The sequence below is a fragment of the uncultured Tenacibaculum sp. genome, assembly GCF_947502995.1.
In the GTDB taxonomy this organism is placed as follows: Bacteria; Bacteroidota; Bacteroidia; order Flavobacteriales; family Flavobacteriaceae; genus Polaribacter.
Map to the genome: position 1 here is coordinate 115344 of NZ_CANNBW010000009.1, position 53184 is coordinate 168527.

The window sequence follows — 53184 nt, forward strand, 5'->3', positions numbered from 1 at the left end:
GTATGATGAGCCAAATTAATAGTAAAGACCACACGCGTGTTGAAAAAGAAAGGAAAGACTTTCAGGGGAAAAAGAACGGAATGCAAGAGAAAATGAAAGCGCTTACCAAGAAATTTCAAGAAGGTAAAATTTCTGCTGATGAATTTGGTAAGAAATTAAAAGCTTTAAGTGATCCTTTATTAAAAGAAGCTCAATCTAGCTATACGAATAGTATACGTTTTACTGAAGCTGAAGATGCTATGACATATAGTATCGATTTCATAAATACGTATAAATTAATAGAAAGTAGAGCTTTTTCTGGTACGCTTTACATAGAACGTTTTAATGAGAAAGAATTTGTAGCAAGTTTCAACGGAATTCAAATGGTAGACTGTTTAGAGAAAAGAGCTGCAAGTTCTAAAGAAGAAGAAAAAAAGTGTAAATCACATCGTTCAAAATACATGAAAGAGTTTTTTGTTTTTAAAGAAGGAGAAGTAAAAGGAACGATCAATGTGAAATTGAAAAAGTTCGAGGATTTTAGATAATAATTAAAAAAGAAGAAATTATGAAACTATTAAAAACAGTAATATTTATCATGACTTTAGCAGTACTAAGTTCATGTTTTGGAGATAAAAAATCAATTATTGGAGCAGATTTAGGAAATACATCTTTTGTGAATAAAAACTTTCAAGGAAATACAGTTGAATTTAATGCAGTAACAGATGTATGCAGTCTAATAAATAAGGAAAAATTAGCTAGCCTATATAACGTATCAGCAGATGCAATCGTAACTGTAGGACAAGGGAAGTTCGTGCAAAACGGAAATACAAAAACGTGTATGGTAAGAGTAAAACTTGGTGGTTCCGACTGGAATTTTTTAACAGGTATGATTTCTCTTTACAAAGAAGTAAGTTCTAGTCAAGATGTAGGGGGAATTTCTGAAGCAATTGGGCAAGGTGAAAATTGGGAAGAAGCTTGGTCATTAAAAAAATCAATGTCTAAATCGGCAAAATGGATTCCAAAAGTAGGAAAGGCAGCTTTATATACAGATTCAAAAAGAAAATTAGAAGTAAAGTTAGAAGGTTATACTTTAGAAATAGTTGCACCTGGAGCTCCTTTCAATAAAGAAGAACAAGCAAAGAACAGAGATTTTGAGAAAATTTCGTTACAAATGGTGAAGGATTTAGGCTTCATAAAATAAAAGTAAAAAGCATAATTAGCATTCATTATTAATAATTAACTTGCAAGCGTTATTTGCTATGCGATAACTAAACTATTCAAAAACTAAATTGCTAAAAATTATGCAAAACATTCAATTTCCAGTGAACTTTAAGTTCAATATTTCAACATTAGCAAACGACTTTTCTGCAACAGATAGTAGTGGTAAAATGATTGCTTATGTACGTCAGAAAATGTTTAAACTAAAAGAAGATATTTCTGTTTACAGTGATGAATCTAAATCTCATGTAAATTATAGAATTAAAGCTGATAAATGGTTAGATTTTTCTACTGCTTACAGTTTCTTAGATGTAGACGGAAAAGAATTTGGAAAGGTAGTTCGTAAAGGATGGCGTTCTGTTTGGAAAGCACATTATGAAATTATCGATCAAAATGAAAAACAACAATATGTTGTAAATGAAGAAAATCCTTGGACAAAAGTGTTCGATTCTCTATTAGGAGAAATACCAATTTTAAGCATTTTTACAGGATATTTATTTAATCCTTCATATGTAGTAAAAGACAAACAAGGTAAAGTCATTGTTAGGCTTAAAAAGTTAAAATCTTTCTTTGGAAGAAATTTTGAAGTTTCAAAAGTAGGCCAATTAGATAACGATGATGATGATAGAATTATGTTGGCTTTAATGATGCTTGTATTATTAGAAAGACGAAGAGGATAATACAAGAAAATAATAACAGATACATTTAAAAGCAACTTACTTATAAGTTGCTTTTTGTATGTTAATAGGATAAGTTTTTATACGCTATAGTTCTTTTTTGTTTTCCAGATTACAAGCTGTTTTGTTTTTTATATCACGAATATTTACAGTTATATCAGATTTATAAATATATCTATTATCTGTAAATTCAAATATAAAACTACAAGTACCATTAGAACGTGAAATCGAGCTTAAAAAACACCAGGTTTTTGAATTTTTTCCTTTTATAGTAATATATTTATTTGTTGTATCTCCAAATAAAAAAACTTCGGCTCTTATTTTTACAGGACAGTCAGAGTTATTGATGAATTCGATAGCATGATATCCATAATCATCTTTAATTAATCGATATTCTACGTTGCTGTTTGAAGTTTTTTTCCATTCATAACTTGTAAAATTATCATTGTTTTTTTGAGATTTTTCACTTGAGAAAAATGAAGAGAATAGAATAGAAAAATTTAAAATTGAGATTAAGAAGTAGTTTTTCATAATAGGTGGTTTTTATGAGAATTACCTTCAAATATCATGCCGTAATTAAATAAAAATCAGCAACTTCCTTAATGGCCATAAATAGGCGAATCTACAATACCTTCAGAGTGAAATAAATCAATAACATTTTCAATTTCTCCGTTTTCTAAATGTTTTAAGTATTGAATTGCAATTTCTTTTTTCATTGTTGTTATATCATAAGTTATTTTATATTTTCAATATAGAAAAAAGCTTCATTAGAATTGTCAACTACTAATATTCTATTTTCTTCTTCAGTAATAATAGTACCTCCATTTTTTAAAATTAACTCTTTAGAAGCATTTATGCTTTCAACTCCAAAAGTACATACCCAATATTCGTATTTTCCTTTGTAGGAATTATCTATTTCTAAAATATCTGTAATGTGTTCTTTTTCGTTATTTAGAACCTTGTAAATACCATTACTAACTTCGATAATATTCCAATCAAAAATACTTTGATAAAAAGGAATTGCCTTACTAGTTTCTGAAACATGAAGTTCATTCCAAATAAGTGTGTTTTTTTCTTGTTTTGTTCGCGTATTATTTAATTGATTACCTTCATAAACTGTAAATCCAGCTCCTTGAGGATCTCTAATTAAAGCAACTTTTCCAAAACCTGTGGTTTCATAGTTCAACTCAATAATGCCGTCTAAATTTTTAGCTTTGGTAACTACTTCATTTATATCAGAAACACGAAAGTAAGTCATCCAAAAATGAGGCATTCGCATTTGTTTAAATTTTTGAGGTGTTTCATATAAACCTGCAACCTCTTTTTGTTTATGAAAAGCTGTATAGTATTTATCAACTTTATAATATTTCCAGTTGAAAACATTTTCGTAAAAAGAAATAGATAGTTCTGGAGTATATGTTGATAAATCTGAAAAGAATGGTTTATTTAACATTGGTGTTCTTTTGAGTTAAATGATTTGTAGGCATCCAATCTGGAGGTTTTATAAAAACAAGTATTTTATTTTTAAACCCGTTTACACTTTTAATCTTTTTATATAAACGTGTAATTCCGTGAAAAAAGACAATGATTGGATTTGTACTATTTACAGGTTCAGAAATTCCGTAACGTACTTCTTCAACCTCTGGTTCAAAAGTTCCAAGTAACCTGTCCCAAATAATTAGAATACCACCATAGTTTTTATCCCAATATTGTCTGTTAGATCCGTGATGAACGCGATGATGAGATGGAGTATTGAAAACATATTCTACTGGTTTTATTAGTTTTCCAATAATTTCTGTGTGTAACAGAGTCTGAAATACTTGCACAAAGACTTCAGATAATAATACTAAAATAGGGTCGAAACCTAGCATCACTAACGGTAAAGAAAAAACAATTGGCATGACAGCATCTAATGGTCCGAATCGATAAGCTACCGACATATTAAAATGAGGAGAGCTATGGTGTACCGTATGTGTTGCCCAACCAATTCCTATTCTATGCATCATTCTATGTTCCCAATAATAGGCGAAATCTGCTAAAAGAATACAGCCAATTACAGTTGCCCAATTTAATTCTAAATGAGGTAAACTAAAGTTGTTGTAAATCCAAAAATATACTTTGGTTATCGCTAATAATCCTAAAATTATTTCAATAAGAAAGAAACCTCCAAAAGTTATAATATTAGCAATGCTATCTAAAACCAAATCTTTAGTTAATCTTTTTAAGTAAGTATACCTAACTAATTCAAGAATAAAAAAAGGTAGTATGATGTAAATTAAACTTAAATTATTGAAGATGTAAAACCAATAATCTACCTCTGCCCATTCTAATTTTTTTGATAATAATTCAATCATAATTATTGTTTTTTCCAAGTTTCTAATCCGTTGTACCCATAGTAATCATAGCTTATTTGTATGGTTCTCTTATCTATCACTTTTATTTTACAAGGAACTTCATACTGTTTGTTATTGTAAGTTAAAGAGTATGTTCCATTAGTTCCATTAAGATTAATTTTTAAAACCTTTTCTTTATCAGCTTTATCTGTAAAACCATTAGTGTCTTCGTATTGATAGGTATAGGCATTAAAACATCTTTCTTCTTTTTTAACATTGTAAATAATAGCTCCACTAAAATCTTTAGTGTTGTATTTAGCTTTCCATTTCCCTATTAAGAAGTTATTATTCAACTTTTCGGAAGAAGTACTTTTCTTCAGAGAGTTTTCTGTAGGTAATGAATACGTATTGTTTATATCTTCAGTGTATGAAGTATAACTCATTAAATGTGCAAAGCCAGTGATAAAAATTGTAACAGCTAAGCTTCTGAATATTAGGGTGGAATTCTTCATTTTTAAAACTTTTTACAAAAATGAGAATGATTTGAGAATAAACTTTTGACCTATATCAAAATCTATTTTCTAATTCTACTCAACGTTTCTTGAGATATTCCCAAGAAAGAAGCGATATAACCTAACTTTACTTTTAATTCGATATTAGGAAAGTAAGTTAGTAAGAGTTCGTATTTTTCTTTAGCACTTAGAAAAGACCAACCTTTAGAAAATTCATCTATAAATGTTAGCATTTCTTCGGCTAATAATCTTGCGAAGTTTCCGAAAGCAGGAAAATCTGCAATTAAGTTTTGGTAATTGTCGTAACTAATTCTGTAGAGTATACAATCTTCTAAACATTCAATTTCTTCAAAACTTTGTTTTTGAGCATAAAAACTATACCAAGAAGTTATAAAATGATTTTCATCGTAAAACCAAGATGATATTTGTTTTCCGTCGTGGTAATAGTAATTATGTAATGTGCCTTTTGATATAAAATATAAATAGTTGGCTTTGTTTCCTTGAATTAAAATTTTCTCTCCCTTTTCTACAATATGTTCTTCAAAATCAGTACGAATTCTTGTTTGTAAATGGGGACTTAAAAAGCCTTTTTCGCTTATTTTTTGAAGTAAATTCTGCATATTTTAAAGAGATGACTTTAACAAAGTACTAATTTAATTTATAAATAAAAAAAGCTACAAAACTATAACGTCTTGTAGCTTAATAAAAATTAATTTATAAATGTTTTTATTGAGAACAGAATTGATTTAATTCGTCGATGTCGTTTTGAAAGTCAGGATAATCATCAAGTAACCCCATTTTTATAGCTTTATCTTTGTTAGAACAAGCACTCTTTTTTTTGCCCATAGCTTTATATATTAGAGCTTTGGTTTTATATGAGATTGAATTGCTTGGTTCTTTTTCTATTGCTATGTTTACATTCTTTAAAGCTTTAGCATAATCTTTTTTTAAGTAGTAAACCATACTAATATGTTCATAAGAATATATTGCTTTTGGATTTACTTTTAACTCATCTTTAAAATCACTAATTGCTTTATCGTATTCTTTTAAGTTTCTGTAAGCATAACCTCTATTAGTTCTTACAATTGGTTGTTCAGGATCTAATTCTATTGCTTTTGTGAAATCTTCAATACTTTCTTTGTATTTTAAATTCATTTCTTTCACATAACCTCTTTGAGAGTAATAAACAGCTTTATTTGGGTTATCTTTTATTAATTTAGTTAAACTTTCTTCTGCATTATCCCAGTCTTTATTCTGTATCTGTTTTCTAATTGTGGTTAATAATTCTTTTCCTTGAGCTTCAGCAATAAAAATAGAAGTGAAAATTAATACTACTGATAATAATGTTTTAAGTGTTTTCATTTTTAGATATAAATAGTTGACTGTAATATTACTTATTTTTTATCTAAATAATTATAAATAAAGTTTTTCTTTAAAAAATGAATGGTTTTATTGTAAATGTAGCTGTAAGTCCGACACTAAAATTTCTAGGAAGTTTGTGAACACCAAAGATTGCTCTTGAGTGTTGACCTTTTTGTTCTAGTATTTTTAAAAAAAGATCCGATGCACCATTTACAACTTTAGGAGATTCATCCCAATTTTCAGCTGATTGAAAATAAGCATCAATATGATTTAATCCGATGATATTATCAATACCAACATTCTTTTCAATTTGAGCTAATACATTTAAAGCGCATATTTCCATTGCTTTGTATCCTTCTTCAGTTGAAATTTCACTACCTAACCGACCTTGATATTTATACTCTTCATTCCAAATAGGAAACTGAATTGCAACATATGCAATATTTTCTCTAATGTTTACAGAAACATAACTTCCGCCTGGAGTAGAAGCTTCTGGTAATGCGTAATTATGTTTGTTTAATCGCTCTTTTAGTGTCATTTTACCTTAATTTTTTCTTTTAAACTATTTCTTTTTTTGAATAACTATAGGTGTGTAAATCCATAATTTCAACCGATATATTTTCGATGTCATATAATTTCATCACACTTCTCAAAATACACTGACTTAATTCTTTTTTCTGAACATTACTTCTTCCTTCCAACATTTTTACTGTAATATGAATAAATGATTCTTCTGTTCCACCAACTAAGTAATTATCGATAGGAATAGCTCTAGTTTTAATGGTTCGTCTATCAAAAAGTCCTGAGCTTTCTATATCAGCAGTAACTTTTTTTACAGTTTCTTTTATTTGTGTATTTAAGTCGTTAGAAAACTCAATAATGCAGTGCGGCATAATTTTATGTTTTACTTTATAATATTAATGAGATTTTGACTCATTGAATTGCCAAAGTACATTAACCAATTGCCATTTGCCATTCAGTTTTATAATGTGCATATAATCTACCCAATCATCAGCAACTAATTTTACAGAAGCTATTTTGTTAAAAATATCTAGAATGATAATCTTTTTTTTTGGCTTTTCAGGAAACTTATCTTGATTCTTATTATAGCTTTCAGCTAATAAAATCATAGCATCTGTAAACGTTTCTCTTAAATACTCTTTATTCGTTTGTTTATTTTTCCAGAAAGTTCTCTTTACCATTCTTGGATGCGCAGCTCTTTCAAATTGCTTAGGTTTTACGTTATGCTGAGATTCGATATAATCTAAAGCTACTTGTTTAATAGCTAAGGAATCTTGCTTAGTTTGACTATTAGCATTTAAGCTTAAAACCAGAATATTTAAAATTGATAAAAAGGTGATTTTATTCATGATTTATTGATTAATTGATGACGGAAGTTAATTTCGTTAGCATTGGTTAAAAACAATGATAACTGTTTAATATTCATAAAACTTTTTTAGTGCTATGATATAATATTTATGATACAAATAAACCTAAATTTGTTATGAAGACGTCACAAGAAAGTTTTAAAAAAAGTTAAAATTTAGACTTTGTTAATTGGTGTTTTGATTGCTTTGAATTTCAGGCAGTGTTTTGCAAAAGTTGGTATATGTGTTTGTTTTTTTTAAGCTGTCACATACTTTTTTTAATTCCCTAATTACTTCCACATTAACCTTGTATTCTGAATTGTATTTTTCAAGATTAAAATATGTTGAGTTGTTAGCGCTGTTAGATTCTAATTTTGACTTATTTACTAGAATAATTAGCTCTTTTAAAACTTCAAAAAGTTCTTTAGTTTCGTTAGAGTTGACATCAAAAGAACTAAGTTGTTTTGAAATATCTTTTGGAAGTGCATAATGCCAGTTTACAAAAGGATTACGTTGATCTGAATGTCGATATTTATCTCGATGTTTATAATTATGAATGATGATTTTTTCAAGAATTATCGTTTTTAAATCTACAGAATCCTTTTCTTCAAAATTTAACTTAATCGATCTTACTTGTTGTATTGAAGCTTGAGTATTCCATTGTTTTAAAACCTCTATATCTTTTTCTGAAAATTCAATTCCATAATTTTCCTTTGCTTTTTGAGTTTCTTTATCGATGTATTCGTATGCACTTTTATAGCTTGTAAAGTATATAGAATTTATTTCATTTTGATTTACAGTAGTTGTATACTGAAGTATGAATGTGAGAATAATTGAAAAACAAAAGGAAAAGAATATCCATGCACCAGATTTATAAATAAGCCTAACAGAAAACCAATTTTGTAAAAAGATAACTATTGGAGTTAAAACAAATAATAACCAATGATCTTTATATAAATCTATAGGTAAATCTAAACTAGAAACACCAGCAAGTGCTACGAACAATAATAGATAACTTAATTGAGCAGTTAAGAATAAGATAGTCCAAAAGAAGAATAAAGCTTGTGTTTTTGCTTGTTCTTTATAACGTTTATACTTTTTTCTTTGGTGAATTTTACTCCTCATCCACACCCAAATGGTTATTGAAAATCCTAAGGATGACGCCAAAGCAGCAAAAAAGTAATTAAAGAAAAGAAGTTCATCTTCTTTTAAAATCACCAAGTCTATAGAAACTCCTGAAATAAATCGAATAGTTTCTCTCATTCGATTAAAGATTAACGAAATAGCAAAAGCAGATATTACACCAGCAATTACACCAAACCAAAATCTTTGTTTCCCAATATGCTGAATTGAGATTTTATCTTTTTTGAAGTTTGGTTTACTCATTTTACTAGCTTGGCGAAAGAATTTTAATTCTTAATTAAAATTGAAAACTTATATACGTTCTACCTGTTGAAGAGGTCCTACATATTTTCCTTGAATATTTCCGAAATCGCGAGTTTCAAAAGTATAATTAATTGTAAAAATATTATCTGAACGTTCAACGTTTACAACTCCATTAATTATTTGTTGTTGTCCAATTGAGTTAGAACTTACTGTACAATTATTTTCAACAACAACATCTGTAATTATAAAAGATGGAGCTATGTAAGAAGAACTATTAGATTCTCCATAATTATACGTGCCAGATGGTAAGAAAAACTCTTCTTCATAACCTGTAACTAATCCTATAATAACGCCGCTTGTTACGTTATTTGAATAATCGCATCCATCTCCCTTAAATTCATTATTAAGTATTTTTCCATCAAGAAGATAGAGAACATTAAAAAGAGCTTGTGTACTACTTGTAGGATTGTTAACTAATGTTATTAAATGTCCATTTGGAGTTGAATATTCTGTATCATTCAGAGTAAATTTTGAATCTAAATGATTAGTGTCTTCGCTTGATGAACAAGATGAAAAGGATATAATAAAAAGAAACCCTATAATAACGTAATATTTCTTAATCATGCGTGAATATAATTTTTGAATTTTGTGTTTTAATTATCACATTTTTCTACTGATGTAGTGATAAAGTTCTATAACTCTATTTCGTGTAAGTTCTGTAATTCTTGAAGCTTCAATTACGCCTTGAATTGTTCCTCCACCAGAATAATATGTATCGGTTAAAGTGCTATTTAACTTCAATTCACTATCTCTAAATTTTAACCAGTTTCTTTGTGATTGTCTTAGTATTTGCTGATCTTCTTTTTTTAGGCTTCTTAAAAGTATTTGATAATATTTATTTAATAATTTATCGTATTCTTTATTTGCATCTATTGTGGAATTTATCATTCCACTTGTGGTGTAATCAATGTCTAATTTTAATCGTTGTCTTTCTTCAATTTTAAAAGTATCTATCACAAAGTTCTTATAAAGCAGATTGTCAGATTCAATTTTACTACTAAGATCTTTTGTAGATAATTTAATTAAGGTTTCTATTTGTACAACATCTTTTTTTGTTAAGGCTCGTGGAGTTTGTCCTAAACAATTTAAGCCAATAAATAAAATCAATAGTTGAAGTGATCTTTTGAATATGGTCAAAATAACCTGATACATTTAATTGAACTTTAGATTCGTTTTTTATAATTCACCATTATAGTTTCCGGTAATTGTAGTTCCGTCAGCTCTTTTAAAATTGAAATTTAACGTAACCATATTATCTTGTAAGTTATTTATTGTCATTTCAGAAGTTTCTAATAATAAATCAGGGTTACTACCTCCAGAATCATACAATAAAAATTCTTCAGAATTAACGGTTCCTTTATTTACATCAATTAAGCTTATTTCACATCTTGCTACAACATTTAGTACAGTTCCTGTTTGTATGTTTTGATCATTTACATAAGAAATTAAAACTCTTAAATAGTCTGATTTTACAATTTCATTACTATTAATATCAGTTTCCGGAACGTTAAAAAATGTAAATTCTTTAGTATTGCCAAATTCATTATAAACTAAAGATTTTAAATCGTAAGTTTTATTTTTAATAGTGATTTTTCCATTAGCATCATTTTGAGTTAAATCATTATCACTTTCGCTAGAGCAACTTATTGTTGTAACAGATAATAAAAAAAGAGTTAAAAACTTAAGTAGAGATTGTTTTTTCATTGTTGATTTTTTAATGATTTGTGTTTTTTTCATAGTTGTTTTTTGTTACTAGAAATGGTTTTCAAGTATTTGCTTTGGTTGTTTATAGATTTTAGCAATTAATTCAGTGAATTTAAGTGTCGCAAGATACTTAAATCATAAGTAAAGTTTAATTCCTATTGTAGTTTTTTACTTAGTTTAATCAAGGTTATAAAAATATTTTTTTATTCTCTTACTATCACGAAATTTAGTAGTTGGAACTTCATAATATTTATAAATTATAATTGAACCTATTATTGTTATTCCCCAGTACATAAAGTACTTTAAGAAAACAATGATGTAAATGTTTTCAAACAAACTCATCCATGATATTTTATTTATAATATTTAATTGAACTACAGAGAAATTTAATAAATACATAGAGTATGATATTAAACTTATTAAAGTTATAGTTGAATGAATTCTTCCAGATCCAGATTTTAAATTACTTAAATAAGGAAGAAGTAAAGCTGTAGCAATAGAAGTAATAGAAAAAGAAAAAATACTATTGTATAAACTGTTAAAAGAGATGACTTTCGTTACAAATAATACTTTTGTTATTATGAATATTAATATACCTATTAGCAAGAAAGAGTTTTTATGTTTTACCCAAAATGTTTTTGAATAATAATTAATGAAAGCTGATAAAACGCCATACATTATACTGTCTAATCTAGTGATTACTTGTTTTCGAAATAATTTATCCCATTCATAAATAGAATTTATTTCGATTTGGGTGTATTTAAATAATCTAAAAAGTATAACAATAACTAAAAAGAAAATTGTAGTTATTAAGAATGTTTGTTTAGTTTTTACTTTTAAAAAATTTATAAGAAAAAAAATAATTATTGGAATAATTAAATAAAACCATTCCTCAATACTTAAACTCCAAGCTTCAGGAAAAAAGTTAGGGTGTTCATAAAATAAATTTTGAGAAAAAATAAAATACCTTTTAACTTCTGAAATTTTGATACCGTCATTATAAAGCCAATTAAAACCAAGTAATGTAAGCAGAATTAAAAAATAATTTGGTAATGTTCTAAACCATCTTCTAAGCCAAAAACTTAAGAGAAGTTTTTTAGAAGGTTTTTTAGTTTCAAACAGTTTAATTAGAATTCCACCAATTAAAAAACCACTTAAAACAAAAAATATAGTAACACCATCGAACACAAATATTTCATGTAATATATTAAGCCTAGAAGGTAATAAATGTTTACCATGTTCAATAACAACAAAAAGTATTGCGATTGCTCTTAAGATGTCTAAACCATAAATTCTTTTTTTATTATGTATGTTAACTGATAAGAGTTTTTTCATTTTTATTAAAAAATAATTTTATAAATCACATTATTTATCATTTGAGAATGATAAAAAAACTTTTTTTAACAACCACATTCTCCATAAATATTCAGTTCTAAAATAAAGCCATCTTTCGATTTTAATATCATTTTTCCTTCTTTTTGCCAAGTTTCATCAATTTGACCAACTTCTTTCAGATTAAAATATATTTTGTAATCATCATTTATCCACTGAAGCTTCATTCCTTATTTATATTCCGATTGATTTTTAGCCGGTTTAAATTTTACTTTATTGCCGTTGATGTATACAAAAGCGATATCTTCATAATTATCAATTGCATCCCAAAAGTTAAACCATTGTGTATCTGAAATCAAATAGCCTTTGTTTGTTAAAGAATCTGTATTATCTACTATATAAAAACCACAATTACATTTAATTTTCATCAGTTAATTATATTTTTTCTACAAAATTATTACTAATCCAACCTCTAAGTTTTTGTTTTTTAAATTCATAGTTTATAGGATTGTAACAAAGTGTATTATTTAAACTTTCACTTTCTATTTCTACAAACAGCCAGATTCTCTCTTTCTTAATTAATTCCGATAAAACTTTTATTGTGCTCCCTTTTTTTAATTTTCCTATAATATTAGTATTTGTTACACAGGAAAACGCAGATTCACTTTCTGAATATTTTTTAATATTTGGAGAGAATCGAATATTGTAATTATCATTTATTGTCTTAACAGTATATGTTTTAGGTAGTTTTGTTTCAGGTTTTAAAAGCTCATAACTCTCATTGAAAATAACATAGTTTTCTTTAATGATTAGAGTGTCAGATTGAAAATTGAAAACTCTATGAGAAGTAAAAGGACTTTCTCCACAACAATGATTTTGTTTTACAACTAAATCTTTTTGCTTTCCATCGTACAAGTAATAATTATTGCAGAATTCATGAATTACTTTTTTTAAATTCTGATTTATATTTAAATAGACTTCAATACAGTTAGGTTCAGCACAAGCATACAAATAAATATAATCTAAATCATTATCGTTATCTAAATCAACTTCAAGTTTTTGAAAATCAGTAATACTAACAGATTTAATTTTCTTTTCAATAACTTCTAGCTGTTCTTTTAAGTTGTTTTGACTAAAACAAAATGCACTAAGAACAAATAGGAGAAGAGTGATACTTCGTTTCATTTAATTTTATCTAAGGTGTTTTATATATAGCTACTAACTTACTTTTGTTATTAATTTTTTTAAAATGTAAATCTATTTGAGTTCCATCTTTTTTAGGAATATGAATTTCGAATTCATTTTTGTTATTGTAAATATTTCCTGAGTTGTATATAGATTTAATATCGAACTCATTAATTCTATTAAATAAATAAGGAAGTTTTTTAGACAGGACTATTTCTTTATTAAAAATAGCTAATGATTTATGTATGGTATCTATTCTGTTAGGAAAATTTTGAGACTGAATCAATGTTTGTTTGTCAATACAAATTTCACATTTTATTTCTTCACTGATGAAATCTTTAAGTAATAGCCAATCTTTGGTTTGTATTGTTTTTTTGACTAACGTTTCTAATGAGTTATCAGTTTTTTGACAGTTAGATAAGACTAAAAGTAATAGTATTATATAGATGTTTTTTTTCATAGCTTGTACCTATATTAATCGATTAAGTTTTTGTTTTTTTAGCAATATAATTAAATAAAAATAATAGAAGTTTGAGTTCTTTAGGGTAAAGTATGTTATACCTGATTGGTTTTGTAATCCCAATCTTTATATGTCCAGTCTTGTGGGGTTATAAATTCATGTTCTGAACAATCAAAAACTTCTTGAACATTAAAAATATCATTATTTTTTACTGCTTCTTCAGTCCATAAGTCCATTAAATCATGTTTGTCTTTAATTGCTTTTAGTTTCTTTTTCATTTTTTTAAAACAATATAAAGAGCCAAACATTCCATTTCCTACAGGATGATAGTTAGCATATTTGCAACTTAAACACGTTTTTATTTGAGTTCGATTGGGTAATAGATTTTGTATTTCAATGATTGAATTTTCAAACCAGTCAATTTTTCTCTTTGAAGTAAATTTTCCGTAGGAAGTATTTAATTCAACAGTATATAAGATCGGATTTAAACTATTAAAATCTAGATCTTCACCAACTTCAACTATAAATCGAATTTTTTCAGTTTGAATCTTCTCTTCATGAGAAATTTTAATAGGAATAGTAACCTCCATAATGAAGTTAGTTAAATCGCCTAATCCGTTTTGATACATTTCATATTGAAACTTATTTGTATCTATTTTTCCTTCTAAACTTTCAAAATCACTGCCTTCAAAATCAATATTTCGAAGTGTTAAAAACATGGTACTTCCGTCAGAAGTAATTTCAGTTTCTTCTTCGCCAAATTTGTCTTTATAAATTACTGAGTATTTTCTCATTTAATTTTTAGACGTTTTTACTTTTCCAATTTCTATTCGTTTGTGCATATAATGCATAGGATAGGTTCCAAATTCCCATTGCCCATTTTCAAATTTAAAAGATATATAATCCATTAAAAAAGGTCTTCTATTTCCTTCTAGTTCAACGAATTTATATTTCTTTTCTATTTTAATAAAATCTTTTTCTTGAGGAGTATATTCAAAATCGAAACAATTCTCTGAGTTTAAAGTTTCTAAAATGTTTTCAGCACAAAGTTCGTCATTCATATTTCTTTGTGGATAAACCATCATTCCCATTACTCTTCTTTTGTCTATTTCCTCTTCAAAATAAGAAAGTGTCCATTTGTAATAAATTTCGTTATATGATCCATCTTTTTGAAGTAAAGCATTAGTAGCTTCATTTTTTTTATGTTGATAAAGTTGTTCAACTTCATCAGGAAAATCGATATCGACTTCTTGTTTATTTGAACAAGTACAGAAATGTATTTTTAAATCTTTTTTACACATAACAAGTTTAATTTTTTAGATAATTTAAGATTATATTTTTCGCACATTACTTACAATGCGATCAAATATGAGCTGATTGATTCTTTCTTTTGTAATTCCAGGGTTTCTTTCTTCCCATTGTTTGAACAACTTTTTATAATCTTCAGTTTCTATAAATAAACTAAAGAGAACTTCTTTAAATTCGAGAAATTCTGAGTAAGTAAATTTCCAGTGTTCTACTAAATTACCTTCTCTAATTTCTAATAATTCATAAATTCCATTCTCATCTTTTTCATCATCAAATTCACCTTTAAACAAATCAATTCTAATAAAGCCAGAAAACCAACTATATGTATCACCATTAGAAAAAGGATATACTTCATCATTTACAGATTGATTTCCGAAAATTAACCAATCTATTTCTTTTATTTTTAGTTCATTGTTCAAAATTTCAAAAGTAGCAATATAGCCTCTCCAACAGGCTGTCATAACGCCTTTTATTTCAGGTTTTTTATCTGGAAATTCTCTAAAATAATACTCTAATATTTCATTGTTTAAGTAATATTCGTTTTCCTTATAAATTAAAGTATCACTGATTTGTTTAGTCATTTCAAAAATTCATGATTACTTAGCTAGTATCCATTGTATAAAATCACTTTTATCAATAATAGACCAACTATGCGGATGCCTTTTTCCATTAGCTCGGTACCCTTTATTATGAGTCGTAATATATTCAACTTGCTCAAAACCTTTAGCTTTTAAGTTTTCAGACAACTTTTCAATGTAAAAAGCATTGGTTTGATCATAACTAGCCATTCTGTTCTTTTTCCACCATAAAGTATCTGGTTCTGTATAAAATCTAATTTTCTTTCTTTTTAATTTTTTTAAATTAGAAATAGTATTAGTTTCATATGTGTATATAGCCTTTTCTTCATACTCTTTTATACTGTCTTTTGGGTTTCCGAAGTTTTCTCCCAGTGTTTTTATAAGCCAAGTACTTTCTTGAACTGAAGGATTAGAAAAATTACGAGCTATATTTTTTTCTGAAGATTTATATAAAGCAACTAAATCTATTGGTGAATCTACGATAAATACACCTTTAGGGTCAATAAAAAACTGTTTCATTCCAACAATGTAATTACTAATTAAAAGGCTGACATTTCCTCCACTAGAAAAACCGCCAATAAAGATATTTTCAGTTGGTAAATTATGATCTATAATTATGTTCTGTAGTTTTTCTGCTAACAGATACTTTTCATTTTCTTCAAGCCATAATTTCTGATTAAAATTAGAGAGAATAACAGCAATATTATGCTCTTTAGCAGTATCTATAATTTTAAATTCTCTTTTTACATCGTCAGCAGTTTCTGGAAATCCTCCGAAAAGTATTAAAACAGCATTTACTTTATCATTAGGTGTATAAAGTTGATAGTCGTTTTTAATAATTTCCGAGTATTTAGTTTTTTTAGAAACTATTACTTTCTTTTCTTTTGATTGTTTGCAAGAAGAGAATCCAATTAAAACGATTAGTAGAATTAATATCTTTTTCATTTTTCGCAGAATTACATCTAAGATTTAAAAGTTTATTTAAATATAACAGAAGAATTTATGCATTCATTTTACTTTTAAGTAAACGCCAAATACCTCCATTTTTGTTTATGGTAATATGATCTGAAAACGGAGTTTTAAAGTATGATTTCATTACAATTTCATCATTTTCGTCGCCAAAACACTTTAGAGTGTAATGAGTTAATATACATTTTTGATAATCGTTGTAAAAAGATATTGTATTGTCATTTCCATTACTATCAAAAACTCCAAGAAGAAAACTTAATCTTTGTTGATAAGAAAACGATTCTATGTTATTTCTCTCAAAATCTTCAAAAATGTATTGATCCAATATTAATTGACCAGCTTGGCCGTAACTCTCTTGAGATTTAAAAAAATCACAAATTAAAGTTGTTATATTTTTTGAGTGTAAAATAGCTCCTTGTTCATTTTCCCAATATTCTATTGAGATGTCGTTTTTTAATTTGTGTTCCTTTAGTGTTTGTTCACAAATTAAAACTAGTTTATTAAAGATTTTCTTTTTGTGTTCACTAGGCTTAAAATCGTCACCTGTAAAACTGAATCTTTGAAAAATTGAAGCTTCTAAAGAAAAGCCTCCAGTATAATTTTTATTAAATCCTATAAGATAGAAAAGTGGTTGTTTCATAGAGTTTTTGTTTTTTTACTATTGATGAGTTATCACACTACCAAAACTTCCACCAAGGTTTTTTGCTTGTGTTGTAATTATTTTCTGTAGTATCTTTTTCAGATGAGATATTTTGAGATTCAAAATGATACCTATAACAGTTTTCATCTAAATCGATATCCCAAAATTTCTTACCTAAAGTTTTTTCAATGAGATGATAAATTAATTCAGAAGGATCACTTTCTGTTTTTTCAAAATCGAGTTTCTCACCAACTTCTTGATGTCTTACTTCATCTTCAGTTTCAGCAAAACTTCTAACAATGTTACCATTTTCGGTATAATTCACGGCAAAAGTCATTGTCATTTCAGATAAAGCAAAAGAAAATGCTTTTTGTTTTTTAATTTTAAATTGAGCAATTGCTCTATCTATCGAAGTAAAGATTAATGTGCCTTTTTCAGAGAAATAAATATCACAATAATTATCTTCTTTCCAGTTTTCAGAGCCACTTTCAAAATCTACTTTTGTGCTAAAAATTAATTTTTCACCTAAAATAGTTTCGAGTGCTTCAATATTATTTTCGTAATTTTTATCAATTACTAATCCTGAAATATTATATCCCATTTATGTTTATTTTTTCATTAAAAATGATGTAAAATTTTTTCGATGTAATTATTGGAATTCCTTCTTTATCTTTTTCTACATCAAAACCAAAGTCTATTTTTCTTTCAAAGCTTAATTTATTTAGTAAAGGAAATAACAAATTATAAGTTTCACTAAATTTTAATTCTTGATGATAAGGATAAACTTTTTGTTTATAGATATGACCAACAGCATCAATTATTTTTTGAAAAGCTTCTTTTTGATCATTAGAGAATATAATTGGATATTCAAAATCATGTAGTATTTGATGATCTTCTATATCTGTATCAAAATATCCCCATCTATCTCGGTTTCCATATCCAAAAAACCATTCATCGGTTTCTATTAATTTCTCTTCAGGTCTAAAAGAGGTATTCGACTCTTTAGATTTCCAAAAGAAATTATATGTTCCCATAATTTCAGTTTCTAACTGAATTTTTGCTGTGTCGAATTTTACATTTCTTAGTATATGTTCAAATTTTAAAATAAAGCTTGTCCAGTCATATTCGACCTGTTTATATGTTGCTCCCAAAACAATAACAGGATCTTCATAATAAGTTGGTTGAGTAATACCTAACCCAAACATATTTGTACTTATTTTAGGAAAGGTTTTATCGTTTCCAAGAGAACGAATAAACTGTTGAGATTCTTCAAAATCTCCATCAAGTAATATTCTGCCGTGAACTATTGATTGGTATCCCATTTCTTTTTAAAGCTAGCTTTTTTGTACTAAAATAAGAATGTTTTCTGATTGTTACTTAACATTTTGTTTACTACAACCATTTGCTCTTTCTTTTGGAGTTAAAGTCCAAACATTAATCACTTTAGTCTTAAGTTTATTAATTGTATTAGGCTCAATCAATTCGATTTCTTTAATACTTATAGTTGCAATTTTATATTCTGAATGTTCTAGTAAATATCCGTTAATATAAACTTCATTGTTTTTAGGTAATCCCAAGAAAATATTTAATTCAGCTTGAGTTTTAAATGGAATTTTATCATTTAAATCAATAAGAATAATTCCATTTTCAGAAAGATTAAAGAATTTATATTTTTTACGATTAATTTTCCTTTTTAGCACACTGATTTCTGTCACGAGTTTTCTTTTATTTATAATAATTTTATCGTCAGAAATAATATCATTATTAATAATATAAGTAGGGCAGTTGGTTTTTATATTGGGTAATTTCACATAATTCTCTTGAGAATATATACTTGTGAACGTAAATAGGAAATAAATAACGGTTATTATTTTATTCATAGCTTTTTTGAGTTTTATTTAACCATCTTGGGAAGTATTAGATCTGCTTTACTAAGTGTATAGTTTAATTCTGGATAATTAAAATTTAAACTTCTGTTTTCTTTTCCTCTTAACATAAAATACTCCTTTTTTTGAGCGTCGTTAGCTAATTCTAATAATTTATTATTTTCAAAATAAGCTAAATCATTTTTAAATTTTATAAAAGTTTTAGACTTTCGAAATGTAATTCCTAGCCATTTATTTTCTGAAGTTAATGGTTTTTGTTTTGGAACTTGTTCTAAAACGATTTTATGGTAAAATTTAGAATTAGTAGTTAAAGAAAATAAAACTAAAGAATTATGAGTTAAAGAAATTTCAAATTCTTCTTCAGATGTTTTATTCTTTACTTTTAATTTTCTAATAGCTTGTGCTGTTAATTCTTCAGGGTTTTCATAACAAGAATATAGAGCTATATACGAGTTTGGAGCTAAATCTAATGCTTGATCTGAATGATATTTCATTTTTTTATAACTATTGTCGTAAATCTCAATTAATGCATTATTAAATGAAATAGGTCCAAAATCACTAATACTATTATTAATGTTTTCAATAATCTTATCATGAGTAGATGAAAAATGATGCGCTGGAATGCTGTATTGAGTTGTTGTTCTAACTATCGGAATAGCTTCATCATTAGATTTTACTAAATGATTTGCTAATCGCCCTTTTCCAACATTTTCAAAGTTGATCTGACTTGATAATTCACTAAATAAGTTACTATCAAATTCTAAGTTAACTTTAATGAAGTTTTCTTGATTCATTAAAAAAAATAGTTTTTAATATTTAGTAGATAGGTTTTTCGTAATCACCTGAATTCATACTGAAATGAATTTTTCCATAGGCTACTTTTTCTTCAGTTTTATTTTCTTGATAATATGAATCTCTTAAGTTTTGTAAGTTATCACTATCCATCGGATGTAATTTTATAAGATTATCATTTTCTTTAATAAAAGTTTCATTGTCTTTGTATACAGCTTCTAAATTAGAACATCGAATTACATAGCCCATTCTAACAGGGATTTTATCAATTCCTAGTACAGAAGGTTTTATTTCGTGAGTGTAAAGTCTGTTCGTAGAAAGTGGTATAGAAAAGACAGAGTTAGGATAAAGAGTAATACTAAATTCTTTTACAAGAGATGGATCATTAACTGTTTTTTTTAGTTTAAATAACAATCTCGTTAATCCACTTGATTTTTTGTAGACCCAATCGAATTTATCGGTTTTAGATTCTGTTAAATGTTCAAAATTAGCTTTGTCATAAAAAGTACAAAATGTAATTAGTCCTTCTTCTGCCATATCTTTGGTTTTATCAGAGTGTGCACTAATTTTTGCTTTTGTTTCTTTTGAATTTGAATCATTTTTTTTGTTCAGATAAATTTGAGCTAACACATGGTTTAAAGTTGTTTTTTTCTCAAAATCAAATTGTATCGTTTCATTTAATGAATTGATAATATAATTATCTGTTTTTCTAAAGTTGTCTGTAGGTCCAGTTAAATTACTAGAACATCTTAATAGATTAAAGTGTAAAGCTTCTTTATCATCTTTTATAACTTTACTTAAATAAATTCCTTTTCTTAAAGCAGTCGATTGTTTATTTGATTCTGTAAGACTTTGAAAATTATGTTCTGACTTTATTTTAGAAAAGAAATCATCATCATTAAAATAACGCGGATAAAATACTCCAGCATTATGAATGTTTATGGGTACTTGTCCAATATTTATTATAGAAAAATTAGAAAGATTTATGTTCTCATAATTACTAGAATAATCTTTAATTACAAGAATATTTCGATCTTCATTTTTAATTTTTTCAATATTTCCTACAACGTAAAGTCTATTTCTTTTAGCAGTATTTATTTCTGAAATATTTTTAATAATGGTTCCGCAAAAGTTTTCAAGTAGGTAAGTGAAGTCATTAGAATGATTATTTCCTTCAGATAAATTTAATAGATAGTTTTTATCTTTAGATATACTGTTTTCGAAATCGAATTTATTCATAGTATTTTTTATTTAATTATTTGCAATTTTAATCTTTGTATGTTTTTTGAAAACTAGGAATATAGTTTTTCTAGTTTACTGTAAATTAAGTTGCCAAGAAACACCAAATTGATCTACAACAAAACCAAATTTTTGACTGAAACCGTAGTTACCCAAAGGCATCATTACTTTTCCGTTATCAGATAGTTTCGTGAAAAAATGTTCAAGCTGTTTCGTGCTAACACATTCAACATAATTTGAGACAGCAGGAGTAAAATCCCAGTCATGAATTGCCGGACTGTCACTGCACATAAATAATTTACCATTTAAATTAAATGTAGCATGCATTATGGTTCCTTCTTTTCCCGGACCATCCTTTCCCCAACGTTTTATATTTATGATTTTTGAGTTATCGAATAATTCTACATAAAAATTCATCGCTTGTTCTGCGTTTTCTTTCTGAAACGTTAAGAATGTTGCAATTTGATTTTCAACTGTATTCAATTTCTTTAAACTATCAAGTTCTGTTCGTAGTAGATTTAATTCGTTATTTACTTTTTCGTTTTGTTTATAATCGGAGCAACTGTAAATTGTTATGCATAAAATCAGGATAGAAGTAAGTTTTTTCATGTTCTTATTTTTAGCTTAAAAATTGTTGATTTCTTTAGATTATAAATATAATTAAACTTAATGGTGTTGTGTAATTTCCAGAAAAATAGATGTTTAGGTTTCTGTTTTTTCGTTTTTTTTGAAAAAGAGATTATCATTTTACAATTTTTTCGAATTTTATCGACTCTTTTTTGTTGGTAACAACTATGGTGTATTCTCCTTGTTTAAGTCCAAGGTTACATGGTTTATTTTGCGCATTCATTTCAGTGATATCTATTGGAATAGCTGAATTTATGTCTTCCCCTTTTTTAAAGGCTAAAACCATAACAGGATAATCTATAATGATACTTTCTAGTTTAATAGAAACGTTTTTATTTTCATTACTAAATAACCAACTAGGTCGACCATTTATATATTTCGTATTAGGATGAAATATAGCAATATCAGACCAAGCATTTCCTCGTTCGTATTTTACAGGTGTATTATTATCATCAATAACAATAGATGTTTCTTTAATATTTAAAGCTTTTAAAAACGGATGATTATTTTTTGAGTCACTTTTTTCACTATAAAAAACTTGATTTATAGTTAACGGATTAATCCCTGTATATTCATTTAATCGTTCAGCCATTGCTTTTTCCCAAGATTTATGAATGCCTTCTAATGCATGATCGTAACCACAGTGAATTAAAAACTTTTCGTTTGGTTTTTGAGAGATTATTTTCTGAATATTTTTAGCCTGTTCTATTTCTCTTAATTTTCCATTTTTATTTGTTGTTTGTTCATAAGGAAAAACGTTATAACCGATATCTAATGCTTCTCTTATGAGATTACCAAATTGAGGATCTTTTGTGTAATACCCAGTTTTATAAATAGGATATTTTCGCTTGTTTAAAGCCAAATTTGAACTGTTATTTGTTAATGCTTCGAGACCTAAATTTTTATATCCAATATCAAATAGTTTTTGAAGAAGTGATTTAGTAAACATTCGATGTTGTGAATTATGATGCGCTTCATTTATAATTATAATTTGGTTTTCTTTTGCGCTTTTAACAATATAATCACGAGCGTTTACGGTAGTGTATTTCTTATTTATAGAATCTATTTCAGTCTGAGAAAATGTTTCCTCTCGAGGTTTCATTGCTAAATCCCAATGCTTTAAAGCATTTTTATAATCACCTTTTGCGGCATAGTCAGAAGCAGAGATTTGGTATTTCCAAGGAACGGTATCTTTAGCTACTTTTTCTTCAATTTCAGAAGAAAACTTGTATTCATTTTTGAAATCGATTTTCTGTATTACTCCTTTTGATTTTACACAGCTAGAGAGACTTAAAGATATAATACTGATTAAAAGTATTTGGAAAGTTTTCTTAGAATTCATGCAATTATCTGTTTATAAGATGAATTCAAATATAACTAAAAAATTAGTTAAACTAGTTTTTTAGTTGGTTTTGCTTCTGAATCAAAATAAATTATGCAAAAATCATAGGCCAGATTAAATCAACAACGATTTTATATAAAATAACTCCTATGATTCCTCCAATAAACATACTTTTTGTGTTTAATGATTTGTTTTCTTTTTCCATTATGAATTTAATTTTTGATTAGTTTATAAATATAGATAAACTAAATGAACTTTCTTGTTAGGTTTTCTCTTTCAACTAACGATAATAGGTGAGTTTTATGTAATTTTTTTATTTGTAGATAGTGCTAATCAGTTGAAAGATCAGATGTAAAGTAAAATGTATTTAAAGCCCATATTTTAAAAAACTCTTTTTCAAAATCTTCAGCGTTCAAAACTGTAAGTATACCTTTAGCAAATTCAGACAGACTGTTTTCTGGATTTTTAGAAACTTTTTTCATTACAGAAAAAATATCATTCAATTTAGAGCCGCTGTTTTTAAGATTCTTATCGTTTATTTTAGAGTGAAAACATTTTGTAAAAAGAGGATAGTTTTCTGGAGTATTATTTTTAATATCATATTTATTCAAATCTATTAGAAAAGGAACGTTGTTTAACTTGACTATTTTTTTAAAGATTTCAATATAACTTTCGCCAGAACTATCTTTTAATTGCCCTGTTTTAATTAGATACTTTTCAAATTGAAGTAATTCATGTTTTAAATCGATAACTATAGCATTATATTTTTGATAATAACAATTAGAAATCTCAGATTCAAACTGATCAGAATTTAAAGATTGAGAAAAGCTTAAATAATTAAATAAAAAGATAATTAAAGTAGATAGAATTTTATTTTTCATTTTAATTCATAGTATTTTTATGTCTCTAAAAATATTTTGTCTTTTAAATAGTTGAAAATAAGTAAGGTTTATGGTTTTTTAAAAAGGTTAATTGAATTTCATTTTTTTAGTTTGTGTTTTCTTGTTCGTTTTCTATTAACAATTCAGATAATTCATTTGCAAATTTGTGATTTTCATTAGTTAAAACTACTCGAATTCGCTTTTTAAAATTTTTAAGTTCTGCAATAGCACTTAATAATTTGTTTTCAAACTCATAAAAATCAACTTCAAATTTAAAATCATTAGTCTTAGGTAATGGGTTTGTTTCATCTAAGTAATCTGTAATAAAGATTTTATCGTTTATAACTTTAGCATATACCCAAGGATGTCCAATCCAGATTTCCATCCATTCTTTAGGTTTCTTTTCTATTAGTTCTAACCAATTTTTATAATCAGAAATACTACCACAACAGCTATGATTTATAACTTCACCATTTTCAAACTTAAACACAAGTCCACCTTCAAAATCATCAACATTTTCTAAACCATTTTCAGGAATTTCTGCATCTGCAAGTTCTTTTTGAATTAAAATACTCAAATCCTCATTGTTTATGTCAGATAAAATTATTGAACTATAAGCATGTTTATCTATTCTATTTACAGACGTAATGCCTGCTTTATTAAAAATATTTAAAGCAAATTGTTCATAATTTTCGTTGTCTTTTAAATCAGCATTTTTGTCAACTCGCCAAGGGCTCATTTCTATTACTGGATATATATTTAATATCTTATTCAAGCTTTTTTTATTATGGGTTAAAATTCAAATTAAATTCATTGATTTTATGAATATAAGCCTCTCTTAATTATTTTGATATTTTAAAATCATTTCTGCTTCATTGTAAAATCTCACTAATTGAAGTTCTCTATGAGTAATATCTTGTAGTTGATTTTTAAATAATTGTAAATTTCTTTTAGCGCTTTCTTTAGTATTTAAATCAGGTGAAAGTAGTAACTCGATCATTGTTGAAAAAGAACCGTATGTAGCTTCTTGTTGCTTATATATTTTTGATAACACAAGTAGTTTATCATATTCAAAATTTACAATTAAAGGATTAGACTTTGCGATATCCCATGCGTCGTTTGCAGGCATTTCTCCCATAATAGTTCCTCTAGAAAATATTCTATGTAGAGTTGAGTTGTCTTTAATAAAATCTTCGATAAAAAGTTCATTTTTAGTAAGACTATCTAAACTTTTAACTGCACTTTCGTGATAAGGAACCCAATAATCTAAAAGTTTCTTGTTCTCTTTTAGTTCAGACTTAATCTTAGACAGTAGTTTTATTGCTTCCTTTTTGTTTTTGTTATCTTCTATTCGTTCACTTAAATATAAACCAAGAACTACACTAAAAACAATTAAAATAACTTGGGTAATATTTTTTAGTACAGCTTCTTTTATTTTATTTGTTTTCTGTGTCATTATAAATGATTAAAAATTTGAATCTTAATTTAACGTTTTAATGCAGTTATTTATCGTTTTAATATCTATGTTTAATTCCTCGCATTTTTGAATGATTTGCTCAAAATATTTAGGTGAACATACATACTTCGAATAATTTGATTTTTCTTAATACTATATCTTTTCTGACTTAATTTCTTTTTTACAAAGTTTGGCTTGGATAAATGTATGAGTTTAGCAATTTTAAGATCTCTTTTTATTCTATTGCTAATTTCACATATTTAAGATATACTTCGCTTTCGTACATATTCTTTTATTTGAGACAACATAACATGAATTATTATTGGAGATTTTAGCTATAAAATTAACTAAAAACCTTCAGTTTTTGGTACATGTTATTTGTATTGCGAAACAAATCTACAAGTAAATGCGCATATTTTATTGTAGTGTTTTTATAAGTTAATGGTGTTTGTATTATTGTACACATTTGGGTTATGTTTCTCCATATAAAATTCTGGATTTGGTACTTCTGTAAACCCAAACTTTTTATAAAGCCATTCGGCCGTATTGGTTAATAAAATCCAGCGTCTTAATCCTTGAAGATTAGGATGTGTCATTATTTCATTAATTAACCATTTGCTTAACCCTTTTCCTCTATATTCATCTAAAATATATACATCTCCTAAATACGCAATAGTGGAGAAGTCTGAAATTATTCTAGCAAAACCAATCTGTTTATTTTTGTAATAAAGACCAAAATTCAATGAATTTTCAATTGATATTTTTAACGTGTCGATTGGAATCCCTTTAGCCCAGTCAGTTTCGTTAGCAAGGAATTTGTGAATACTTAAAATATCTAATTTATCCTTGTCGGTTGAAATAGTATAGTCGTTTTTAAGTGCTTCTCTAATTTTCATATTTACAATTTTTATTGGTAAAGTTAATTAAAAGAGCTGAATTTAAGTATAGTGATGTTTTCTAAAAACAGAAATTTATAAGTAGTTGGTTGTTATTTTGTTGAATACGGTTTTTATTCGACTTCATATAAGTTTATAGTACTTTTTACTAAGTTATTTAACCATTTTTCTACAACTTCAATTAATTGTAAAAAGTCAACTTCAGATTTCGATTTGAATTTTGTTTTATCTATTGTGTCAGGACTTAAATCAACTGAAAAGTTACCGTTTAAGTGATTAATTTTACTGCCAATGTGTGTTCTATCTAGTATTCCAAAAGTATTTTTATCGTTTAAATATGATTCTTTTAGAATGAAGTCATTTTTCAAAATTTTTGAAAGTTTCACTCTCACATTGTACGGCAATTTACTTTCTTGATAATGTTCTATTCGATAGTTTTTTGGGGTTTTAAGCAATTCATTTTCTATTTTCTTATCATGGAAGAAAAGGTGAAGAACAAAATTCATGTCTTTTTTTACAAATAAATCAACAAGTGGCATTTCACCTAATAATCCTGGAGAGTAATTGTAAGAAAACACAAATTGTTCTTTTAGCTTTCTATTTCCTCTTTCTCCATCATAGTAATTGTTAATTTGAAATCTCATTTTCCAGTAAATAAAAATAATTTTTTAGAGCATAAGAATATTTACTTTGATCAGAACCTAGAGTTTTGAATTCTTTTTTTAGTGTTTTAATTAAGTCTGGTTTTATATTTCTTCCCTCAATTTTTGCACAATTAAGTTTTACCCAATGAATTTTCGAAGAATTAGGGAAGTCCTTCAAAGCCTTTGCGAGATCAGGATTGTCATATCTGTTTTTATCCGCTAAACCAATAAAATAGCTTATCGCGAATTTTTCACTTAAATATTCATTCCACCCTTTTTTGTCAGTTTTTTCAGAAACTCGTCCAGTTGAAACAGCTTCTAAATAAGCATAAATATTAAGCAATTCTACATCTTTATATTTATCCGCTAATTCAATTATTTCCTTACCTCTTTTTTCAAAAAAAAGTTTTTCGTCAAGTGATTTATTGATAAATAATATCCTTAATAAATCAGAAGCAATTTTTCCATTAATGGGCATTAGATTATTTTCTAAAATCAATTTAGCATCTAGTAATTTTTTCTCTATTGAATCTTTAGATGGGTGTTTTTTAGACAGTAACTTAATTTTACTGTAAGCTAATACTTGTAGATATTCTTGACTCTCTGAACCGAACGTATTTTTAATTGTGTTTAAATCTTTTTCTAAAAAATATTTTTGGATATTATTATTCCACCAGTCTAATTCCCAATTCATATCTAAAAATATCAGTTCATACGCACTTTTAGAATCTTTAGATTTAATTTTTGTTATTAAATCAGAACGCTTTTTAATTTGATTAGCTTTTCCATGGATAATGTAAATAGCTTTATCAATTCCTGTGTGATTTTTTGAATGTTTTGCTTTTTTCCAATGTTGAATTGCTTTGGAGTAATTATCTATATTCAAATAACATTCACTTAACCAAACATCAACTCTATAATCTTTTTCTTTATTCTGCTTGTAAATCTCATAATGTTTGATTGCATTTTTATAATCTCCTATTCGATGACTTTCGATTGCATATTCTAAATTGAAATTCAATTCATTTGGATGTTTTTGATAAGCTGATTTATGTAATTCATATGAAGTTTTAGGATCAATATTATATAAAGCTCCTCCAATTAAATATTTTTGATATTCATTTTTTGCTTTTGAAACCAAATCATTTATACAATCATCACAATTATTGTTAAGTAAACAATCTGAGAAAAAATATTTAAGATCAGAAGTAATCTTATTTTGTTCTTTCAAAATTCTTTCCTGATTATTTTCAATTGTTACTTGAGCTTTTGTGCTAAATATTGATAAGCAAAAGATTATTAATGATATATGTTGCCTCATTTTGTAGCGATTAGTTTTTATTCTGCTAAATATTTATCAAATGTTTCTTCAAAATTTAGTTTGATGTTTTTATCATCCGAAACTGAAAATCTGTAGTTGTCTTCAAATATTGTTACTTACAATTTTATTTGTAAAATTAATTAAAAAGAAATGATTTTTTGATTTACGAAGTTTAAGTAAAAAATTAATCTATGAATAGTTAATGTTATACTTTATTTTAATCACTTTTTTAATTCTTTTAATACTATAAACTGTTTTTGAGTGAAATATTGGTTCATGTTTTTTTGAGATTCAGCATAAGATTTTATTAAATCATATCCTTCAGTCCACCACTCGCCATTAAAATGAGATTCACAACGTATATTATCTGATAAATTCCAAGTGATGCTTAATTGAATCCAATTGAAGCTTTTGTTTGTGGATTTATCAATTAAATTAGGTTTTATTATTGAGAATAAACTTCTTTTTTCAAATGATTTACTTAAAGTTCCTTCATAAATATTTTTACTAACTATTGGTAACCAGAAAGAATTATGAGTATTAGAAATAGATTTTTTTAAATGTTTACTTTTTTCATCAGAAAAGCTATCTACTAAAACTATTAATATTTCATTTAAATATTTATCACATATCGTTTCAATTTTTTGTTTTTTGGTATCTCCAAATCCAACTAAGTTAGATGTTATTCCGTTAGGGAAATATTTTTCATTTTTAGTAATGAAATTTACAGGAAGAGTTGAAGGATGATAACTTCCTTTCGGTATGGCTGTTTCGATTAAAATATTTGAATTCACTAACAAAAGATCACTTCTATCTCCGTATTCAACTTCGTAGTTGTTTTTTTCAAGTTTTAGTTTTAACGAATCAACTAATAATTGATTCGTTTCTTGATCTTCCATAAAGTGTTTTATGTAAGTAAAATGAGAATTACCATCCATTATTTTTAATTAGTAACGTATTTATATTTTTAGTGTTAAAAGAAGAGAATTTGTCAGTTAAGGTTTTCAGATTAGTTTTATTGAGCCTGTTTCAGAACTAAAGATTGAGTACAAAATTATTATATATCTATAGCCTGTTTTTTACAAAAATTATTTAAACTATAGAAGCCTTTATTATCAATTTGAAATTAATTCACCTAGTATTTTTGAGTCAGTATTTTCTGTTCTTAAAAGTTTATATTCAAAAATTCGTTCGTTTCTTATTTGTTTAAATTTATCAATAGAAAAGGTGAAGTCTTGATTTTTAAATATACAAGGGAGTTTGTCTAATCTTCTTTTTATTTCTCGTCTCTTAAAATTCTTTGGAATTTTCCATTCTGTTTTTCCTTCAATTTCTATTTTTACATATGTTAGCTCAAGTTTATCTAACATTTCTAGTGTAGCTCTGTAGTCGTTGACCTTTTCTATACATAAATCGTATCTTTCTCCTCTAAGTCCAATTTTAAAACCATAGATCCATTTTTCTAAACTCAGTCCACTTCCAGGTTGTAAATAATCGGTTGAGTTTTTATCTACTATTATTCCATTATAAGCACCAGCTAAAATACTATTGGAAGTGGGATTTGATTCTTTAAAAGGGACGTACCAAAGAGTATCCTTTTCTAAGATATTATCTAAATCTATTATGTAATCTTGATAGGCTTTATTCTTTTGTAAGAAAGATTTTGTTATTAAAATAGCGCCTTCTAAATCAGTCATTTTTTAGATAGATTAAAGTTATAGTGTTTTACAGATGTTTTTTGGACTAATTTCAGTTATAATTCTTTTTACATTATACCTTTTTAATTGATGAGGAATGGAATAATTAACGTCAAAATTTAGATATAAATTAAACTTTTCTACCTTTTCTTCTTTATCTAAGTGAGTGATGAACTTAGAAAATAACTTTGTTTTTTGATGTTCATTTTTAAAACCGCTAGGTATTTTCAAAAAGAAATATAGGGTATGATATAAATTTTTCTCTCTTTTTAAGCAATTAATAGCGTTTTTATCAATTAAATTATTTTTTGGACTGTTATTGTACATCGTAACAAAGAATTGTGATGTACCATATTTTGAGTAATCAATTCTTGTGTATTCAATTTTGGCATCGTTAAACATGAAACTTTTAAGTTCCTTTCTTTGAGCAAAAGAGTTGAATGTTAAGAAGAGTAATAAATTTATCAATAGTGCTTTCATAAGTTTTATAAAACGTTTTATGTATTATCAATTTTTTTGAGATACGAAATTTATCCGAAGGATAATTCTGTAAAAAAAGTATTTTACTGATGATACTTCTTATAACCAATTTGCAGTTATTCCTTTGTTTTCAAATTCTGTTAATATAGAGGTGTCTTCATCATAAAAAATGGTAACTTTTCTTAAGGCTGGTAATAAGTCGATATCTTTAGCTGATTTTATATTGAAAACATTACTTTCTCCGCTCCAAAAAGGAATTATTTGTAGGTATATGTCATCTCCTCCGTCAGTGTATAATTCTTCTATATCCTGAACCATATCTGAAGTTATTTCTAAATTTTTGAAGTAATTCACCATTTCAGGAATAATTTCATAACCCTCTTTTTCTATAACTTCAAATGCTTCGGATTCACTTAAATTTCTTTGTTTTTCAATGAATTTATATACATCAATCTTAGGTTTCAAAACCTCTCTTACATACATTAACTCATTTATTACGGCTAACTTGAATCCTAAATCTTTAAAATCTAACTTTTCTTTCATTACAATTTGCTAATATTTTTTATTCATTTGTTGGATGTATTCGATTGTATTTTTTCATTATTTTAATAACTTCATCAATAGGAATTGATTTTCTCTTATTGTTATTTCTACCAATCATTGTTTTAGCAGCAAATAAAGAATTTATAATGGCTTCTTCTGTAGCTTCTATTACAGCCAAAAATAAAGGAGTCATTGCACCGTTTTCTAATTCTTTAGTTTCAATTAATGGAGATTTTTTATAGTGTGGTATAAAATTATCTTTGGCGGTAGACACAGCTATAACATAATCACCACTACTATTAGATGCTATTCCTCCTGTTCTTGCTAATCCCATCATTGCTCTTTTGGCTAGTCTTTCTAAGTTTCTATTACTAAGAGGAGCGTCTGTCATGACTACTATCATACAAGAACCATCAACATCATATTTATAATTTCTAGGATAATTATCTAATTCTTTAGCAATAGGAACTCCGTTTATTTGAAGAACTCCTCCATAATTAGTTTGCACTAACACACCAACTGTATAAGAACCAAATTTTTCTGGTATAATACGAGAAGATGTTCCAATTCCTCCTTTGTACTGAAAACAAACTGTTCCGGTTCCAGCTCCAACATTTCCTTCTTTTATTACTCCGCTTTTTGCATTGTTAATTGCATTTAAAACATGTTTCTCCTTAATATGTCTACCTCTGATATCATTAAGCCATCCATCATTTGTTTCTCCAACAACCGAATTAACTGAATGTATATTTTCATTACCTTTCTGTTGTAAGGTGTAAGTTATTAAAGCATTTGAAGCTTCAGGAACACTTAGCGTATTTGTTAAAATTATTGGTGTTTCAATATTTCCTAATTCCTTCACTTGGCTATATCCAGCTAACTTACCAAAACCATTTCCTAAATAAATTGCAGCGGGAACTTTTAATTGAAATATATTTCCGGAATGTGGAAGTATAGCTGTAACCCCAGTTCTAATACTATCTCCTTCTATTAGTGTTGTATGTCCAACTTTAACTCCTTTAACATCTGTGATAGAATTTAATCGTCCAGGTTTTAAAACACCGATTTCAATACCGTAATCTCTTATTCTTTTATTTTGAGAAACTAAATTATTAAAAATTAGAATAGATGTTATAACTAGTATTTTTCTGTTAATCATAAAGTTTATTCAAGGTTTTTGGAGTGTGATACTTTGTTTATTGTTATTCGCAATTTTTAGTTGTAAAATTAACTAAAATGGTTTGAACTTCTTAGGCTGCTATATTTAGCTTTAGAATAAATTTGTAAGTAATTAATTATATGTTTTTTTAGTTGTTGTTTTATCAATCAGTCTTTCAATCCCAAATAAGGATAAGTAAGCAATAGCAAATACAACTAAGTGTATAATAGAATCTACATTCATAGGTTTAGGAAGTGAATTAGATATTATCATACCTATAAAAGATGAAATTATTGAAACTAGAAAGCCAATACATCCATATAAAATCCGTTTCTGCTTACTAATTACAACATAGAATATAACACTTAGTATGATTACAGATTCGAACCTCTTAAAATATCCGTTATCTTTTCCAGAATGATAGGAAATATCAGTTTCAATTTTATAGTTGAGAAAAAATATCACAAAAACTGTTATCCCTATTAAAATCATTAATTTAATGTTTCGATTCGTTAATTTCAATTAATTTTTTTTAGTTTATAGTTAACGTTAGCAAAAGGTTCTTATCGTAATTTATCTTGAAATTCTTCCATTTTGTTCCAAACACTCCAGAATGCTTTGTGGGCTTCATCTTTTTCACTTTCGGTATTTTTAATCAAAATTCTACCAATTTTTTTGTTCGGATCAAAAAACATTAAAGTAAAAACACCAGGATCTTGTCCACTATGACCATATACATTGTTTGAGTTAAGTTTTTCAATAAATATCCCTAAATTATCTTCATCACCTTTCTCAACTTGTTCTTTTGTTAATTGTGATTTATAAAACTCTTTGTAACCGTTTTTAGTCAAAAGTTCTCCTTTTCCATCAAAACCTTTGATAATTTCAGATAACAATAATGCTAAATCATTAGTCGAGGTTATTAAGTGACCATCAGGATAAGTTAAACCGATGTAATGTGGTATCTCTTTTTTCTCGCTATACAATTTGGTGAAATTATTCCTGTTTATTTCATTAAAGAACCAACCTGAAGAATTCATTCCTAATTTGTTAAAAATATGTTGTTTTGAAAATTCATTGAAAGGTGTTTTTGATGCTGATTCAATAATTAAAGCACATAAAGCAGAGCCGATATTGCTGTATTGATTTGTTGAGTTTGGCTCTTTATCCGTAAAAATTTCTTTGTTATACCATTCACCATTTTTTGATAGAAGTTTTTCTAAAAACTCAGATAATGGCAACCAATTTTCTTTTGGATTAAAATTATCTGGAACAGCCATGATTTTCTTGTCTTCATCAGGTAAACTATCAATTAAAACATAGCATTTACTCCAGTAAAAATCGGTGTCATTAATAGAAGATGTGTGGGAAACTAATTGACGGATTGTTATTGGGATTTCGGGATAATTTGGATTTGAAACATTGAAAGGTAAATGGTTATTTATTGGATCATCAAGTTCTAAAAACCCCATTTCTTGAGCTTTTAATAATGCTAATCCTACCACTATTTTTGAAATAGATGCAACATTTTGAATCGTATGTTCTGTATATGGTTTTTTAGTTTTTATATCTGCATAACCAAAGCCTTTATTGTATAAGGTTCCATTTTTATCTACAATTGCCATAGAAAAGCCATTCATAAAACCTTTTTTGTAAATTTTATTTAACTCAGTTGTAAGTGAATCTTTTACTTGTTCTTTTTTTTCTGCAGAGCTGATTTTTGATATGTTTTTTTCTTTACAAGAAATGATGAGTAATACAAAAATTACTATAAGAGTTTTTTTCATTTTTGGTTTATCTTTATTTCAAAGATTAATAGAAGATTGTTTTGTTACAGTTGAGGTTGTTCTGTTGTACGTTTTATATTTAATTTCAACTTATTTGTTGAATGTTGGTGGTTTCAAAAACTCTTTATCGGTCAACCAAATTTTGATATCTGTATTGTTTGTTATTTTATAATATTGTTCGGTTAATTCATTTAAATTTTTAAGTAGTTTAATAAAATCACTTTTCTTGTCATAAGATATAGAAATCACTAGTTTTTTAGAATTTTCACTCAACATAGGATTTGCTCCATTATTGTTAATATCCTTTTTTAAAATGCTTTTTAAACTATCTAAAGGAAAAGTTCCTAATTCATGTTTAAAAATTGTATCATTATGAATTTCAATAACGTTTTTTGATTTTACTATTTTAAGTGAACCATCCTCCCGAAAAGGATTATGAAAATAAATGACTCTAATTTCATTATTTGTTCTTAACGTTATTTTTGGAACGCTGTCATTACCAATTATTTTTCTGGCACGTTCAGCTAAACTATTCCAGTTATTAAACTTTTTAGTATTCAGTTCTACGCTAAGATTATCATTTTTTGTATCCCACTTTCCAAATTGTTTTTCAATTATTACTGTTTTCTCTTGAATTGGCTCTTGTTCTTTTTTTTCTACTTTTCCACAAGCATTAATTAATAAAATTAAGATTATAGTACAAGATGTTTTAAGTGTATTTTTCATTTTCTTTTGCGTTTTAATTAGAAAGGTTTTGTGTAATAAGTTTTTTATTCATTTTCTTTTATTTCTTCAGATGTTTCTCCAGTCCAGTTATCGGAATCATATATCTGAATTCTTTCAATATTGTATGGGATATAAGCATCTTCTAGATTTGGTAATAATTTTGAAACTAAGTCAATAGCTTGATGAATTATTGAACTATTTGAGAAAAAGTCTTTTTTTAGTAGTCCGCTTAGGATGGCATCTTCTCCTTTTCTTTTCAATGATAGATAACCATAGCCAGTGTCTACATAAACATAGTCAATTATTTTGTCCTCTTTTGGTTCGGTTTCTTTGTTGAAAAACTTTACAACAATACCCTCTTCATTAGAGTATATCTCTATTTCACACTCTTTTGATTTATAGTCATTATGTTCAAATTTAAAGTTCATTCGCAATTAATTATACGTTTTGTCATTTGCTGATTATTTGGTCGAGATAAATTAGATAATGTTAAAAGTCCACCAACAACTAAAATAGTTCCGCTAACAAAAGGGAATCCAGCTCCAATTAAATCTGCAATATTTGATGAGAATAAAAAAGGAAAACAAAACAGCATTCCCAAAATTCCGAAAATTATCGATGTGAACGCACCGAATTTAGTGATTTGTCTCATATTAAATTTTGTTTCTTTTTGAACTCGTGATTCTAATAATTCATTTCTTAATTCAGTTAGATTTCGAGTAGCGTATTTTTCAATAGTCCATTCAGAAATTTCAATAGTATTTTTTCCTTTTCTGAAGTCAGAGTATAATGTTCTCCATAAGTCTGGAAGTAAAATAATTCCAAAAATTAAAATTGTAAATGAAGGAATTGAATAATTTCCATTTCCAACCATAAAAGCTTGCATTCTAATTTCGTCTTCTGCTGTCATTTTATAATCAAGCAAAATATGTTTTAAATCATGATTTTCGTATTTAGGTACTAGAGTAAGGTTGTAATGATCAAGACAATTTGCAATTTCCTTTCCTAAAGTTCCGTCTTCAAGAGTTCTTAATTCAGCAACTTGTTTATGGTATTTTTCCATATTACTAAAATATTCAATGGTTTTAACGGAAGTATCGAATGAAAACTTAATTATTTGTCTTGATGCTTTTTGTAAAATATTCGTTTTCATATCTTTTTTGCTGTTTTTATTGTGAAGTTAATTAAAAGTATTGAACTTTTACGTATTATGAGATTTCTTTGGGGTATAAATCCGTAAGCAATTAATTATACACAGTATTGAACGTTTATTTTGTTTTTAGAACGCTATGATCTAATTCACGAATATCTACAGGAACTAAATCCATTTCTTTAGCTTTTTCTTTAGAAATGTTTTCTAGTGGAATTAGTTCTGGAATTTTTATTAAGCTTACAATGTCTTTGTATTCAGTATATGCAAGTAGGTTTTTATTAATCATAAGCTCATCTCCATAGTAATTGATATGATTTACTGATTCATTGTGTATCGAGCAAATGTATATATCATGTTTTTCTTTGTAGATGAATAATAATGTATCTCCATACCATTTAACCAAAATAGGGATACAACCATAAATTGGATTATGAGTTATCGGTATCCAGCTGAATTCTGTATTTTTATTATAAATTTTAAGAATATGTCTGTCATTATCACTTGATTGAAACCAAGCAATATTATCTGCAAAATGATCGATAAAATCTTCTTCAATAAAACATCTATCCTCGCTTTCATCTATCCATTGTATTTCACTATAATTCTCATTGATTGGAGAAGGAGAGTAGTTTTGTTTTTTTAGTATTTCTATGACTAATTTAATAGATGTGTTAGACATATTTTATATTGTTTCTGATTTTAAAAAGACTTTTTTGAAGAGTGGATTATGTCGATGTATGCGATTAGTAGCAATTTTTAATTATTCGTTATTCTGAATGTCTTTAATGATTGAATCATAATCGACATATTCTTTTTTAAATTTTCTGTATTTGATGCTGAAGCTGTTAGATTGTAGAAAACGCCTTCAGTCCCGCTATCCATAATAAAACTTATTATTTCCGTTTCACCATATGTGTTTGTATTCGATTTAGTGTGTAAGAAATATGATTTTTGATTCAGAATATCTGTTAAGCCAGATTCGATTATTTTCTGACTTTGAGAATTGTTTTTTACTAGGTTTACATAATGTTCAAATTCAGATTTTAAGTCTTTATTTTCTCCAAAACTTTTAATTTTTTGAATAGAGATTATATCGGTAAATCCATTTTTGTCAGGTTTAGAACCTGCGTCAATTCCTAGAATAATGTTTTCATTTTCATAATCTTCAACTTTCCATTTCCAACTTTTAGGAATTAGTATTGAAAAGTCTTTATCAGGATAATTGACTTTTTGTTTGGCAAATTTCACAGTATAGTTCGCGTATTGTTTTAAAGTAATTTCTTCTTTTGAACAAGAAACAAGTAGAATCAGAACTATTAAATTTCCTATTATTTTCATTTTTTAAATTGTGTAGAATGTTTAGTGTAACCGTCTTTTAAGGGAAAGTTAGCCAATTACTTCAGTATTAATATTTTTTGTTACTCCCAGTTTTCTTTTTCTATTAAGTTATGTATCGTAGTTTTTATCCAGTTATATTCGTGTAACTCTTTTAACTTTTTTATCAATTTTTTAGGAATTTCATTTTCTCCAATTAATGCACCTGCTATTTGTCCAGCAATTGAAGAATTTGTGTCTGTATCTCCACCAATTTCGATTAATTGTAAATACATTTCTTCAATTCCAATTTCTCTAACTTTGTTAGCAGCAGCTATTGCTAATGGAACAGAATTCACGACATATCCATCATTACCAATTTTTCCGATTTCTTTAAGGTTTTTGATGTCTTTAATTTTAATTAATCGATCTCTAACTCTTGTGTCTGGAATTTGATCTATTATTAATTCAATCAAATTTGTTTCACCATTCCAATTACCATTTAAAATCTCTCTTATTGCTATTATTACACTTCTAGCTCCAATGTAAGCTTCATCGTTATTATGAGTGATTATACAAATATCTCTAATTTCTGAATTAGTAACTTCTTCCTTAAAGGCGATTGGAGCTATTCTCATAGCAGCGACATTTCCAGCGGCATATTCACCTCTACGTCCGACTTGACCCCAATGTCCACCAAAACTGAGTTCTTTTAAAGATTTCAGAGTACTTGAACCAATTCCTTTTAGTTTTCTTTGTTCGTAATATTTAACGAATTTACTTGCTATTTTCTCTGGATTTATTTTTTGATTTTCAATAATAGATTCAATTGTAGCCAAAGTTAGTTGAGTGTCATCTGTAATTCCCCATTTTGGTAATTTCACATTTGGATTTCCGAATAAATAAAAAGTATCGTCTTCTTCTTCAAATTGATTTTCAAAACCACTTCCCCAAGCGTCTCCAATTGCACCGCCAATTATACATCCTTTGAATCTTTCTCCTTTTGTCATTTTTTTTAAATTGAATTTAATGAGTTGTATATTAGATGTGTAATGTCGAGTTCCTTCTTAATTGTACATTACGTTTTATGTAAAATGCGTTTTAATTTCATTTATTAATTCGTCATGCGAATAGTTTGTATTCACTTGAATCACTTTTTCAATTCTTTACTTTCATTATCTCGTTTTCAAATGTTGTACAACGTTTTATGTATTGTTATTTGCGATTTTTCAAAGAAATCCCAAGAAGTCCTCCCCAAAAAGCAAGAAAAGGAATAACCCAAAAATAATTCCAACCAGTAAATGAAGATAATATTGAAGCAATTAGCCAATAAATAAAGCCAAATACAACTAATAAAACAGGAATTAATAATATATATTGGATTAATTTCATTTAGTATGTTTAAATGTTGTACAACGTTTTATTTATATTTTTTTAGAATAATTTCTTCAAACTTTTTCATCAATTCTTATCGTTGTCCAAATATTCCACCGAGGATAAAGAAAATTGGAGTAAGTATTAAAAATGAAAAACCTATTTTCCTTATTAGTATTTTTCTATTTAATCTTTCAATAATTTTTTTATCTGAGGTTAAAGAAATAGCTTTTCTAATATGTTTGAAACCATAATGGGGTTTGTCACAAATTATTTCTGAGGTTTTTATTTTAGATATAATCAAACTTGGATTTGAAATAATAATTAATATCAATCCCAAAATCCATGAAGACATCATTAATATAGAAAATGTTTTATTCATTTTTTAAGTTTATAGCTAACGTTTTAGCTAAGAAATGTAGCGTTTGTTTTTATTGTTGTTTTATAAATATATCTAAGTTTTGGTTTTATGATTGATTTTCACAAGAGGAAAATCAGTAAGCAATGTTTTTTTGGTTTTGTTAGCTGTAGTTATTCATATTTGATTCCTATCCAAATAGGATCAGAAAAACACTTCCACGTAATTTTATCTTTCTCATAATATTTTAAAGAAATGTCTTCAATATATCGTCTTGTAGCGTATGTTAAAATATTTTCAGGTGTATTTCCGTTATAAAATTTTTCTCCTGCTTCAGTAAACCATTCACCCCATTCGTTTTCTTCATTCTTTGGACTATTTTTACCTCTAATATTTTTTGTGTTAATTAGATCAACAGCAAGATAACATAATTGGTTTCTAAGACTTTCCCAATCTGTTAATTTTATAACGTATTCATTATTGAGTTCCTTCTTATTAATAATTTCAAAATTAAGATTTCGAATTTTTGATAAAATATTTTTCCAGTATGATAAATTGTAAAATTTTGGTTTTATATTTTTTTCTATTGGTGGTTTATAATAATCTTCCCAGAATAAGTTAAAATCAACTTTTAATCCATTTCTAGCTTGATCGTATATTAATAAAAATAATTCATATGAAGGTTTTTCTTCTTTGTATAAGTCCAACAAGGTTAGACAAGCTAAAAGGTAATCTTCTAGTGTTTGAGTGTTTCGTCCTTCATTAAAATCAATTTTTCTTAAATTTTCATAAAAACTAATTAATTTCATTTTTAATTACAAGTCAACTTTTTTTATTAAGTTATTAAAGTATGATTCTTTTTAACGACACCCAGGCATAAAAGTGGTGTCTTCAGGTCCATTCGTTATTTTTTCATTTATCAAATCTAAGATGGCTTGACTAACTTCAATTAATCTAAATGTTTCGACATCAAATTGCCACTCACCAAACCCCATTAAATTAAGAGTGTTTTTATCAAGTTTTTCGGGTGCTTTTTTTAATACAAATAAAAAAGAATTAATAGTATCAATTATAATTTTCTTTCCATTTTCTGTTGAAGTTATTTCTTCAATATGATGAGGAACCCAACCGGTAAATCCACCAGAAGATACAACTAGCCAATTATTTCTTATTTTACATAAATCAGAAGTCATATCGAAGGAATTTTCGATGTGGAGAGCAGCGAATCTTAACCAGAGTTCTAAAATGCTATCTCGTAACCAAAACCCTTTATTTTTAATTCCGACAAATGTTTTCCCCATGATGATACTTTATATGTTTATAAAACTTAGTAGATGATATAATTATTAATCCTAATATATTTATTGCCAACGTTTTGTGTATTGTTATTTGCAATTTTGATTGTAAAGTTAATTAAAAGAGATGAACTTTTGGTATTGCGAGATTTGTCCGAAGGAATAAGTTCGTCAGCAATTAATTATACACTTTGTTGTGGTGTCGTTTTTTTCAATTGATTATTGTTTTGGTATCTATTTTATAATTTTTAAGAACAGTATCTATTCCTTTTTTTTAGATTCTGCTTTTTTCAATTTATTTCTATATCTTTTAATACTAAGTAATGCTCTTAATATTAGAATAAATCCTGTACTAAAAATCAATATTTTTCTGGCAAAATAATTCCAATATGAATAATTAAAACTAAATTGTATTTTAGAATTATTTATAAAATGATGGAAATTAACCATAATTATTATAAATCCTATTAGTCCAAATAGAGTAAATTCGATATATACTTGTGTTTTTTGTTTTTTTATTTCTCTAATTTCATTCAATAATTCTTGTTGTGATTCTTTAAAGTATTTACTGAATTTGATATTCGAACAGACAATTTTGAAATTAGGCTTTTTATTAGTCAGACCGCAACTTAATCCGCTTTTATAATCTCTTTTGGAATATTCACATAAATCACAATGTTCAGTATATTTCACTATTAGTTTTTTTGATTCACCAACGTTTTGTGTATTGTTATTAGCGCTTTTTGTTTGTAAAGTTAATTAAAAATGATGAACTTTTGGTGTTGCGAAATTTAGTCAGAAGGATAAATCCACAAGCAATTAATTATACATTTGTCATTTGTTACACGTTCGTTTTATTATGCTCTTATGGAACTTAATATTTTCTTCTCGTTCTACTAAGATCCAATTATCTTTTTCAATTTCAGTTGTGTCTATTTCTTCAACCCAATTCCAAATTTCTAGAATTGGCGTTAGCTTAACTGTTCTCTGCCCACCGTAGCCAAATGCACCGATGTACCATAATTGCTTTTTAATTGTTACATTCGGGTTTGCTTTGTTCTCATAAATTATTTGTTCGTCAACCCATGCTCCAAAACCGTATGAGAACATGAGTAATAATGTTAAGAAAAATATTCCAATTGCTATAATTGGTGTTACAATTCCGATTGCAATGTTTGTCTTTTGAGGTCTGTCTTTCTTTAAAGTCCAAATAAGAGTCATCAGAACTGCAATTGGGAGTCCTTGTAGAGTTATATCATTGAATAGATGCATATGACGCCAATCAGCGAACTCAATTGGTACTGCTTGCCCAAACGTCATTGCAGAGATTGCAATTCCGAAGAAGAGTAAAGTTATCCACTTAAAAATTGTTTGAATTCGTTTCATTTAGAAAGAAGTTTTTTCCCTTTTGTAATCCATATTATTGGACCGATAATTCCAATCATTGAAATCAAAACCCAAGTCATCTTATTTCCTTTGAATTCTTTTGTCAAAATCAGATAAATTGCTTTAAAAGTTGTTAATGCTGACCAAAAGGCTATGATGATGAATGCTAATATTAAAATTGGTCTCATTAGGAAGTCTTATATTATTGTAAAATATGTTTTAATATTTTAAGTTATCAAGCTCATGTTTAAAAAATGTTTCAAATTCTCTCTTGATAATTAATCTGTTTTTTTTGATTAAATCAAAAATTAAGTCATTAATAGTTGATATTCTTGTGTCTATTTTGGGCTTTTCATTTAAATTGAATAAGGAATACAAACTCAATTTCTTTCTATCACCAACTTCTAGAGGAAGTTGCTTTTTTATTGCTTTATAAATTTTAAGTCTATCTGTTTGGTTAAATTTTTTGTTCAAAAATGACTCACTAGATAATTCGTTTTTAAATAGATTTTGTGTTTGTAGTGAATTTAAGATTCTGGATTTAAAAAATAAGTATGCGATGTCATTACGTAAAATAATGTTACTATGAATAAGTTCTAATTTTTTATTATCTAAAGGAAAGCTAAAATTGTGTTTTTTTTCTAGTTCTTCAGTATTTTTTGGATAAGTTCTCATCTGTTATAATTTTCTTAGCGCCTTATTCTAGATGTACTACAACGGAGCATTTTTTTGCTTTAATTTTTTCTTATTCAAAAGTCATATCAAGATGATTTAACGACATTATAAAAATACACTAAACTCTGGATTAAACACTAGAATTCGTATGAATTATAGTTTACATTGACATTAGTACTTAACATCCCATTGGTATTTCAAACGAAATTATTTTTTCCTTTTTCTCTCCAGTTGTAGTGTTTTCTAATTTAATTTTTAAGAATATTCTACTTGTTAAAACCGTACTTGGATATTGATTATATTTCACTATGTTTTTAATGTTGTTTGAAAATTTTTCAGCACAATTTTCATTAACATAGCTTTTCAGTTCATCAAGATCTACTTCATTGAATTTCTGAGTGTCTTTTTTAGTATATTTTTTGGTAGTAAAGTATTTGTTCTTTATCTCAATACTTTCCCAATTTGAGTAATAGTGTTTCCAGTTTATTAAATCACAATGCGCACCTTCATCTGTTATAGATATTGAATTTTCAAATCTTTGCTTAATTTCAATTTTATCATACTTAGATTCTGATATTATAACTTTCTTTCCCTCAGGACTATCTCCAAGGTCAACAAATATTTTTACACTGTCTTTCTGTATTTTACTTAAATTATGTTCATTATCCCAAATATTTAATCTCATTGATAATGTAAAATCTTCAAATCTTATTTTTAGATTATCACTTATACTTTCAGGTGTTAAATAACCATTAAAAACAAATCCAGATATATTTCCATTAACTTCCTTTATTCGAACCCAATTTCCTTTTATTGTTTTTCCTTCGTCAATTACTTCAAGTTTGTTTTCTGTTTGTTCAAAAATATAGACTTTAGAGCCATATTCTAGTTTTCCAATTCGTTTAGCATTTTTATTTGGTTTTTCTCTAACTATTAAACCATTATCCGCTTTAACATATTGATTACTCTGTCCAATAATTGATATTGAAGTAAGAGTTATTAAATAAATGAGTAATTTTTTCATATTAATACCAACGTTTTGTGAGATTTGTCAGAAGGATAAATTCGCAAGCAATTAATTATACACGTTGTTGTAAACAGTTATTTTATTCGTTTATAATATTCGGTGATAATTCCGCTAATCATAGTTGTTCTTCCATTTTTAGTTTCATATCCAGACTTGTATAACATTAAATAATTCTTTGATTTATCAGTTTGTAAATTCCAAATAGATTTATCTTCTAAGACAATGTTGGTTAGGTCGAAAAAACTACTAAAATATTCCGTAAATCTAATTTTTTCAGATAGTTCTAAATTCTTTTTTGAAACGTTGTTTTTATAAAATTCAATAATTGAGTCCGAAATATTGATATATTTTTTGGGAATCTCAACTTCTTTTTTACTAATAGTACAATCTGAACATTTAATTTTTATTAGTTTCCAAATTCCGACAATTTTAGTTTTCAGATTTTTTCTGTCTATTATTTTTAAAGAATCAATGATTTTTTTAGAATTAGTGTTTTTTAATATTTCATAATTTAATATTGAATTTTGAGTTAAAACTATATCTGTATAATTTCTTTCAAATTTTAAACTTTTAATATTTTGAGAAAATAAAGTTGAAGAAATGAAACACAAAAAATAAATTAGACTTCTCTTTTTCATAATTGTTTACGTTTTGTGTATTGTTATTTGCGCTTTTTAGTTGTAAAGTTAATTAAAAGAGATGAACTTTTGGTTTTGTGAGATTTGTCCGAAGGATAAATCTGCAAGCAATTAACTATACATTTTGTTGGGCGTAGTTGCTTTCAGTTTGTTTTTGAACTGAACATAAATATCATTAAATTAACCTTTTCTTACTAGTTTTAGATAATATTTATATTCTTTTTTTAATTTTTTTTGTTCACTATTCTCTTTATTCTTTCTATTGGTTTTGATTTTTTTTAATTCTTTTTTATTGGTAAATGGAATAAAACTAATTGGAGGATGATACTTTCTTGTTATTGTGTAAGATAAATATTTGTAAATACGTTTTAAATATTTCTTAGAATCTTTTTTTGTTTTTTTAATATCAAGAACTCGTCCAAGTATAGACTTAGTATTCTGAAGAGGATTTATATACAGGACGAAATTATTTTGATTTTTGAAAAGTAAATAAGAATTCCAGTGATAATGATAGTATATATCATATATTCCTGAAGTTATATTGTTTTCAGGGATATTATTCTTATCAATTAAATCGGTAATATGAATCTCAGAAGTTTGAGTTTTTGAAGGAAATACGTTTTTTTCTTTTAATATACTTGTTACTTTTGAGTAAAGGCTATCAGGATTTGAAACTGTGAAAGTAACTTGACAATAAAAAATATTTGGAATTAATAAGATTAGAAAAAATAGTTTTCTGTTCATAATCTCTTTTTTTATAGCTCGAGTAATTATTTATAGCCATTGTTGTACATGGTTATTTTTTATTCCAGTTCTGTTCAAATTGGTCGATATATTGCAAATATCTTTTATCTTTAGTTGAGTACTTTCTTGTTAATTCAGCCCATTCATCAAATTTCTTTTTATTCTTGAGTCTGAAATAAGCTTGAGCCATATTAACTGACATTTCACTTTTTTCAAAGTCGTTGTCCGATTTTTTAATTCCTTTTCGATATATTTTTTCGGCATCTTGTACTTTGTTTAAACCTAAATAAGAATAGCCTAACTCTCTGAAAAAGTAATAATTTTTAGAGTTATTCTTAATTGCTTTTTCCAGAACGGGAATAGCTTTTTCGAACTGTCCTAAATGATTATAAGCAAAAGCTAATTCAAATTCAAGCCCGTCAAAATGAGGTTCAATTTCATAGGCAGTTAACAAAGGTTTTAGAGCTAATTCACAAGCACCAACGTGGTTATAGTGATAGCCTTCTTGTTTTAAATAATCTACTCGGTCGGAACCTTCTTTATAAATAGATAACCATTCAGGTTCTTTAGGTAAGTTCAAAGCAGAAACTTGGCTTTCGGTCAAAACAGACACCAAACTTGTATTTGGTTCAAGTCGATATTTCATAAATCCAACAGTCGAATCTCGTTTGATGTTTATTAATTCTTGCTCTTTTATTTGAAATTTAGTTTCGTAATTAAAGGTGAAACCTGCTTGATTGTCTAAATAAATAAATCCATAAGCATAGGTGGAATCTGTATCTTTTTTAGGAAAAGCAACCCATTTATCAACTGCATTAAAATACTTTGTGTCAAACTTTAATTCAGTCAGATTATTTTGTGAAAACCCAATATTTGAAATTAATATTAGAGCTAAAATTGTTATTCTCATAGTTTGTTTTTAATATGCACAACGGTTTGTGTATTGTTATTTGCGATTTTTTAATTGTAAAGTTAGCAAATAAATCACAGATAGAAAGTCCGCGAGGACTTTCGTAAATAGGCTCTAACTAGCAATGAATTATACACATTGTTGGTAATAATTTTATTCTTTCATTTGCGCATAAAACTTTCTCCATTCAGAAGCATCATATATCAAATTAGATTCTTTTATTAGTTTATTTTCAATTCTAAACCACTCAGTTGCTGTGTTTGACTCTAGACCTTTTACTGATGATTTAAAGTTATAGAAAACAGCTATCCAATTTCTGTTTTCGGCAATATTAATAATCTCTATTTCTGTAATTACAGCGCCAATTTGTTTGGCTAATACAATAAATTATGCTTTAGAATTCAGTTCCATCATTGGATTTTTAAATTTATAATCATCTGCCATAGAGATTCTTGAATCTGTTCAGGGTTATTAAACCCACCTAAAAACTTGGTTACAATTTCTTGGTTTGTCATTGTCGTACTTTTAATTTGTTGTGCATTGCTATAGATTGAGAATAGGGTCAATCCAATAATAAATGCTTGTTTAAATAATTTCATCATTTTTTTATTTTGATGAGACAAAGTTGCAACAGATTAAAGATTCTATTCTTGGTAAAAACCAAGATTTTCTAAATTGTGATTGTATTGATTAATTTACTGAAGTTTGTAGGGTCTATTCGTAAATATGAGGCAATATCTTTCTGCGAAACCATATTTATCAAATGAGGACTTCTTTTTACAAATTTTTTAAAACGAGTTTCGGTATTGAAAGCCATTAATTGATGATATCTTTCTATAATACCTATTAAAAATCGTTCTGTGATTATTCTAAATAAGGTTTCAAGTTCTCTATGACTTTCTATTAATTGAGAATGTTTAGTATAAGGTATTCGTAAAAATGTGCTTTCCGTAATTGTTTCAAGATAGTATTTGGAAGGTGTTTGTGTAAGAAAAGATTCTACTATACCGCTAAATGATAGTGCATAAGCAAAAAACATAACGTGCTGTTTTCCTTCATTTAAGTAGTATGACTTTTGAATTCCATCTTTCACAAAATAGAGATATTGTTCAGTTCTATCACATTCAGTAATTATTGGTTTTCTTCGAACTGAATATTCCGACCAATGTGAAATGTATTCTTCTAGAATTTCTTCGTCGATATTATAAAATGATGATAAATATTTTTTCAAGCGTGTATTTAATTATTACCAACGGTCTCGGCTATGAGTAGTTGCGTTGTTTTTGTTGTTAATTTATTAAAAACACCTAAACTTCGACTTTTACGAGTATTTTTCAAAAAGGGAGAATACATAAGCAATGTTTTTTAGGTTTTGTTATATGCTTTTTTTACAATAGTTTCTTTTTTATTAGGCTTATTATACTCTATTGGATCTAATGAAAAAAAGCTTCTGTAGTTTTTATCATTAGGTTGAAATAAAGAGTCTTTTCCCTTGAATTTAACTTCTAGAGCAAGTTTTCCATTGTTTAAAAAACGTTGAATTATAACTTCGTTTTTTTCTCTGTCTGAAATTAAAATTTCATGGTGATAATGATTTGGAGCGCCTAAATAAGTCGAAAAAGGAATAGAATCTCTGGAATATTTTAGGCTTCTTTTAAGTCCAACCTTACGTTTAGGAGCTATTGAATCTATTTCATTTAGATATAATGTGATTAATTGATGTGGATCCCAAAAACTCGATGTAAACACCCCATCTTCATAAAGAATATAATCAATATATTTTTCTTTCTTTTTTAACTCAGAATATATTTGTTGTATATATGTTTCATAAATATAACTAGAGAAGTCAGGATTACTAAGAAAGCCTTTAACAGTAAATCTATTTTCTATTCCAATTAAACCTAGATATTTATTGTTTTTAGCTTCAAAACATTCAAATTGAGTTGATGGATTACAAGTTTTATATAAAGGGATAAAGCTACCTATTCCGATGGTTAACTCTTTTTTTTCTCTTAATTCGATAATTCTATTTCCAGTTCCTTGAGTTATTATATTTCCATTTTTTAGCAAGAATTTATATGATACTTTATCTTCTCCTGCTAATATTCCATTTTGTATTTCACAGAATGAACCTGAATTTTGTTGAGTCATTTTATAATATTTAAAATGAATTGGAAAAAAACCGAAGTTGTGAAGGAGAATTAATATCGTAATTCCTATTGTTAAAATTTTAAATTTTTTCATTTTTAGACTAATTGCATATAACGTTTTGTGTATTGTTATTTGCGATTTTTTAATTGTAAAGTTAATTAAAAGTGATGAACTTTTGGTTTTGCGAGATTTGTCCGCAGGATAAATCCGTAAGCAATTAATTATACACTTTGTTAGTGGTTGTTTTAATCAGTTTCAGATGCAATTATTCCGATATACCAATTCTTTGTCGGATTATATACTGTCCAAAAGTAACTTCCCCACCATTCTTTTCCAGCATCAAAGATAACTGAACAATTCGTATCCCAAGCATAAATTGTAATTTCATTAATATCAGAAAAAAAATAGTCTAAAAAATCTAATAGATATTTCCCGCGCCTAAGAATTTCTTTTCCTAAATGCAAATTATATGGAGGTTCCATTAGTGCATTGATAAAACAGCCTTTATTTTCAGGATATAAATCTCGATAGTTAATGCTAAGTTTATTCATATCTACTTTATTCTTTACTATTTCATCTTGATCATAGTAGAAATAAGAATTTAAAGTATCATTTCCTAATTGACCTCTAATTATTGTTTTTTTTTCCTTTAAATCATAGTAAGGACCTAAAAAGTGGCATAAATCAATTTTTTGACCGCTTGAGTCAAGTTTGTCAAAATCAGTCTGTGCGTAAGGGATATTTTTTCTTTGATTTTTAGCTGAGACTTTATTGAAGTTGAAATTCCATTCAAAATTTTGTTTTTCAAGAGTTTGACGAGCTGTTATCATATGCGCAAGATATTCACCTGGCTCTTGTCCCTTATAATTCTTATTAATTTCGAAAACGGAAATTCTCAATGCACCACCAATTTTTTCGTGTATTTCAAGTCTCTCGTTTAGTTCATAATTTGTTATGGTTTTAATGTTTACCATTGTTTATTTTGAAATTGCCACTAACGGTCTCGTATAACCGTCAGTTAAGGGTTAAGTTAGCGAATATTTTCGGTTTTGCACTAGCCTTAGCGATTCCGAGTGGATTCGGACGTAGTCGAATCCGCCGTAATTGCGGTTATACATTGTTACCTACAGTATTTTTAATTTTTCTGCAATTTCTTTTTTCCATTTTTCAAGTTCTTCATATTTTTCATTGTATTCCTCTAAAGGAATATCTATTAGTTCATATAAAGACTCAGATTTATCAAATCCTATTTTATCTCCAACTTTCTTGAATGTTTCCAGATTTAGTTTTTCATCTATGTCATCCTCGAAATACTGAAACATAATATCAAACAAAAGTAAATTCCAATTTGTTCCATATTCAGTATAGATTTGGTCATTTTCCAATTCGAAATGAAAGATTTTTTTAACTGATTCATTATATCCAAATACTCGAAAAGTTTCTCCTTCATCGAAAATCGGAATGATATTCAGTCCACTCAATATTTGGTAATTTGAGATTGTTGGAAAGTAGAAATAAGCTCCATCAACTTTTTCAACACGAAACTTTAATTCAGGTATTTTTCCAATATTTTCAATAAAAGATTTAGGTGCTCCAAAGCTTAGTAATTCAGATTCTCTTTCTTCTATCGGAATTAATTTTTTCATATTGTAGGTAACGTTTTATGTGTATGTTTTTTTGCGATTTTTCTGTAAATTTAATAAAAAGCTATAAGTTTAAAAATAAGAAGGCTCTTATAAATCATTTAGTATTCCGCAACTAAATATACACACCGTTATTTGCTGGCTCTTTATTAGTTGAAAAATAAGGACTATATGTTTTTAATAGCGTTTATTTAAAGATGATTCTTTTATGTTGAGGTTTATCTAAACTAAGCCTGACTAAATAAATTGAGGATTTTTTGTTTAAGTCGTCATTATGATAAATAATCCGGCTTGCATATAACGTTTTGTGTATTATTATTTGCGATTTTTTGCTGTAAAGTTAATTAAAAGTGGTGAACTTTTGATTTTGCGAGATTTGTCCGAAGGATAAATCTGCAAGCAATGAATTATACACCTTGTTACCACACGTTTTTATTTCAAATTATAGGTTTCCATTCCGTTATTCATTTTCAGAGTCAGAGTTGAATCCGTAAATTCAGTTACTTCCACATAAATAGTGTCCCATAAATTCATTTTCTTTATATAAGTTCCGATTTTTTCTTTTCGATATCCAGTTAGCTTTATAGAATCCACAACTTTATAATCATAAATACTATCTCCAGGAAATTTCATATTCTCAAAGAAAGCAAGTATTCCTTTTCTAATACTAATTCCGCTTAAAGAGTCTTTATTGCTAATCCATTCGCCTTTTTTGAATTCAGTCGAATTTTCTATTTCAGAATATTTTATTGGTTCCGATTTACAAGAAATCAGTATTAAGGTAATTATTCCAATAACAAAGAAAGGTGTCTTATTCATAGTTTTGGGTTAAATGTGTGGTAACGTTTTATGTGTATGTTTTTTTGCGATTTTTCTGTAAATTTAATAAAAAGCTATAAGTTTAAAAATAGGAAGGCTCTTATAAATCATTTAGTATTCCGCAACTAAATATACACACCGTTATTTGCTGGCTCTTTATTAAGTGAAAAATAAGGACTATATATTTTTAATAGCGTTTATTTAAAGATGATTCTTTTATGTTGAGGTTTATCTAAACTAAGCCTGACTAAATAAATTGAGGATTTTCTGTTTAAGTCGCCATTATGATAAATAATCCGGCTTGCATATAACGTATTTGTGTATGATTTTTTGCAGGAAAAGGACGCGGGTTCTTTTCCGATGTTGCGGAAAGATAATTAATAAGATTGAATTTCCGCTGAGGAAATTCAGCAGCAATTAATTATACACGTTGTTACAAAATGTAGTGACGCGCTCAGTTATTTCAATATTTTTAATTTGGTTGTATGATTTTCAGGTATTAAACTGTCACCTTTTCTAATGTAAATTGTGTCAATTAAAAAACGAGTTGACAATTCATTGTTATTTAATAATTTCAAAGTGTCATTTCTCATAATATATTTTCCTTTATAATAATAAGATTCATAATTCGATCGTTGTTTCAATTTAAAATTTCCGTTCTTTTTTAAATTCAACGTATAATTAAATTTTCCTTCAGCTTTTAAGATGGTTTTAGATTCAAATAAGTCAACATTATTGAATATAGTTAACGTAAAAACTAAAATAAGAGTTATCCAAATTGATGATTTGTCAAATTCCTTTTTCTCATATTTCATTTCTTGGTTGTTTAAGTATATCTCATAAATTAGTAAAGAAAAATATATAATACATAAACAAAAAAAATAGATTGAGTTTATTAGTCCGATTGAATATGTTTCAAAAAATGGAAAGAATTGGTAAATTCCAATTAGACCTACAATAGTTAACAATATTAAAATATTAAGCCTTTTCATTTTTTCGTTTTGAGAATCTTCCGAACTATGTTTTGTAACGTTTTATGTGTATGTTTTTTTGCGATTTTTCTGTAAATTTAATAAAAAGCTATAAGTTTAAAAATAAGAAGGCTCTTATAAATCATTTAGTATTCCGCAACTAAATATACACACCGTTATTTGCTGGCTCTTTATTAGTTGAAAAATAAGGACTATATGTTTTTAATAGCGTTTATTTAAAGATGATTCTTTTATGTTGAGGTTTATCTAAACTAAGCCTGACTAAATAAATTGAGGATTTTTTGTTTAAGTCGTCATTATGATAAATAATCCGGCTTGCATATAACGTTTTATGTGTATGTTTTTTTGCGATTTTTCTGTAAATTTAATAAAAAGCTATAAGTTTAAAAATAGGAAGGCTCTTATAAATCATTTAGTATTCCGCAACTAAATATACACACCGTTATTTGCTGGCTCTTTATTAAGTGAAAAATAAGGACTATATATTTTTAATAGCGTTTATTTAAAGATGATTCTTTTATGTTGAGGTTTATCTAAACTAAGCCTGACTAAATAAATTGAGGATTTTCTGTTTAAGTCGCCATTATGATAAATAATCCGGCTTGCATATAACGTTTGTATATACTTAAATGCAGTATATCTGCATTTATCTTGTTGTTGTTTAATTATTTGATTTATATTGTTTTATTGTCTAAAAAAGTATCTAATGGACTTTTTATTTTTGCAAGAGACTTGCTGGTAACTCTCGTGTAAATTTCAGTTGTCTTGCTGCTTCCATGACCTAAAATGTTTTGAATATACCTTAAGTCTATACCTTGTTCTAACATATGTGTAGCGAATGAATGACGTAACATATGCGGAGTGACATTTTGTGAAATTCCTGCCTTCAAAGCAGCTCTTTTTAAAATTTTAGCAACACTGCTGCTGCTATATTGTTTTCTGTTAAGCCCTTCTATTAACCAATAATTTGGTTTATATTCATTTATATATAGTTTATGCAATTTTTTCATATGTTCTGCGAAAATTGTAGTTCTATCTTTGTTTCCTTTTCCAGATCTAACAAATATAAGATTTTTGTCATATAAAACATCTTCTTTTCTTAAACTCAATAATTCACTTATTCGTAATCCAGAAGAATATAGTAAGGCTAAAATAAACTTATGTTTTAAATTATCAGAATGCTTAAGTATGTTAAAAATTTGATTTTCACTTAATATTTTAGGTAATTGTTTTGGTTTTTTAGGCCGTTCTATATAATATGTTTTTCGATCTTTTTGTAAAATCTGTTCAAAATAAAACTTAATAGCATTTATAGCTTGATTCTGAGTACTAATAGCTACTTTTCTTTTATTGATTAAATAATCTTGAAAATTACGAACATCATTGTCTGATGCTTCTTCAATAGTTTTAGGATCAAGAAAATTAATGAACTGTTGCAAAAAAGAGGTGTAAACTTTTATGGTGTTCTTACTGTATCTTTTTCTTTTTAATGTTCTTTCGAAAGTTTCAGGAATTGTTTTATCTGTTTTTTTAGATTGATGAAGAGGTTGAATCAAATTTCTTACGGAAATATTATTTTCTCGTAATAGTTTAATAAGTGTATTTAAGTTATTTTTAGATTGTAATAAATACCAGGTTTTTAAACTCCTGCTCCAAGTAGCACCTTTTATGGTTTTTATTAAATTGATGATTTTAGCATCGTACGGAAATTGAATCGCAATTTGTGATTTGTTTTTATGTGTAATTCCTCTTAGAATTACAATGGTTTTAATTTTCATAACATTCTTTTTATAGCAGGGCTAAAATAATAATTTAAATGAAATTAGTTTAAAATGAATGTGATACGGAAGAGTTGTGGTTTGAATAATAAAATGAGTTGAATAAAAAAAGTCCAACATTGCTGTTAGACTTCTTTTTTTATTGTGTCCCGTCCTGAAATAAGTTTACACAATTTAGACTTATTTTATGAATAACACTGTACCCAAGAAAAAGCGAACTCAACGAGATTACAACTTAGGCTTTAAATTAGCTGTAGTTTCCCAAGTAGAAAAAGGCGAATTAACTTACAAACAAGCTCAGAAGAAGTATGGTATCCAAGGTAGGAGTACTGTTTTGGTTTGGTTGAGAAAACATGGTATCTTAGACTGGAGTAAACCTTC

70 protein-coding genes and 1 pseudogene (1 of these 71 cut by a window edge) are annotated in these 53184 nt (G+C 27.0%); 4 read left to right on the forward strand and 67 right to left on the reverse strand.

Annotated features, from left to right (window positions below):
* From Q1A46_RS09050 to Q1A46_RS09060, 3 genes are all read left to right on the forward strand, one after another.
* A protein-coding gene (locus tag Q1A46_RS09050) for a hypothetical protein (RefSeq protein WP_299676956.1) crosses the window boundary here: on the forward strand, positions 1 to 524 show its 3' portion. The gene continues 349 nt to the left of window position 1, outside the view; only the last 524 of its 873 coding nucleotides appear in the window; its start codon lies off the left edge, out of view; the stop codon is at positions 522 to 524.
* A gap of 20 nt (positions 525 to 544) precedes the next feature.
* Entirely contained in the window at positions 545 to 1180 is a 636-nt protein-coding gene (locus Q1A46_RS09055; protein WP_299676958.1) for a hypothetical protein, read from the forward strand.
* Between the two features lie 100 nt (positions 1181 to 1280).
* Positions 1281 to 1877: a hypothetical protein gene (locus Q1A46_RS09060; RefSeq protein WP_299676960.1), complete on the forward strand. Its 597-nt coding sequence runs from the start codon at positions 1281 to 1283 to the stop codon at positions 1875 to 1877.
* Between the two features lie 84 nt (positions 1878 to 1961).
* On the opposite strand, the gene Q1A46_RS09065 is transcribed toward Q1A46_RS09060, so the two are convergent.
* The 67 genes from Q1A46_RS09065 to xerA all read right to left on the reverse strand — a co-directional run bounded on the left by Q1A46_RS09065 (position 1962) and on the right by xerA (position 52803).
* Positions 1962 to 2405, reverse strand: a complete 444-nt coding sequence (locus tag Q1A46_RS09065) for a hypothetical protein (RefSeq protein WP_299676963.1) — start codon at positions 2403 to 2405, stop codon at positions 1962 to 1964.
* Between the two features lie 202 nt (positions 2406 to 2607).
* On the reverse strand, positions 2608 to 3327 hold the full coding sequence (locus tag Q1A46_RS09070; protein ID WP_299676965.1) for a VOC family protein: 720 nt from the start codon (positions 3325 to 3327) through the stop codon (positions 2608 to 2610).
* Entirely contained in the window at positions 3317 to 4228 is a 912-nt protein-coding gene (locus tag Q1A46_RS09075) for a sterol desaturase family protein (RefSeq protein WP_299676968.1), read from the reverse strand. The genes Q1A46_RS09070 and Q1A46_RS09075 overlap by 11 nt, the downstream gene beginning before the upstream one ends.
* A gap of 2 nt (positions 4229 to 4230) precedes the next feature.
* A complete protein-coding gene (locus tag Q1A46_RS09080) occupies positions 4231 to 4719 on the reverse strand; it encodes a hypothetical protein (protein ID WP_299676971.1) in 489 nt (162 codons plus the stop codon).
* Between the two features lie 62 nt (positions 4720 to 4781).
* Positions 4782 to 5339: a Crp/Fnr family transcriptional regulator gene (locus Q1A46_RS09085; RefSeq protein WP_299676974.1), complete on the reverse strand. Its 558-nt coding sequence runs from the start codon at positions 5337 to 5339 to the stop codon at positions 4782 to 4784.
* A gap of 106 nt (positions 5340 to 5445) precedes the next feature.
* On the reverse strand, positions 5446 to 6081 hold the full coding sequence (locus tag Q1A46_RS09090; protein ID WP_299676977.1) for a tetratricopeptide repeat protein: 636 nt from the start codon (positions 6079 to 6081) through the stop codon (positions 5446 to 5448).
* Between the two features lie 70 nt (positions 6082 to 6151).
* Entirely contained in the window at positions 6152 to 6619 is a 468-nt protein-coding gene (locus tag Q1A46_RS09095; protein WP_299676980.1) for a RidA family protein, read from the reverse strand.
* Positions 6620 to 6638: 19 nt separating this feature from the next.
* Complete coding sequence (locus Q1A46_RS09100; RefSeq protein ID WP_299676983.1) at positions 6639 to 6974, reverse strand: 5-carboxymethyl-2-hydroxymuconate Delta-isomerase; 336 nt, start codon at positions 6972 to 6974, stop codon at positions 6639 to 6641.
* Between the two features lie 24 nt (positions 6975 to 6998).
* Positions 6999 to 7451, reverse strand: coding sequence for a nuclear transport factor 2 family protein (locus Q1A46_RS09105; protein ID WP_299676986.1), 453 nt, complete (start codon positions 7449 to 7451; stop codon positions 6999 to 7001).
* 183 nt (positions 7452 to 7634) lie between these two features.
* Positions 7635 to 8834 (reverse strand): hypothetical protein, encoded by a 1200-nt coding sequence (locus Q1A46_RS09110; protein WP_299676989.1) that lies wholly within the window; start codon positions 8832 to 8834, stop codon positions 7635 to 7637.
* A gap of 48 nt (positions 8835 to 8882) precedes the next feature.
* Positions 8883 to 9458, reverse strand: coding sequence for a hypothetical protein (locus Q1A46_RS09115; protein ID WP_299676992.1), 576 nt, complete (start codon positions 9456 to 9458; stop codon positions 8883 to 8885).
* Positions 9459 to 9494: 36 nt separating this feature from the next.
* Positions 9495 to 10001, reverse strand: coding sequence for a lysozyme inhibitor LprI family protein (locus tag Q1A46_RS09120; protein WP_299676995.1), 507 nt, complete (start codon positions 9999 to 10001; stop codon positions 9495 to 9497).
* A 69-nt stretch (positions 10002 to 10070) separates the two neighbouring features.
* Complete coding sequence (locus tag Q1A46_RS09125; protein ID WP_299676998.1) at positions 10071 to 10598, reverse strand: hypothetical protein; 528 nt, start codon at positions 10596 to 10598, stop codon at positions 10071 to 10073.
* Positions 10599 to 10775: 177 nt separating this feature from the next.
* Positions 10776 to 11933: an acyltransferase gene (locus Q1A46_RS09130; RefSeq protein ID WP_299677001.1), complete on the reverse strand. Its 1158-nt coding sequence runs from the start codon at positions 11931 to 11933 to the stop codon at positions 10776 to 10778.
* A gap of 65 nt (positions 11934 to 11998) precedes the next feature.
* The gene (locus tag Q1A46_RS09135; RefSeq protein ID WP_299677004.1) at positions 11999 to 12157 is read right to left on the reverse strand and encodes a hypothetical protein; all 159 of its coding nucleotides are present in this window, start codon (positions 12155 to 12157) and stop codon (positions 11999 to 12001) included.
* Positions 12158 to 12160: 3 nt separating this feature from the next.
* Positions 12161 to 12358: a hypothetical protein gene (locus Q1A46_RS09140; RefSeq protein ID WP_299677007.1), complete on the reverse strand. Its 198-nt coding sequence runs from the start codon at positions 12356 to 12358 to the stop codon at positions 12161 to 12163.
* Positions 12359 to 12365: 7 nt separating this feature from the next.
* Positions 12366 to 13115, reverse strand: coding sequence for a hypothetical protein (locus tag Q1A46_RS09145; protein WP_299677010.1), 750 nt, complete (start codon positions 13113 to 13115; stop codon positions 12366 to 12368).
* Positions 13116 to 13125: 10 nt separating this feature from the next.
* A complete protein-coding gene (locus Q1A46_RS09150; RefSeq protein ID WP_299677013.1) occupies positions 13126 to 13575 on the reverse strand; it encodes a hypothetical protein in 450 nt (149 codons plus the stop codon).
* 95 nt (positions 13576 to 13670) lie between these two features.
* Positions 13671 to 14369 (reverse strand): DUF6304 family protein, encoded by a 699-nt coding sequence (locus tag Q1A46_RS09155; RefSeq protein WP_299677016.1) that lies wholly within the window; start codon positions 14367 to 14369, stop codon positions 13671 to 13673.
* Positions 14370 to 14876, reverse strand: a complete 507-nt coding sequence (locus tag Q1A46_RS09160) for a hypothetical protein (protein WP_299677018.1) — start codon at positions 14874 to 14876, stop codon at positions 14370 to 14372. It abuts the gene before it with no gap.
* Positions 14877 to 14906: 30 nt separating this feature from the next.
* Entirely contained in the window at positions 14907 to 15464 is a 558-nt protein-coding gene (locus tag Q1A46_RS09165) for a hypothetical protein (protein ID WP_299677021.1), read from the reverse strand.
* 15 nt (positions 15465 to 15479) lie between these two features.
* On the reverse strand, positions 15480 to 16406 hold the full coding sequence (locus Q1A46_RS09170; protein ID WP_299677024.1) for a hypothetical protein: 927 nt from the start codon (positions 16404 to 16406) through the stop codon (positions 15480 to 15482).
* A 55-nt stretch (positions 16407 to 16461) separates the two neighbouring features.
* Positions 16462 to 17070 carry a hypothetical protein gene (locus Q1A46_RS09175; protein WP_299677027.1) on the reverse strand — a complete coding sequence of 203 codons (609 nt, stop codon included), beginning with the start codon at positions 17068 to 17070 and terminating at the stop codon, positions 16462 to 16464.
* 37 nt (positions 17071 to 17107) lie between these two features.
* Positions 17108 to 17671: a hypothetical protein gene (locus Q1A46_RS09180; RefSeq protein ID WP_299677030.1), complete on the reverse strand. Its 564-nt coding sequence runs from the start codon at positions 17669 to 17671 to the stop codon at positions 17108 to 17110.
* Positions 17661 to 18392 carry a hypothetical protein gene (locus Q1A46_RS09185; protein WP_299677033.1) on the reverse strand — a complete coding sequence of 244 codons (732 nt, stop codon included), beginning with the start codon at positions 18390 to 18392 and terminating at the stop codon, positions 17661 to 17663. Before Q1A46_RS09185 ends, Q1A46_RS09180 begins: the two co-directional genes overlap by 11 nt.
* A 51-nt stretch (positions 18393 to 18443) precedes the next feature.
* Entirely contained in the window at positions 18444 to 18950 is a 507-nt protein-coding gene (locus Q1A46_RS09190) for a hypothetical protein (RefSeq protein ID WP_299677036.1), read from the reverse strand.
* Between the two features lie 14 nt (positions 18951 to 18964).
* The gene (locus tag Q1A46_RS09195) at positions 18965 to 19750 is read right to left on the reverse strand and encodes an alpha-ketoglutarate-dependent dioxygenase AlkB (protein ID WP_299677039.1); all 786 of its coding nucleotides are present in this window, start codon (positions 19748 to 19750) and stop codon (positions 18965 to 18967) included.
* A gap of 22 nt (positions 19751 to 19772) precedes the next feature.
* The gene (locus tag Q1A46_RS09200) at positions 19773 to 20987 is read right to left on the reverse strand and encodes a hypothetical protein (protein WP_299677041.1); all 1215 of its coding nucleotides are present in this window, start codon (positions 20985 to 20987) and stop codon (positions 19773 to 19775) included.
* Between the two features lie 75 nt (positions 20988 to 21062).
* Entirely contained in the window at positions 21063 to 21596 is a 534-nt protein-coding gene (locus Q1A46_RS09205; RefSeq protein WP_299677044.1) for a VOC family protein, read from the reverse strand.
* 133 nt (positions 21597 to 21729) lie between these two features.
* A complete protein-coding gene (locus tag Q1A46_RS09210; protein WP_299677047.1) occupies positions 21730 to 22956 on the reverse strand; it encodes a hypothetical protein in 1227 nt (408 codons plus the stop codon).
* A gap of 329 nt (positions 22957 to 23285) precedes the next feature.
* On the reverse strand, positions 23286 to 23837 hold the full coding sequence (locus Q1A46_RS09215) for a hypothetical protein (RefSeq protein WP_299677050.1): 552 nt from the start codon (positions 23835 to 23837) through the stop codon (positions 23286 to 23288).
* A 106-nt stretch (positions 23838 to 23943) separates the two neighbouring features.
* Complete coding sequence (locus tag Q1A46_RS09220; RefSeq protein WP_299677053.1) at positions 23944 to 24612, reverse strand: hypothetical protein; 669 nt, start codon at positions 24610 to 24612, stop codon at positions 23944 to 23946.
* Positions 24613 to 24675: 63 nt separating this feature from the next.
* A complete protein-coding gene (locus Q1A46_RS09225; RefSeq protein WP_299677056.1) occupies positions 24676 to 25293 on the reverse strand; it encodes a hypothetical protein in 618 nt (205 codons plus the stop codon).
* A gap of 431 nt (positions 25294 to 25724) precedes the next feature.
* Positions 25725 to 26189, reverse strand: a complete 465-nt coding sequence (locus Q1A46_RS09230) for a GNAT family N-acetyltransferase (RefSeq protein ID WP_299677059.1) — start codon at positions 26187 to 26189, stop codon at positions 25725 to 25727.
* Positions 26190 to 26302: 113 nt separating this feature from the next.
* Positions 26303 to 26833 carry a hypothetical protein gene (locus Q1A46_RS09235; protein WP_299677061.1) on the reverse strand — a complete coding sequence of 177 codons (531 nt, stop codon included), beginning with the start codon at positions 26831 to 26833 and terminating at the stop codon, positions 26303 to 26305.
* Positions 26817 to 28154 (reverse strand): M48 family metallopeptidase, encoded by a 1338-nt coding sequence (locus Q1A46_RS09240; RefSeq protein WP_299677063.1) that lies wholly within the window; start codon positions 28152 to 28154, stop codon positions 26817 to 26819. Before Q1A46_RS09240 ends, Q1A46_RS09235 begins: the two co-directional genes overlap by 17 nt.
* A gap of 221 nt (positions 28155 to 28375) precedes the next feature.
* Positions 28376 to 29092, reverse strand: coding sequence for a DUF6348 family protein (locus tag Q1A46_RS09245; RefSeq protein ID WP_299677065.1), 717 nt, complete (start codon positions 29090 to 29092; stop codon positions 28376 to 28378).
* A gap of 177 nt (positions 29093 to 29269) precedes the next feature.
* Positions 29270 to 29851, reverse strand: coding sequence for a hypothetical protein (locus Q1A46_RS09250; RefSeq protein ID WP_299677067.1), 582 nt, complete (start codon positions 29849 to 29851; stop codon positions 29270 to 29272).
* An 18-nt stretch (positions 29852 to 29869) separates the two neighbouring features.
* Entirely contained in the window at positions 29870 to 30331 is a 462-nt protein-coding gene (locus Q1A46_RS09255; RefSeq protein ID WP_299677069.1) for a hypothetical protein, read from the reverse strand.
* Between the two features lie 99 nt (positions 30332 to 30430).
* Entirely contained in the window at positions 30431 to 30874 is a 444-nt protein-coding gene (locus tag Q1A46_RS09260) for a hypothetical protein (protein ID WP_299677071.1), read from the reverse strand.
* 19 nt (positions 30875 to 30893) lie between these two features.
* Complete coding sequence (locus Q1A46_RS09265) at positions 30894 to 32033, reverse strand: P1 family peptidase (RefSeq protein WP_299677074.1); 1140 nt, start codon at positions 32031 to 32033, stop codon at positions 30894 to 30896.
* A 132-nt stretch (positions 32034 to 32165) separates the two neighbouring features.
* Complete coding sequence (locus tag Q1A46_RS09270; RefSeq protein ID WP_299677077.1) at positions 32166 to 32525, reverse strand: hypothetical protein; 360 nt, start codon at positions 32523 to 32525, stop codon at positions 32166 to 32168.
* Between the two features lie 71 nt (positions 32526 to 32596).
* Positions 32597 to 33820: a serine hydrolase gene (locus tag Q1A46_RS09275; RefSeq protein WP_299677079.1), complete on the reverse strand. Its 1224-nt coding sequence runs from the start codon at positions 33818 to 33820 to the stop codon at positions 32597 to 32599.
* Positions 33821 to 33910: 90 nt separating this feature from the next.
* Entirely contained in the window at positions 33911 to 34546 is a 636-nt protein-coding gene (locus Q1A46_RS09280; protein WP_299677082.1) for a hypothetical protein, read from the reverse strand.
* 44 nt (positions 34547 to 34590) lie between these two features.
* Entirely contained in the window at positions 34591 to 34980 is a 390-nt protein-coding gene (locus Q1A46_RS09285; RefSeq protein ID WP_299677085.1) for a hypothetical protein, read from the reverse strand.
* Positions 34971 to 35699, reverse strand: a complete 729-nt coding sequence (locus tag Q1A46_RS09290; protein WP_299677088.1) for a hypothetical protein — start codon at positions 35697 to 35699, stop codon at positions 34971 to 34973. The genes Q1A46_RS09285 and Q1A46_RS09290 overlap by 10 nt, the downstream gene beginning before the upstream one ends.
* Positions 35700 to 35814: 115 nt before the next feature.
* A complete protein-coding gene (locus Q1A46_RS09295; protein ID WP_299677091.1) occupies positions 35815 to 36378 on the reverse strand; it encodes a hypothetical protein in 564 nt (187 codons plus the stop codon).
* A gap of 77 nt (positions 36379 to 36455) precedes the next feature.
* Positions 36456 to 37037 carry a PsbP-related protein gene (locus Q1A46_RS09300; protein WP_299677094.1) on the reverse strand — a complete coding sequence of 194 codons (582 nt, stop codon included), beginning with the start codon at positions 37035 to 37037 and terminating at the stop codon, positions 36456 to 36458.
* Between the two features lie 80 nt (positions 37038 to 37117).
* Positions 37118 to 38023, reverse strand: coding sequence for an ADP-ribosylglycohydrolase family protein (locus tag Q1A46_RS09305; RefSeq protein ID WP_299677097.1), 906 nt, complete (start codon positions 38021 to 38023; stop codon positions 37118 to 37120).
* A gap of 205 nt (positions 38024 to 38228) precedes the next feature.
* Positions 38229 to 38405, reverse strand: a complete 177-nt coding sequence (locus Q1A46_RS09310) for a hypothetical protein (protein WP_299677100.1) — start codon at positions 38403 to 38405, stop codon at positions 38229 to 38231.
* A 76-nt stretch (positions 38406 to 38481) separates the two neighbouring features.
* The gene (locus tag Q1A46_RS09315) at positions 38482 to 38769 is read right to left on the reverse strand and encodes a hypothetical protein (protein ID WP_299677103.1); all 288 of its coding nucleotides are present in this window, start codon (positions 38767 to 38769) and stop codon (positions 38482 to 38484) included.
* Between the two features lie 149 nt (positions 38770 to 38918).
* On the reverse strand, positions 38919 to 39554 hold the full coding sequence (locus tag Q1A46_RS09320) for a hypothetical protein (protein WP_299677106.1): 636 nt from the start codon (positions 39552 to 39554) through the stop codon (positions 38919 to 38921).
* Positions 39555 to 39605: 51 nt separating this feature from the next.
* A complete protein-coding gene (locus Q1A46_RS09325; protein ID WP_299677109.1) occupies positions 39606 to 40046 on the reverse strand; it encodes a hypothetical protein in 441 nt (146 codons plus the stop codon).
* 255 nt (positions 40047 to 40301) lie between these two features.
* The gene (locus Q1A46_RS09330) at positions 40302 to 40733 is read right to left on the reverse strand and encodes a hypothetical protein (RefSeq protein ID WP_299677112.1); all 432 of its coding nucleotides are present in this window, start codon (positions 40731 to 40733) and stop codon (positions 40302 to 40304) included.
* A 141-nt stretch (positions 40734 to 40874) separates the two neighbouring features.
* Positions 40875 to 41426 carry a hypothetical protein gene (locus Q1A46_RS09335; RefSeq protein ID WP_299677115.1) on the reverse strand — a complete coding sequence of 184 codons (552 nt, stop codon included), beginning with the start codon at positions 41424 to 41426 and terminating at the stop codon, positions 40875 to 40877.
* Positions 41427 to 41645: 219 nt separating this feature from the next.
* A complete protein-coding gene (locus Q1A46_RS09340) occupies positions 41646 to 42101 on the reverse strand; it encodes a hypothetical protein (RefSeq protein ID WP_299677118.1) in 456 nt (151 codons plus the stop codon).
* A 178-nt stretch (positions 42102 to 42279) separates the two neighbouring features.
* Complete coding sequence (locus tag Q1A46_RS09345; RefSeq protein WP_299677121.1) at positions 42280 to 43125, reverse strand: SH3 domain-containing protein; 846 nt, start codon at positions 43123 to 43125, stop codon at positions 42280 to 42282.
* 77 nt (positions 43126 to 43202) lie between these two features.
* Complete coding sequence (locus Q1A46_RS09350; RefSeq protein ID WP_299677124.1) at positions 43203 to 43766, reverse strand: hypothetical protein; 564 nt, start codon at positions 43764 to 43766, stop codon at positions 43203 to 43205.
* Positions 43767 to 43946: 180 nt separating this feature from the next.
* Positions 43947 to 44510, reverse strand: coding sequence for a hypothetical protein (locus Q1A46_RS09355; RefSeq protein WP_299677127.1), 564 nt, complete (start codon positions 44508 to 44510; stop codon positions 43947 to 43949).
* A gap of 52 nt (positions 44511 to 44562) precedes the next feature.
* Positions 44563 to 45420 (reverse strand): tetratricopeptide repeat protein, encoded by an 858-nt coding sequence (locus Q1A46_RS09360; protein ID WP_299677130.1) that lies wholly within the window; start codon positions 45418 to 45420, stop codon positions 44563 to 44565.
* A gap of 670 nt (positions 45421 to 46090) precedes the next feature.
* Positions 46091 to 46651, reverse strand: a complete 561-nt coding sequence (locus tag Q1A46_RS09365) for a Crp/Fnr family transcriptional regulator (RefSeq protein WP_299677133.1) — start codon at positions 46649 to 46651, stop codon at positions 46091 to 46093.
* Between the two features lie 134 nt (positions 46652 to 46785).
* Complete coding sequence (locus tag Q1A46_RS09370; protein WP_299677136.1) at positions 46786 to 47664, reverse strand: hypothetical protein; 879 nt, start codon at positions 47662 to 47664, stop codon at positions 46786 to 46788.
* A gap of 152 nt (positions 47665 to 47816) precedes the next feature.
* Positions 47817 to 48545, reverse strand: coding sequence for a hypothetical protein (locus Q1A46_RS09375; protein WP_299677139.1), 729 nt, complete (start codon positions 48543 to 48545; stop codon positions 47817 to 47819).
* A 150-nt stretch (positions 48546 to 48695) separates the two neighbouring features.
* Complete coding sequence (locus Q1A46_RS09380; protein WP_299677144.1) at positions 48696 to 49217, reverse strand: hypothetical protein; 522 nt, start codon at positions 49215 to 49217, stop codon at positions 48696 to 48698.
* Between the two features lie 429 nt (positions 49218 to 49646).
* Positions 49647 to 50033 carry a hypothetical protein gene (locus Q1A46_RS09385; protein ID WP_299677147.1) on the reverse strand — a complete coding sequence of 129 codons (387 nt, stop codon included), beginning with the start codon at positions 50031 to 50033 and terminating at the stop codon, positions 49647 to 49649.
* 458 nt (positions 50034 to 50491) lie between these two features.
* Positions 50492 to 50848: a hypothetical protein gene (locus tag Q1A46_RS09390; protein ID WP_299677150.1), complete on the reverse strand. Its 357-nt coding sequence runs from the start codon at positions 50846 to 50848 to the stop codon at positions 50492 to 50494.
* Positions 50849 to 51699: 851 nt separating this feature from the next.
* On the reverse strand, positions 51700 to 52803 hold the full coding sequence (xerA, locus tag Q1A46_RS09395; protein ID WP_299677153.1) for a site-specific tyrosine recombinase/integron integrase: 1104 nt from the start codon (positions 52801 to 52803) through the stop codon (positions 51700 to 51702).
* 187 nt (positions 52804 to 52990) lie between these two features.
* On the opposite strand from xerA, the pseudogene Q1A46_RS09400 reads away from it, so the two are divergent.
* Positions 52991 to 53184: pseudogene (locus Q1A46_RS09400) on the forward strand (helix-turn-helix domain-containing protein); the annotation flags it as partial.

Bases quoted from the DNA above. Each gene is read 5' to 3' on its own strand.
- Q1A46_RS09300 (WP_299677094.1), bottom strand. From the start codon at position 37,037: ATGAAAATAATAGGAAATTTAATAGTTCTGATTCTACTTGTTTCTTGT.
- Q1A46_RS09385 (WP_299677147.1), bottom strand. From the start codon at position 50,033: ATGAATAAGACACCTTTCTTTGTTATTGGAATAATTACCTTAATACTG.
- Q1A46_RS09205 (WP_299677044.1), bottom strand. From the start codon at position 21,596: ATGAAAAAACTTACTTCTATCCTGATTTTATGCATAACAATTTACAGT.
- Q1A46_RS09130 (WP_299677001.1), bottom strand. From the start codon at position 11,933: ATGAAAAAACTCTTATCAGTTAACATACATAATAAAAAAAGAATTTAT.
- Q1A46_RS09055 (WP_299676958.1), top strand. From the start codon at position 545: ATGAAACTATTAAAAACAGTAATATTTATCATGACTTTAGCAGTACTA.
- Q1A46_RS09075 (WP_299676968.1), bottom strand. From the start codon at position 4,228: ATGATTGAATTATTATCAAAAAAATTAGAATGGGCAGAGGTAGATTAT.
- Q1A46_RS09105 (WP_299676986.1), bottom strand. From the start codon at position 7,451: ATGAATAAAATCACCTTTTTATCAATTTTAAATATTCTGGTTTTAAGC.
- Q1A46_RS09070 (WP_299676965.1), bottom strand. From the start codon at position 3,327: ATGTTAAATAAACCATTCTTTTCAGATTTATCAACATATACTCCAGAA.
- Q1A46_RS09225 (WP_299677056.1), bottom strand. From the start codon at position 25,293: ATGACACAGAAAACAAATAAAATAAAAGAAGCTGTACTAAAAAATATT.
- Q1A46_RS09320 (WP_299677106.1), bottom strand. From the start codon at position 39,554: ATGAAATTAATTAGTTTTTATGAAAATTTAAGAAAAATTGATTTTAAT.
- Q1A46_RS09390 (WP_299677150.1), bottom strand. From the start codon at position 50,848: ATGAAATATGAGAAAAAGGAATTTGACAAATCATCAATTTGGATAACT.
- Q1A46_RS09355 (WP_299677127.1), bottom strand. From the start codon at position 44,510: ATGAACAGAAAACTATTTTTTCTAATCTTATTAATTCCAAATATTTTT.
- Q1A46_RS09135 (WP_299677004.1), bottom strand. From the start codon at position 12,157: ATGAAGCTTCAGTGGATAAATGATGATTACAAAATATATTTTAATCTG.
- Q1A46_RS09155 (WP_299677016.1), bottom strand. From the start codon at position 14,369: ATGAGAAAATACTCAGTAATTTATAAAGACAAATTTGGCGAAGAAGAA.
- Q1A46_RS09370 (WP_299677136.1), bottom strand. From the start codon at position 47,664: ATGAAAAAATTTAAAATTTTAACAATAGGAATTACGATATTAATTCTC.
- Q1A46_RS09100 (WP_299676983.1), bottom strand. From the start codon at position 6,974: ATGCCGCACTGCATTATTGAGTTTTCTAACGACTTAAATACACAAATA.
- Q1A46_RS09245 (WP_299677065.1), bottom strand. From the start codon at position 29,092: ATGGATGGTAATTCTCATTTTACTTACATAAAACACTTTATGGAAGAT.
- Q1A46_RS09165 (WP_299677021.1), bottom strand. From the start codon at position 15,464: ATGACTAAACAAATCAGTGATACTTTAATTTATAAGGAAAACGAATAT.
- Q1A46_RS09095 (WP_299676980.1), bottom strand. From the start codon at position 6,619: ATGACACTAAAAGAGCGATTAAACAAACATAATTACGCATTACCAGAA.
- Q1A46_RS09270 (WP_299677077.1), bottom strand. From the start codon at position 32,525: ATGATTTTAATAGGGATAACAGTTTTTGTGATATTTTTTCTCAACTAT.
- Q1A46_RS09215 (WP_299677050.1), bottom strand. From the start codon at position 23,837: ATGAAAAATAAAATTCTATCTACTTTAATTATCTTTTTATTTAATTAT.
- Q1A46_RS09175 (WP_299677027.1), bottom strand. From the start codon at position 17,070: ATGAAACAACCACTTTTCTATCTTATAGGATTTAATAAAAATTATACT.
- Q1A46_RS09060 (WP_299676960.1), top strand. From the start codon at position 1,281: ATGCAAAACATTCAATTTCCAGTGAACTTTAAGTTCAATATTTCAACA.
- Q1A46_RS09310 (WP_299677100.1), bottom strand. From the start codon at position 38,405: ATGAAATTAATCCAATATATATTATTAATTCCTGTTTTATTAGTTGTA.
- Q1A46_RS09275 (WP_299677079.1), bottom strand. From the start codon at position 33,820: ATGAAAAAAACTCTTATAGTAATTTTTGTATTACTCATCATTTCTTGT.
- Q1A46_RS09085 (WP_299676974.1), bottom strand. From the start codon at position 5,339: ATGCAGAATTTACTTCAAAAAATAAGCGAAAAAGGCTTTTTAAGTCCC.
- Q1A46_RS09110 (WP_299676989.1), bottom strand. From the start codon at position 8,834: ATGAGTAAACCAAACTTCAAAAAAGATAAAATCTCAATTCAGCATATT.
- Q1A46_RS09090 (WP_299676977.1), bottom strand. From the start codon at position 6,081: ATGAAAACACTTAAAACATTATTATCAGTAGTATTAATTTTCACTTCT.
- Q1A46_RS09325 (WP_299677109.1), bottom strand. From the start codon at position 40,046: ATGGGGAAAACATTTGTCGGAATTAAAAATAAAGGGTTTTGGTTACGA.
- Q1A46_RS09350 (WP_299677124.1), bottom strand. From the start codon at position 43,766: ATGAAAAAGAGAAGTCTAATTTATTTTTTGTGTTTCATTTCTTCAACT.
- Q1A46_RS09145 (WP_299677010.1), bottom strand. From the start codon at position 13,115: ATGAAACGAAGTATCACTCTTCTCCTATTTGTTCTTAGTGCATTTTGT.
- Q1A46_RS09185 (WP_299677033.1), bottom strand. From the start codon at position 18,392: ATGGGATACCAATCAATAGTTCACGGCAGAATATTACTTGATGGAGAT.
- Q1A46_RS09305 (WP_299677097.1), bottom strand. From the start codon at position 38,023: ATGACAAAAGGAGAAAGATTCAAAGGATGTATAATTGGCGGTGCAATT.
- Q1A46_RS09065 (WP_299676963.1), bottom strand. From the start codon at position 2,405: ATGAAAAACTACTTCTTAATCTCAATTTTAAATTTTTCTATTCTATTC.
- Q1A46_RS09140 (WP_299677007.1), bottom strand. From the start codon at position 12,358: ATGAAAATTAAATGTAATTGTGGTTTTTATATAGTAGATAATACAGAT.
- Q1A46_RS09280 (WP_299677082.1), bottom strand. From the start codon at position 34,546: ATGAAAAATACACTTAAAACATCTTGTACTATAATCTTAATTTTATTA.
- Q1A46_RS09250 (WP_299677067.1), bottom strand. From the start codon at position 29,851: ATGACTGATTTAGAAGGCGCTATTTTAATAACAAAATCTTTCTTACAA.
- Q1A46_RS09255 (WP_299677069.1), bottom strand. From the start codon at position 30,331: ATGAAAGCACTATTGATAAATTTATTACTCTTCTTAACATTCAACTCT.
- Q1A46_RS09195 (WP_299677039.1), bottom strand. From the start codon at position 19,750: ATGAATCAAGAAAACTTCATTAAAGTTAACTTAGAATTTGATAGTAAC.
- Q1A46_RS09170 (WP_299677024.1), bottom strand. From the start codon at position 16,406: ATGAAAAAGATATTAATTCTACTAATCGTTTTAATTGGATTCTCTTCT.
- Q1A46_RS09160 (WP_299677018.1), bottom strand. From the start codon at position 14,876: ATGTGTAAAAAAGATTTAAAAATACATTTCTGTACTTGTTCAAATAAA.
- Q1A46_RS09345 (WP_299677121.1), bottom strand. From the start codon at position 43,125: ATGAAAAAATTACTCATTTATTTAATAACTCTTACTTCAATATCAATT.
- Q1A46_RS09315 (WP_299677103.1), bottom strand. From the start codon at position 38,769: ATGAATAAAACATTTTCTATATTAATGATGTCTTCATGGATTTTGGGA.
- Q1A46_RS09115 (WP_299676992.1), bottom strand. From the start codon at position 9,458: ATGATTAAGAAATATTACGTTATTATAGGGTTTCTTTTTATTATATCC.
- Q1A46_RS09125 (WP_299676998.1), bottom strand. From the start codon at position 10,598: ATGAAAAAACAATCTCTACTTAAGTTTTTAACTCTTTTTTTATTATCT.
- Q1A46_RS09235 (WP_299677061.1), bottom strand. From the start codon at position 26,833: ATGAGATTTCAAATTAACAATTACTATGATGGAGAAAGAGGAAATAGA.
- Q1A46_RS09190 (WP_299677036.1), bottom strand. From the start codon at position 18,950: ATGAATAAAATAATAACCGTTATTTATTTCCTATTTACGTTCACAAGT.
- Q1A46_RS09210 (WP_299677047.1), bottom strand. From the start codon at position 22,956: ATGAATTCTAAGAAAACTTTCCAAATACTTTTAATCAGTATTATATCT.
- Q1A46_RS09240 (WP_299677063.1), bottom strand. From the start codon at position 28,154: ATGAGGCAACATATATCATTAATAATCTTTTGCTTATCAATATTTAGC.
- Q1A46_RS09340 (WP_299677118.1), bottom strand. From the start codon at position 42,101: ATGAGAACTTATCCAAAAAATACTGAAGAACTAGAAAAAAAACACAAT.
- xerA (WP_299677153.1), bottom strand. From the start codon at position 52,803: ATGAAAATTAAAACCATTGTAATTCTAAGAGGAATTACACATAAAAAC.
- Q1A46_RS09295 (WP_299677091.1), bottom strand. From the start codon at position 36,378: ATGTCTAACACATCTATTAAATTAGTCATAGAAATACTAAAAAAACAA.
- Q1A46_RS09080 (WP_299676971.1), bottom strand. From the start codon at position 4,719: ATGAAGAATTCCACCCTAATATTCAGAAGCTTAGCTGTTACAATTTTT.
- Q1A46_RS09265 (WP_299677074.1), bottom strand. From the start codon at position 32,033: ATGATTAACAGAAAAATACTAGTTATAACATCTATTCTAATTTTTAAT.
- Q1A46_RS09200 (WP_299677041.1), bottom strand. From the start codon at position 20,987: ATGAATAAATTCGATTTCGAAAACAGTATATCTAAAGATAAAAACTAT.
- Q1A46_RS09290 (WP_299677088.1), bottom strand. From the start codon at position 35,699: ATGAAAACGAATATTTTACAAAAAGCATCAAGACAAATAATTAAGTTT.
- Q1A46_RS09335 (WP_299677115.1), bottom strand. From the start codon at position 41,426: ATGAAACGAATTCAAACAATTTTTAAGTGGATAACTTTACTCTTCTTC.
- Q1A46_RS09150 (WP_299677013.1), bottom strand. From the start codon at position 13,575: ATGAAAAAAAACATCTATATAATACTATTACTTTTAGTCTTATCTAAC.
- Q1A46_RS09260 (WP_299677071.1), bottom strand. From the start codon at position 30,874: ATGAAAGAAAAGTTAGATTTTAAAGATTTAGGATTCAAGTTAGCCGTA.
- Q1A46_RS09230 (WP_299677059.1), bottom strand. From the start codon at position 26,189: ATGAAAATTAGAGAAGCACTTAAAAACGACTATACTATTTCAACCGAC.
- Q1A46_RS09380 (WP_299677144.1), bottom strand. From the start codon at position 49,217: ATGAAAAAATTAATTCCGATAGAAGAAAGAGAATCTGAATTACTAAGC.
- Q1A46_RS09180 (WP_299677030.1), bottom strand. From the start codon at position 17,671: ATGGGATATAATATTTCAGGATTAGTAATTGATAAAAATTACGAAAAT.
- Q1A46_RS09375 (WP_299677139.1), bottom strand. From the start codon at position 48,545: ATGGTAAACATTAAAACCATAACAAATTATGAACTAAACGAGAGACTT.
- Q1A46_RS09360 (WP_299677130.1), bottom strand. From the start codon at position 45,420: ATGAGAATAACAATTTTAGCTCTAATATTAATTTCAAATATTGGGTTT.